At 46.7% G+C, this 57,671-nt stretch carries 53 protein-coding genes; 22 read left to right on the top strand and 31 right to left on the bottom strand.

Going from position 1 to position 57,671, the window contains the following annotated elements:
* Positions 1 to 131 precede the first annotated feature (131 nt).
* The 3 genes from BT127_RS04155 to BT127_RS04145 form a co-directional block, all read right to left on the bottom strand.
* Positions 132 to 2,054 carry a sensor histidine kinase gene (locus tag BT127_RS04155; RefSeq protein WP_075423768.1) on the bottom strand — a complete coding sequence of 641 codons (1,923 nt, stop codon included), beginning with the start codon at positions 2,052 to 2,054 and terminating at the stop codon, positions 132 to 134.
* A 62-nt stretch (positions 2,055 to 2,116) separates the two neighbouring features.
* Positions 2,117 to 3,562: a sensor histidine kinase gene (locus tag BT127_RS04150; protein WP_175541909.1), complete on the bottom strand. Its 1,446-nt coding sequence runs from the start codon at positions 3,560 to 3,562 to the stop codon at positions 2,117 to 2,119.
* A 477-nt stretch (positions 3,563 to 4,039) separates the two neighbouring features.
* Entirely contained in the window at positions 4,040 to 4,711 is a 672-nt protein-coding gene (locus BT127_RS04145) for a response regulator transcription factor (protein WP_075423766.1), read from the bottom strand.
* A 310-nt stretch (positions 4,712 to 5,021) separates the two neighbouring features.
* On the opposite strand from BT127_RS04145, the gene BT127_RS04140 reads away from it, so the two are divergent.
* Positions 5,022 to 5,516: a hypothetical protein gene (locus tag BT127_RS04140; protein WP_075423765.1), complete on the top strand. Its 495-nt coding sequence runs from the start codon at positions 5,022 to 5,024 to the stop codon at positions 5,514 to 5,516.
* 183 nt (positions 5,517 to 5,699) lie between these two features.
* On the opposite strand, the gene BT127_RS04135 is transcribed toward BT127_RS04140, so the two are convergent.
* Complete coding sequence (locus BT127_RS04135; RefSeq protein ID WP_139275405.1) at positions 5,700 to 7,016, bottom strand: hypothetical protein; 1,317 nt, start codon at positions 7,014 to 7,016, stop codon at positions 5,700 to 5,702.
* Positions 7,017 to 7,995: 979 nt separating this feature from the next.
* Here BT127_RS04135 and BT127_RS04130 point away from each other — a divergent pair.
* The gene (locus tag BT127_RS04130) at positions 7,996 to 10,236 is read left to right on the top strand and encodes a helix-turn-helix domain-containing protein (RefSeq protein WP_075423763.1); all 2,241 of its coding nucleotides are present in this window, start codon (positions 7,996 to 7,998) and stop codon (positions 10,234 to 10,236) included.
* A gap of 18 nt (positions 10,237 to 10,254) precedes the next feature.
* Entirely contained in the window at positions 10,255 to 10,611 is a 357-nt protein-coding gene (locus tag BT127_RS04125) for a hypothetical protein (RefSeq protein ID WP_075423762.1), read from the top strand.
* An 86-nt stretch (positions 10,612 to 10,697) separates the two neighbouring features.
* Here the strand turns inward: BT127_RS04125 and BT127_RS04120 are convergent, their stop codons facing one another.
* The gene (locus BT127_RS04120) at positions 10,698 to 11,648 is read right to left on the bottom strand and encodes a glycoside hydrolase family 5 protein (protein ID WP_075423761.1); all 951 of its coding nucleotides are present in this window, start codon (positions 11,646 to 11,648) and stop codon (positions 10,698 to 10,700) included.
* 283 nt (positions 11,649 to 11,931) lie between these two features.
* Here BT127_RS04120 and BT127_RS04115 point away from each other — a divergent pair, with 283 nt between their 5' ends.
* Positions 11,932 to 13,044 (top strand): dockerin type I repeat-containing protein, encoded by a 1,113-nt coding sequence (locus BT127_RS04115; protein WP_075423760.1) that lies wholly within the window; start codon positions 11,932 to 11,934, stop codon positions 13,042 to 13,044.
* A 227-nt stretch (positions 13,045 to 13,271) separates the two neighbouring features.
* On the opposite strand, the gene putP is transcribed toward BT127_RS04115, so the two are convergent.
* Positions 13,272 to 14,813, bottom strand: coding sequence for a sodium/proline symporter PutP (gene putP / locus BT127_RS04110; protein ID WP_075423759.1), 1,542 nt, complete (start codon positions 14,811 to 14,813; stop codon positions 13,272 to 13,274).
* A 354-nt stretch (positions 14,814 to 15,167) separates the two neighbouring features.
* Here putP and iorA point away from each other — a divergent pair, with 354 nt between their 5' ends.
* From iorA to BT127_RS04095, 3 genes are read left to right on the top strand one after another with little or no spacing between them, the layout of a single operon-like run.
* Entirely contained in the window at positions 15,168 to 16,979 is a 1,812-nt protein-coding gene (iorA, locus tag BT127_RS04105; RefSeq protein ID WP_075423758.1) for an indolepyruvate ferredoxin oxidoreductase subunit alpha, read from the top strand.
* On the top strand, positions 16,976 to 17,548 hold the full coding sequence (locus BT127_RS04100) for an indolepyruvate oxidoreductase subunit beta (protein ID WP_075423757.1): 573 nt from the start codon (positions 16,976 to 16,978) through the stop codon (positions 17,546 to 17,548). The genes iorA and BT127_RS04100 overlap by 4 nt, the downstream gene beginning before the upstream one ends.
* A 14-nt stretch (positions 17,549 to 17,562) precedes the next feature.
* Positions 17,563 to 18,798: a phenylacetate--CoA ligase family protein gene (locus tag BT127_RS04095; RefSeq protein WP_075423756.1), complete on the top strand. Its 1,236-nt coding sequence runs from the start codon at positions 17,563 to 17,565 to the stop codon at positions 18,796 to 18,798.
* Positions 18,799 to 19,058: 260 nt separating this feature from the next.
* On the opposite strand, the gene BT127_RS04090 is transcribed toward BT127_RS04095, so the two are convergent.
* From BT127_RS04090 to trpE, 10 genes are all read right to left on the bottom strand, one after another.
* The gene (locus BT127_RS04090) at positions 19,059 to 20,252 is read right to left on the bottom strand and encodes a homoserine dehydrogenase (RefSeq protein ID WP_075423755.1); all 1,194 of its coding nucleotides are present in this window, start codon (positions 20,250 to 20,252) and stop codon (positions 19,059 to 19,061) included.
* A 21-nt stretch (positions 20,253 to 20,273) separates the two neighbouring features.
* Positions 20,274 to 20,717, bottom strand: coding sequence for an ACT domain-containing protein (locus BT127_RS04085; protein ID WP_075423754.1), 444 nt, complete (start codon positions 20,715 to 20,717; stop codon positions 20,274 to 20,276).
* A gap of 128 nt (positions 20,718 to 20,845) precedes the next feature.
* Positions 20,846 to 21,625 (bottom strand): tryptophan synthase subunit alpha, encoded by a 780-nt coding sequence (gene trpA / locus BT127_RS04080; protein ID WP_075423753.1) that lies wholly within the window; start codon positions 21,623 to 21,625, stop codon positions 20,846 to 20,848.
* Positions 21,618 to 22,808 carry a tryptophan synthase subunit beta gene (trpB, locus tag BT127_RS04075; RefSeq protein ID WP_075423752.1) on the bottom strand — a complete coding sequence of 397 codons (1,191 nt, stop codon included), beginning with the start codon at positions 22,806 to 22,808 and terminating at the stop codon, positions 21,618 to 21,620. The genes trpA and trpB overlap by 8 nt, the downstream gene beginning before the upstream one ends.
* Positions 22,809 to 22,821: 13 nt before the next feature.
* Positions 22,822 to 23,418, bottom strand: coding sequence for a phosphoribosylanthranilate isomerase (locus BT127_RS04070; RefSeq protein ID WP_075423751.1), 597 nt, complete (start codon positions 23,416 to 23,418; stop codon positions 22,822 to 22,824).
* Positions 23,415 to 24,197: an indole-3-glycerol phosphate synthase TrpC gene (gene trpC, locus BT127_RS04065; protein WP_075423750.1), complete on the bottom strand. Its 783-nt coding sequence runs from the start codon at positions 24,195 to 24,197 to the stop codon at positions 23,415 to 23,417. The genes BT127_RS04070 and trpC overlap by 4 nt, the downstream gene beginning before the upstream one ends.
* A gap of 10 nt (positions 24,198 to 24,207) precedes the next feature.
* Positions 24,208 to 25,227, bottom strand: a complete 1,020-nt coding sequence (gene trpD / locus BT127_RS04060) for an anthranilate phosphoribosyltransferase (RefSeq protein ID WP_075423749.1) — start codon at positions 25,225 to 25,227, stop codon at positions 24,208 to 24,210.
* Between the two features lie 25 nt (positions 25,228 to 25,252).
* Complete coding sequence (locus tag BT127_RS04055) at positions 25,253 to 25,507, bottom strand: chorismate mutase (protein ID WP_318257141.1); 255 nt, start codon at positions 25,505 to 25,507, stop codon at positions 25,253 to 25,255.
* Between the two features lie 122 nt (positions 25,508 to 25,629).
* Positions 25,630 to 26,196 carry an anthranilate synthase component II gene (locus BT127_RS04050; RefSeq protein WP_075423747.1) on the bottom strand — a complete coding sequence of 189 codons (567 nt, stop codon included), beginning with the start codon at positions 26,194 to 26,196 and terminating at the stop codon, positions 25,630 to 25,632.
* A complete protein-coding gene (gene trpE, locus BT127_RS04045; RefSeq protein ID WP_075423746.1) occupies positions 26,193 to 27,659 on the bottom strand; it encodes an anthranilate synthase component I in 1,467 nt (488 codons plus the stop codon). Before trpE ends, BT127_RS04050 begins: the two co-directional genes overlap by 4 nt.
* A gap of 849 nt (positions 27,660 to 28,508) precedes the next feature.
* Between trpE and BT127_RS04040 the strand changes: the two genes are divergently transcribed.
* From BT127_RS04040 to BT127_RS03990, 11 genes are all read left to right on the top strand, one after another.
* A complete protein-coding gene (locus tag BT127_RS04040) occupies positions 28,509 to 29,729 on the top strand; it encodes a phosphoglycerate kinase (protein WP_075423745.1) in 1,221 nt (406 codons plus the stop codon).
* Positions 29,730 to 29,792: 63 nt separating this feature from the next.
* Positions 29,793 to 30,020 carry a hypothetical protein gene (locus tag BT127_RS04035; RefSeq protein WP_075423744.1) on the top strand — a complete coding sequence of 76 codons (228 nt, stop codon included), beginning with the start codon at positions 29,793 to 29,795 and terminating at the stop codon, positions 30,018 to 30,020.
* Positions 30,021 to 30,122: 102 nt separating this feature from the next.
* Positions 30,123 to 30,899 carry a triose-phosphate isomerase gene (gene tpiA, locus BT127_RS04030; protein WP_075423743.1) on the top strand — a complete coding sequence of 259 codons (777 nt, stop codon included), beginning with the start codon at positions 30,123 to 30,125 and terminating at the stop codon, positions 30,897 to 30,899.
* Between the two features lie 19 nt (positions 30,900 to 30,918).
* A complete protein-coding gene (locus BT127_RS04025; protein WP_082334887.1) occupies positions 30,919 to 31,095 on the top strand; it encodes a DUF4177 domain-containing protein in 177 nt (58 codons plus the stop codon).
* An 81-nt stretch (positions 31,096 to 31,176) separates the two neighbouring features.
* Positions 31,177 to 32,697, top strand: a complete 1,521-nt coding sequence (gpmI, locus tag BT127_RS04020; RefSeq protein WP_075423742.1) for a 2,3-bisphosphoglycerate-independent phosphoglycerate mutase — start codon at positions 31,177 to 31,179, stop codon at positions 32,695 to 32,697.
* 191 nt (positions 32,698 to 32,888) lie between these two features.
* Positions 32,889 to 33,353 (top strand): GNAT family N-acetyltransferase, encoded by a 465-nt coding sequence (locus tag BT127_RS04015; RefSeq protein WP_075423741.1) that lies wholly within the window; start codon positions 32,889 to 32,891, stop codon positions 33,351 to 33,353.
* Between the two features lies 1 nt (position 33,354).
* Complete coding sequence (locus BT127_RS04010; RefSeq protein ID WP_075423740.1) at positions 33,355 to 34,035, top strand: polysaccharide deacetylase family protein; 681 nt, start codon at positions 33,355 to 33,357, stop codon at positions 34,033 to 34,035.
* 11 nt (positions 34,036 to 34,046) lie between these two features.
* A complete protein-coding gene (locus tag BT127_RS04005; protein WP_075423739.1) occupies positions 34,047 to 35,084 on the top strand; it encodes an FAD:protein FMN transferase in 1,038 nt (345 codons plus the stop codon).
* Positions 35,077 to 35,433 carry a NusG domain II-containing protein gene (locus BT127_RS04000; protein WP_075423738.1) on the top strand — a complete coding sequence of 119 codons (357 nt, stop codon included), beginning with the start codon at positions 35,077 to 35,079 and terminating at the stop codon, positions 35,431 to 35,433. The genes BT127_RS04005 and BT127_RS04000 overlap by 8 nt, the downstream gene beginning before the upstream one ends.
* The gene (locus BT127_RS03995) at positions 35,430 to 35,927 is read left to right on the top strand and encodes a Gx transporter family protein (RefSeq protein WP_075423737.1); all 498 of its coding nucleotides are present in this window, start codon (positions 35,430 to 35,432) and stop codon (positions 35,925 to 35,927) included. The genes BT127_RS04000 and BT127_RS03995 overlap by 4 nt, the downstream gene beginning before the upstream one ends.
* A gap of 314 nt (positions 35,928 to 36,241) precedes the next feature.
* Positions 36,242 to 36,484, top strand: a complete 243-nt coding sequence (locus tag BT127_RS03990; protein WP_075423736.1) for a hypothetical protein — start codon at positions 36,242 to 36,244, stop codon at positions 36,482 to 36,484.
* 375 nt (positions 36,485 to 36,859) lie between these two features.
* Here the strand turns inward: BT127_RS03990 and BT127_RS03985 are convergent, their stop codons facing one another.
* From BT127_RS03985 to BT127_RS03960, 6 genes are all read right to left on the bottom strand, one after another.
* Positions 36,860 to 38,140 carry a dockerin type I repeat-containing protein gene (locus BT127_RS03985; protein WP_139275399.1) on the bottom strand — a complete coding sequence of 427 codons (1,281 nt, stop codon included), beginning with the start codon at positions 38,138 to 38,140 and terminating at the stop codon, positions 36,860 to 36,862.
* A gap of 143 nt (positions 38,141 to 38,283) precedes the next feature.
* Positions 38,284 to 39,093 carry a putative ABC transporter permease gene (locus BT127_RS03980; protein WP_075423734.1) on the bottom strand — a complete coding sequence of 270 codons (810 nt, stop codon included), beginning with the start codon at positions 39,091 to 39,093 and terminating at the stop codon, positions 38,284 to 38,286.
* 359 nt (positions 39,094 to 39,452) lie between these two features.
* Positions 39,453 to 39,980 (bottom strand): ribosome hibernation-promoting factor, HPF/YfiA family, encoded by a 528-nt coding sequence (hpf, locus tag BT127_RS03975; RefSeq protein ID WP_075423733.1) that lies wholly within the window; start codon positions 39,978 to 39,980, stop codon positions 39,453 to 39,455.
* 148 nt (positions 39,981 to 40,128) lie between these two features.
* Positions 40,129 to 41,481 carry a penicillin-binding transpeptidase domain-containing protein gene (locus BT127_RS03970; RefSeq protein WP_075423732.1) on the bottom strand — a complete coding sequence of 451 codons (1,353 nt, stop codon included), beginning with the start codon at positions 41,479 to 41,481 and terminating at the stop codon, positions 40,129 to 40,131.
* Entirely contained in the window at positions 41,478 to 42,770 is a 1,293-nt protein-coding gene (locus tag BT127_RS03965; RefSeq protein WP_075423731.1) for an FtsW/RodA/SpoVE family cell cycle protein, read from the bottom strand. The genes BT127_RS03970 and BT127_RS03965 overlap by 4 nt, the downstream gene beginning before the upstream one ends.
* Positions 42,767 to 43,183, bottom strand: coding sequence for an FHA domain-containing protein (locus tag BT127_RS03960; RefSeq protein ID WP_075423730.1), 417 nt, complete (start codon positions 43,181 to 43,183; stop codon positions 42,767 to 42,769). The genes BT127_RS03965 and BT127_RS03960 overlap by 4 nt, the downstream gene beginning before the upstream one ends.
* Positions 43,184 to 43,751: 568 nt before the next feature.
* Here BT127_RS03960 and BT127_RS03955 point away from each other — a divergent pair.
* Positions 43,752 to 44,609 carry an AraC family transcriptional regulator gene (locus BT127_RS03955; protein ID WP_075423729.1) on the top strand — a complete coding sequence of 286 codons (858 nt, stop codon included), beginning with the start codon at positions 43,752 to 43,754 and terminating at the stop codon, positions 44,607 to 44,609.
* Between the two features lie 351 nt (positions 44,610 to 44,960).
* Here BT127_RS03955 and BT127_RS03950 read toward each other — a convergent pair whose 3' ends face one another.
* On the bottom strand, positions 44,961 to 45,800 hold the full coding sequence (locus tag BT127_RS03950) for an Mrp/NBP35 family ATP-binding protein (protein WP_075423728.1): 840 nt from the start codon (positions 45,798 to 45,800) through the stop codon (positions 44,961 to 44,963).
* A 221-nt stretch (positions 45,801 to 46,021) separates the two neighbouring features.
* Positions 46,022 to 46,999, bottom strand: coding sequence for a hypothetical protein (locus tag BT127_RS03945; protein ID WP_075423727.1), 978 nt, complete (start codon positions 46,997 to 46,999; stop codon positions 46,022 to 46,024).
* 639 nt (positions 47,000 to 47,638) lie between these two features.
* Here BT127_RS03945 and BT127_RS16705 point away from each other — a divergent pair.
* The gene (locus BT127_RS16705; RefSeq protein ID WP_075423726.1) at positions 47,639 to 48,442 is read left to right on the top strand and encodes a hypothetical protein; all 804 of its coding nucleotides are present in this window, start codon (positions 47,639 to 47,641) and stop codon (positions 48,440 to 48,442) included.
* A gap of 559 nt (positions 48,443 to 49,001) precedes the next feature.
* The gene (locus BT127_RS03935) at positions 49,002 to 50,402 is read left to right on the top strand and encodes a D-alanyl-D-alanine carboxypeptidase family protein (protein ID WP_075423725.1); all 1,401 of its coding nucleotides are present in this window, start codon (positions 49,002 to 49,004) and stop codon (positions 50,400 to 50,402) included.
* A gap of 866 nt (positions 50,403 to 51,268) precedes the next feature.
* Here BT127_RS03935 and BT127_RS03930 read toward each other — a convergent pair.
* On the bottom strand, positions 51,269 to 52,141 hold the full coding sequence (locus BT127_RS03930; protein ID WP_075423724.1) for a DegV family protein: 873 nt from the start codon (positions 52,139 to 52,141) through the stop codon (positions 51,269 to 51,271).
* A gap of 375 nt (positions 52,142 to 52,516) precedes the next feature.
* Positions 52,517 to 53,014, bottom strand: coding sequence for a tRNA (uridine(34)/cytosine(34)/5-carboxymethylaminomethyluridine(34)-2'-O)-methyltransferase TrmL (gene trmL, locus BT127_RS03925; protein ID WP_075423723.1), 498 nt, complete (start codon positions 53,012 to 53,014; stop codon positions 52,517 to 52,519).
* 86 nt (positions 53,015 to 53,100) lie between these two features.
* Between trmL and BT127_RS16700 the strand changes: the two genes are divergently transcribed.
* Positions 53,101 to 53,274 (top strand): hypothetical protein, encoded by a 174-nt coding sequence (locus BT127_RS16700; protein WP_173542172.1) that lies wholly within the window; start codon positions 53,101 to 53,103, stop codon positions 53,272 to 53,274.
* On the opposite strand, the gene ruvX is transcribed toward BT127_RS16700, so the two are convergent.
* The 5 genes from ruvX to BT127_RS16695 form a co-directional block, all read right to left on the bottom strand.
* Positions 53,267 to 53,695 (bottom strand): Holliday junction resolvase RuvX, encoded by a 429-nt coding sequence (ruvX, locus tag BT127_RS03920; RefSeq protein ID WP_075423722.1) that lies wholly within the window; start codon positions 53,693 to 53,695, stop codon positions 53,267 to 53,269. The genes BT127_RS16700 and ruvX overlap by 8 nt on opposite strands.
* A 352-nt stretch (positions 53,696 to 54,047) precedes the next feature.
* Complete coding sequence (locus tag BT127_RS03915; RefSeq protein WP_075423721.1) at positions 54,048 to 54,959, bottom strand: dihydroorotate dehydrogenase; 912 nt, start codon at positions 54,957 to 54,959, stop codon at positions 54,048 to 54,050.
* Positions 54,959 to 55,729, bottom strand: a complete 771-nt coding sequence (locus BT127_RS03910; protein ID WP_075423720.1) for a dihydroorotate dehydrogenase electron transfer subunit — start codon at positions 55,727 to 55,729, stop codon at positions 54,959 to 54,961. The genes BT127_RS03915 and BT127_RS03910 overlap by 1 nt, the downstream gene beginning before the upstream one ends.
* A gap of 109 nt (positions 55,730 to 55,838) precedes the next feature.
* Positions 55,839 to 56,636 carry a leucine-rich repeat domain-containing protein gene (locus BT127_RS03905; RefSeq protein WP_075423719.1) on the bottom strand — a complete coding sequence of 266 codons (798 nt, stop codon included), beginning with the start codon at positions 56,634 to 56,636 and terminating at the stop codon, positions 55,839 to 55,841.
* An 18-nt stretch (positions 56,637 to 56,654) separates the two neighbouring features.
* Positions 56,655 to 57,671, bottom strand: a 1,017-nt coding sequence (locus BT127_RS16695; RefSeq protein WP_175541908.1) for a leucine-rich repeat domain-containing protein, incomplete at its 5' end; no start/stop codon positions are given.

Genomic DNA, 57,671 nt, shown 5'->3' with positions numbered 1-57,671 from the left:
AGGGTGAATTTCAAAACAGTCCGGTGGACTGTTTTGAAAGAGGGAACGCCCTGCAAGAGAGGGCGTTCCCTGATAAAACCATTCTTTTTTGAAAAGCTGAACGGCATATCATAACGATATGCCGTTTTTATTTATAGCTTTATCCATGCACTAAAGCATGAATCGTCACAGGAAAGCTTTAGTTTATAGCCGTTTCTCCTTAAAGCGGTGTCAGCTATAGAGAGTCCGAGTCCGCTGCTGTTTTTGTCGTGACGTGAGGCATCACCCTTGACAAAAGGCTTTTTAAGTCCCTTGATATCGACCTTACGGGTAACATCGTTTGTTATGCGGTATTCGCTGTTTTTCATAGTGACGCTGATGCTTCCGCCTTTGGGTGTGTATTTCACCGCATTGGAAACGAGGTTCTCGATCGCATCGGTCAATGTAGCTTCCTCAGCATTTATACCGTAATTACCTTCAATGCTTAGAGTTATCTTACGTTCTTCAAGCTGTAATCTGTACTTCTCAAAGGCGTTTTCGGTGAGACTGCGCAAGCTTACCTTACTTATCACACGCTTCTGCATTTTTTCGATCTCGGCGAGCTTAAGAGTCTTTTTTATCATAGAGTCGGTATAGGCGACGTTCTCCATTATCGAGCCGAGATATCGCATTTCCTTTTCGTCTGCAATGTCCTTGCGCTGGTCAATGAGATTTTCGGCATATCCGCCTATAGCTGCAAGTGGAGTTTTCAGGTCGTGGGCGAGGTTATTGGTTAGAGTACGCTGATAGTCCTCCATAGCGCAGGAAGTCTTGTTCAGGAAGCCTTTGACCGCACTGTATATCAGGGCAATTATGGTTAACAGAATGAATAATACGATAAAATCAAATATAAAGATCACCTTGGCGAGTATATAGATATTATCAGGCAGTGTCCTGTAGTAAGTAATGTAAACGAGCTTCTGTCCATTATAATCAATAACGTTAGCGGCTTTGGCTATATTCGGGTTATAGCGCAGATTTAAGCTATACCATTCTTCATAATTGCCGTATTCTCTGACAAGAGTTTCATCTACAGCAGTTCCCATTGAATCTGCTTCTTCACGAGCCTGAATATACTTCTCGCGTGTATAATAATAGTTTTTGATATTATTACAGAACTCCTTATCGGAGTTGCAGAACATCGTTGTCCAACCTGTGGGTGGCTCATCATATTTTTCGGGATCATAATATGTATCCTTGCGTTCAATAAGTTCATAATTGCTGTCGTCGCAGTCTATGAAAATGGTATCTGTTACTACTATATCTATGGGTTCAGCAATTATGCCGTCCTCTGTTGGCTCGTCATAATAGTGCATTTTCCCTGTAGATAGTTCAACTTCGTGCGGGATAAATGTATGGTCCGATCGATTGACATAGGCGCTTTTTATTTTGTAATCATAATATTCACCTGTCTGCATTGAACGATCATCAAATAGTCTCTTCTTTATGCAATAGGCTGTAAGCTTTTTGTTTCCGAGACTCTCTAAATCACAAGTATACAAGTTGTTCAGAATCGTATGATACTTATTTGTATTTTTATCAGTCGGTTCAGACTTGATAAAGATCACTTCTTTTGAATTATCGGCTGCAATATCCTTACTGTATATAACTGAACCCAATATAAAATTACCGCATAAAAAATCAAGATCAGCGCCTTTTTTTGCAAGTTCATGAGCGATCCAGCTTATTATCTCTGTATCAAGACTCATAATAGAAATTCCGAATATATCAGCACTGGAACTTACTTCAGCAAAACCTCGATAACTATGGCTTACGAGAAATGCATCAAAATTTATATCAGTAATTTCAATATCCCCGGATTCACTTAGTTCATTTATAATTTCAATATTTCTTGAATGTATATTCTCAACATAATCTGTGTATTTTTCTGTAATTAGTTCAAGATCATGTGCTTCAATGCGCCTTGCACCTATTGCCGATGCTATCAGAACTATTACCATACACCACGGAAAAATGTTTTTGAACGTTCTTCTTTTGCGCTTATCGAGGAATTTTGTGAAGCGGTTAACTTTCATATTTACACCTCCTTATTATTCGCTTATATACTGTTCCTGCAACGGCTTTATCGGAACGATTATTACAGCTTTACAACTGCTGTGAATTGTGAATCGTCGCAGGAGATGGTAAGCCTGTATCCGTTTCTGTTGAGGGCACTTTCAGCTATAGAGAGTCCGAGTCCGCTGCTGTTTTTGTCATGACGTGATGAGTCTCCCTTGACGAAAGGTTTTTTTAGCTCACTTGTATCGATTTTTTGGGTAACATCGTTTGTAATGCGGTATTCTCTATCCTGTATATTGACAGTTATGCATCCGTCTTTGCGTGTGTATTTCACCGCATTGGAAACGAGGTTCTCGATCGCATCGGTTATTGTAGCTTCCTCTGCTTCGACAGTGGTGTCGCCGTTGATGCTGAGGGTTATGTTCCTCTCTTCAAGCTGTAATCTGTACTTCCCGAAGGCATTTTCGGTGATATCGCGCAAGCTTACCTTACTTATCACAAGCTTCTGCATTTTATCTATCTCGGCGAGTTTAAGAGTCTTTTTTATCATAGAGTCGGTATAGGCAACGTTCTCCTTTATCGAGCCGAGATAACGCAACTCCTTTTCGTCTGCGCTGTCCTTGCGCTGTTCAATGAGGTTTTCGGCATAGTCACCAATGGCCGCAAGTGGAGTTTTCAGGTCGTTGGCGAGTTTATTGGTGAGAGTCCGCTGATAGTCCTCCATAGCGTGGGAAGCCTTGTTGAGGAAGCTTTTGACCACACTGTATATCAGGGAGATAATAGTTAATAATAAAAAATAGTCAATCAAACAACGGATAAATACATACTTTTGGTTTTTAAGTATCGGTTCAAATGTATAATATGTAACGTAATCAAATTCCTGATCATTAACTTTTATTGTATCTTCAATTTTACCTAAATTAAATGCACCGTTTTTGATCTCCATATCTTCCTTTAGAGCTAAAAAATCTTCATACTTAGCCTTCCGTTCATACTTATCCCTATCATTCGGAATGGTTTGATAATCCCTGAGCGCATCAACGAACTCCTTATAGTTATTATGCCATGGTGAAAAGTATACGCCGTTAAACGCAGGATATACGGCTTCACCATTATCTATTTCTGATTGAAGGACTTTATTATTTATTAATTGGTAATTGCTGTCATCAAAATCAATGACTATTTTTTCTGTTACAGCATCTTTCGGTTCGATCTCATTACCGTCTTCATCCACAACTCTCTTTCCCTTGATCACTTCTATTTCGTGCGGAACAAATGTTTGATCGTTTGGGTTTACATATATACTGTTCACTTCATAACGATAAGAAGTACCTGTTTCATATTCAGCATAGGAATCCCAGGAATTGTATTTATAAAAATCCTCACGAATTTTAAACAATTCCTCATTGCCGAGCTTATCCATATCACAGGTATAACGATGCAGATCATAATAATCACTATAATGTTCAAAATCATCACTGTTGTCGGCATCAGGCGGTTTCTGAAATAAAACCGTTGCATACATTTTATTAATATTATCTGAATAATAGTTTCCTTGTTCATCAGAAATGTAGGATACAATTATACAATCAAATATGTTGACTTCGAAAAATTTAGCATGGAATTTACAGCACCAGATCCAAAAAGGTTTGTAATGAAAAAATGGAGATATGATCATAGTTGATAAAGGTGGTACAGTATAAAAAAACCAAATATGGTCATTTGCGAGATATGTCCTTGTACCGAGCGCATCAATATTGATATCTGAATAATCATAATCATCATGATTTAAAAGCTCTGTCCAACGAGAGCGTTCGTCTTTAATATAATCTACCAACATATCTTCCTTAAAATCCGTATCTTTTTTTACTGAATTATTTGCTAAAACCGCTGACAGTATCAGACTCAGTACCATACACCACGGAAAAATGTTTTTGAAAGTCCTTCTTTTGCGTTTGCCGAGGAATCTCGTGAAGCGGTTCACTTTCATATTTACCCCTCCTTATTCGGTCAGTTTATAACCTCTTCCTACAAGTGTTTTTATCTGAGAACCTGCGGGACCGAGTGCCTTTCTCAGCTTTTTTATATGATTGTCAACGACTCTGTCGCTGCCGAAATAGTCATATCCCCAGACCACATCCAGAAGCTTGTTCCTGTCCACAACCCAGTTGACGTGATCCAGAAGATAGCGCAGTATAGCGAACTCCTTAGGTGGAAGCTCAACTTCATTTCCGTCCGCAAAGCAGCGCAGAGTACGGGTATCGAGAGTTATCTTACCGCAGACCAGTGTGAAAGACTCGGGACGTCTCTCTGCACGTCTTATCAGCGCCTCGCACTTCATGAAGAGTGCGGAAAGGAGGAATGGTTTGACTATATAGTCGTCGCATCCGAGGTCGTAGCCGTAGAGCACATCCTCCTCGCGTCCTCTTGCGGTGATGAAAATGACGGGTATATCGCAGGTGCGGCGTATCTTTCGGCAGAGCGAGAAACCGTCCGTACCGGGAAGCATGATGTCGAGCAGTACAAGGTCATGGTCGCCGAGACTGTTCTCTATGACTTCGATAGCATCGTCGCCCGTGTTTACTGCGGTAACAGCACTTCCCTTATTGGTGAAGTATTCGGTTATAACTTCGCATATCTGAAGATCGTCCTCGATCAGTAGAATTTTGTTCATATCAAGAAGCTCCTTGTGTTTATGATTATATTATATCTGTGCCGTATGTCTTTTGTGTGTCCTTTTCGGGTGGTTTTTATATTTCGCATATAAGAACATTATAATAGTAAAAGGGGAACAAGTCAATAACCGTAAAAAGGGGGAGGGGAAATGCATCAAAAGTAACATAATTGTGCATAACAGATAAAAAACAAATAAAAAAAGCATGTTTCTTCTAACAAAAAAACTGTCTCTTTATTGTCAGCATGCCCGAATGTTATATATGAAACGGAAAGAAAGCCGTTAAAATATGAAACAGGAGTGATCTATTATGAAAAAGAATTTCAAGTCAATCGCAGCAGCAGCTCTCTCTACAGCTCTTATGTGCAGCGTATGTGCTGCAGGTTCAGCTCTCGGAGCTAACGCAGAGGAAGAGGCACCCGTTGCAGTAGCAGTTGCTGAGGCAAACGGTGCAGAGGAAGCTACAGAGGCTGCAACAGCAGAAGCAGCTACTGAAGCAGCAACAGAGGAAGCAACAGAGGCTGCAACAGAGGCAGCTACTGAGGAAGCAACAGAAGCAGCTACAGAGGCTGCAACAGAGGCAGCTACTGAGGAAGTTACAGAGGCACCTGCTACAACAGCAGCACCTGCAACAACTGCAAAGGCTACTACAACAGCTAAGGCTACAACAACTGCAAAGGCTACTACAAAGGCAGCATCAAAGAGCGGTTCACCTAAGACAGGCGACGCATTCCCAGGTATGGCTGTAGCAGCAACAGCACTCGTAGCAGCAGCAGCTGGTATTGCTTCACGCAAGAAGGACTAATCGTCCACCTCGTACATTTTACAGTTCATATGAACTAAGACGGTTCTTTACTGGACCGTCTTATTTTTTTGCCATAATGAAAACAGCAGCCGCAAGAAGCAGCTGCTGTTTCACTAATTTTCCCTGGATGATCAGAACTTCGGGAACGCCTTACCCAAAGCTCCGCAGTTAATTCGATTTCCATCAACCGAGATCCGCATTATTGGACTCGATAGCTATATATCCGTCGTATGATGAACCTGCCGGCAGGTATGCATCACCCGGATAAGGATTGAGGTCTTCGTTGTATATGCCTCTTGTGAAGAGGTAGCTCTGCATGAGTTTTCTGCTTCTTGCAGCGTCTATGAAGAGGTCGCTTGCATTAGCATTGGATTTGTAACGGATATCGATAGGATAAACGTCGCCTACCTCAACATCGGGAGGAAGTATGAACTTGAATGTGTACATCTGACCTTCCATACCGCTGTTGCCTGCGGCAGCAGTTGTGATAAAGAAGCCTGACATTCCGTCTTCTTCGTCTGCACTCTCGTCGTTCTTTGTTGAAACTGAGAGATACTTTGTAGCGTCGCCCTTCTTGACATCGGGTTCGCCGAATGGGTTTGCAACTACCTGTAAACGGCTGTCGTAATAGATGTGCATACCTGAAGTAGCCCAGCGTCCTTCAACGTTACCGTGGAGAGTGAGGGTAACTTCTCTTTCGGGATTTTCAACAGCATCGCTGATAGAGATAACTTCCTTGCTTACCTCGATAGAAGGCTTTTCTTCGCACTGGTCTACCTCTACCTGAGAGATACCGCCGTCAGGTACCTTTGAGCTGTCGATAGCAATATATCCGTCGTATGATGAACCCTCGGGGAGGTACTCATCGCCTTCGTAAGGATTTGTAGTATCGTTATAGATACCTCTTGTGAAGAGATATCCCTGCATTGCCTTGTTCTTTCTTGAAGCGTCAAGGAAGAGATCCTCGCAGTTGTTATTTGATTTGTAAATGATATCGATAGGGAATACATCTCCCTCTGCAACGTCAGCAGGAAGATTGATGTCGAAAGTAAAGAGGTCTCCGTCCATACCGTTGTTGCCTGCGCTTGCAGCTGCAACGAAGAAGCCGTTCATATCCTGGTCAACGGCAGTAGGATCGTCCTGGACAGTCAGGTTCATGTAACTTGTACCCACGCCTTTTTGGACATCGGGAGCGCCGAATGGGTTAAGGTTTGTGCTTGTTCTTTTATCGTAGTAAACGTGAAGACCGAGTGTGCCCCATTCGCACGAAGTTCCGCCCGAAAGCTTTACAGTTACCTTTCTTGTGGGAGAAGCCTGAGCTTCATCAAGGGAGATGACCTCCTTGGTAACATCGATGACGGGTTTGATTGCTGATCTGTCGAAATCAGACTGCTTCAGTACCTTTTCCTGACTTGCAGATACATGTGCAGAAGCTGCAACGATTGCAGTACCTCCCACCACAACAGCAGCAATTGCGCTTTTGATTGAATTCCATTTCATGTTTTTGTTCATTCCTTTCAAAATACTTGACCTGTGATCGCCGAACAATGTGTTTTGCAGTACCACGCCTCCTTAAGCAGTGGAACGATGATCGTTGAATCGTTCCGAAGCAAATAATACGGCTGATAGCGGGACTTTTTGTATTATCTGCCGCACGCAGATGAAGAGCCGCCAAAGTAATCTTTGTATGACCGTTATATCCCCATACAGTCACATTCTTACGATCGATGTAAACAGTATCGGGAGCATATATACTGCGCCTGTCCATGTGACAGGTTTCCCTCCCTGCGGCATATATGCTGATTATCCCCCTATACTGTCGGTCTATAGCGAATATCACCGAAGCAGACCTTCTCGCCGTTAGCTCCGATGACGATGAAGAATGCAAGGTACATTTCAGGTGTACCGCACAGCCTCCGAGTGACGGAAAGAGGTTCTGCGGTACATCCGAAAAAGTAACAAAGTTTACATCTTCATAAAACCTTAACAAATTTATTGTTTACGGATTGAACAAACTATTTTTTTAAAATTATATCATGTTACAGCAAATGTAACAATTACATATCGTATCAGATTTTATGACATTTTGTCCCATTTGCAGTTTTTCGATAAAAATGTCTCACTTAATGAAGTCTTTTTTGCATTTATGCATTAAATATTAAGTGCGTTAAGACGTTTAAGCTAAATCATACAAATTAGGCAGCCGAAGAACCCGAAAAACAGCCAAAGTTAAACTGCTCAAAAATGAAAAAAATCTGTTGAGTCGTCAGTATAAAGTGCTTATTTGGTTATGATATTTACATCACTGAAAAATCCCTTTTTGACCGTCCTGATACCGCATTTGAATGGTAATTTTGTTTTTTTACAGAACAAAATATTTTTTGTTGACTAATTGAAAATTATATAGTATAATTAAATTAATAGAGATCGGTTCGGATGATAAAATTAGTTATGCAGACATTGTCTTCGGAGGAGTGTTATGGAAAGTATCGGCAGGATCGCACTTGTTCTACCACACGTTTCAAGCGCCTTGGACAGCGACCTTATCAGCGGAGTCTTTTCTTCCGCCAAAAAATACGGTTATGATATCGTTGTAATGACGGGTATCATAAACGCTAAAACGGATTTTTTCTCAAACGGCTATTCGGACGGCCTTGATAATATCTATTCCCTGCTTGATTCTGCCGAACTGGACGGCGTTATCTTTTTTGCAGGCGGATTCAGCAGCGAACAGGTCAAAGAAAACATTTTCCGCAGTATTCAGCGGAGAGCTCTTCCCTGTGTGGTCATCGGCGAAAAAAGAGACGGACTTTCATGTGTTTTCCCCGACCAGAGAGCACAGATGAAGTGCGTTACACGTCACCTCATAGAGCAGCACGGATGCAGGAACATATACTGCATCACGGGTATGGAGGAGGACTATGTATCACTTGAACGCCTTGCAGGCTTCGGAGACGCTATGGATGAAGCAGGTATAGCCTACGACTCCTCATCAGTCTTTTACGGCTATTTCTGTAAGGAGATCCCCCGTCAGATAGGTATCGATATCGCAAAGGGAAAAATCCCTTTTCCCGATGGTATAGTTTGTGCGAGTGATGCTATGGCGGTCTCGCTCTGTCACTCGCTGAAGAAATGCGGTGTTGAAATTCCGGGACAGATAGCCATTGCAGGCTACGGAGGAAGCTGGGAAGCACTTGTTTATACTCCCCGGATAACCACTGCCCTTGCGGATGAACGCGGACTCGGTGCGGAGGCATTTGATATGCTCCTTAAACAGATAGGATATTCCGTAAGCAGGTCCGAACCCGAGGGACCGCAGATACGTATCGGTACGAGCTGCGGATGCTGTGCGGACAGTGTAATGTCCGGAAATGCTGACGACTCTTCCATAAGGAAATTCATGCGTAAGACCTCGGATATCTACACCGAGAGAAGGAATTATATCTCTTCCGACCTTATCGGCAGGATGTCCTCATGCAGCAGTATCGAACGCCTTATGGAGGAAGCGGACAAACTCAGCTATATGCTAATGAACTGGGAATCAATGGATATCTGCCTCTGTACCGACTGGAAGTTCGATATGGACAGTCCACAGACCTACAGGATGAAGGGCTATAGCGATGATATGATACTTGCCCTTTCAAAGACACGTTATTCCACGGGAAAGGTCAGCAGCAGTTTCTCTTCGGATATGATAATACCTGCTATGGACAGAAAACACGAGCCGAGGGTATACGTGCTAACGTCCCTGCACTGCCGGAGACAGATATTCGGTTATATTTGCACATCCTACAAGAAACCGAGGGATATATTTATAGACGAGTATTACGTGAACTGGTGCGATGCGCTTGCAAACGGTATGAACATCATACAGCACAAGATGCATCACGAGTATCTCAGGCAGCAGTTCGAGAGCCTTACAGTTATCGATCCTTCGTCGGGACTCTTCAACAGACGAGGACTTATCGAGAATATTTCCCGATTTTCTGCGATTACTGGCAATAGTCTCATAGCTGTATACGTTCTCGCCTACGTCGACCATAAGGAGCGCAAAGATACTTCTCCCTTATCGGCGATATCCAATGTGCTCAGAGGTACAGGTCCAGATATAATTGCGGCAGTACCCGAAGAAAACGTCATTGTCTGCGCGGAGCGCTGTGAGCGCAGGGCAGGCGAGGCGGAGAGCATCAAGTCTTTCAAAGAGAATCTGAAACGCACTATGGATGACCTGTATAACGGTGCGGTAAAGCCGGATTTTGAACGTATTGCAGTGATTTGCAGGTATCTCGGCAAAAAGGATATAGCGTCCTTTGAGGACACTCTTACTGAGCTTTGCAGCACTGCAAAGGGTAAGGCGATGTCTCTTGCGGCACATTCCGAGGATTACCGTGAAAAGCTGGACAAGATACGCATGAAGTTCATGGAGAACCCTCAGCTGGACTGGAGCATCGATTCAATATCAAAGGACATCGGCATAAGCAGGAGCCATTTACAGCGTCTTTACAAGGAGCAGTTCGGTTCGAGCTGTATGGACGACATAATCAGCGCTCGTCTCAGCCATGCCAAGTGGCTGCTTGTGAATACCGACCTTAAGATAGGTCAGATAGCCGAACAGTGCGGATATTTCAACGAGAGCCACTTCATGCGGCAGTTCAAGAGCAAAATGGGTATAACCGCACTTATGTTCAGGAAGCAGAACTCGGAAAGCAGTCAGCAGTAAACAGAAAGCAGTGAGAAAATGGATATAAAGTACATACACGAACCCACCGACCTCCAGTGCGGACAGGCAGTGCTTGCAATGGTGCTGAATATGCCCGTTGAGGAGGTCTGCCGAGTGCTTGATAACGAACGTGAGACCACTCTCAGGGAAATGAAGGACATGTTCCGCAGCAAGGGGGTAAAGGTCTCGGATAAGCGGGTAGAGGTAAAGGACAGAAGCGAGCTTCCGAAGCTCTGTATGCTGAGCCTTGAAACGCCCAGATGCTGGCACTGGTCCCTTTACTGCGAGGGAGTTTTCTACGATCCGGAACACGGTGTATCCGATGATTTTCCCGTATCCGCAAGGAAGTATTACTGGGAACTTACCATAGAATGAAAAAAGTCCGCCTCGGAGCATTTTCCGCGGCGGACTTTTAAACTATATCATCTTTTTAAACTATATCATCTTTTTAAACTATATCATCATAAGTATTTGAGGAGCTCTGAACGTATACCGTCGTATTTGGGATCGGATATACCGAAGTCCATTTCCTTGTAGTTCCATACGCTTCTTGCGATGTGGTGTTTTTCAAAGACGTTGTTAATGGCTCTGAACCACTTCAGCGAATCCTGTGCGGAAGCGACATCTATCATGCCGTATTCGCCGCAGTAGAGGGAAGTTCCGTCAGCTTCAGCCTTGCTTATTGCAGAGGAGAAAAGCTGCTCGAAATACTCCTCGGATGTACCGCTGTTTTCATAGGACATCCTCTTTTCGGGATCTATCTTTACAGTCCAAGTGGCACCCTGGTGGGTGAAAAGAAGCGGTTCGTAACAATGAAAGTTGTAGACGATGTTCCTGTCGTACGGCTTGTCGAGAAATCGGACCTCTTTCACACCGTTATTGTTGTAGCTTCCCACGAGAATGACCGTATCGGGAGCAAACTTCCTTATCCTTCTTATGCACTCGTTTGAGATAGAGTTCCATTTGTTGATGTAGGACTTGTCCGTAACTTCGTTGAGAAGCTCGAATACAACATTATCGCTGTCATTGCCGAAGCGTCTTGCGAATTCTTCCCAGAGACGATAGAACATCTCCTGATACTTTCTGCTGTCGAAGAAACCGCATTCTGTCTCTCCCTCATCGAAGGAGAAGCCTGCTGTTTTGTGGAGATCGAGAATGACCTTCAATCCGTGCTTTTCGCACTGTGCAACAGCTTTTTCGATGCGTGCGAAACCATTTTCCTTGATAGTTCCGTCGCTGTTCTGGAGGATGTTGTAGTCGATCGGGATCCTGACGTGATCGAAGCCCCATCTTGCTATCTGTTCGATATCGGATGAAGTAATGAAGTTGTCAAGTCTCTCTTTACTATAGTCACATTGTGACATCCAGCCTCCGAGGTTTATGCCTTTGTGGAATCCCTTTGAACGTAGCATATATACCGCCGCCTTCCATTAAATTTTCCCTTGGTAATATTGTATCATCGGAGAGCGGAACTTGTCAACAGAATTTCGTTTTTAGCGTAAAGATTCTGCTATTTTTAATATGTAAGTGATATTTCGGCTCAGGCTGACGGGTTCCCGACGCTTCAAAGTTGAGGAAAGTTCCTGCATTTTCGCTTATATCGCCTTGACTTTAGATGTGGATAGAGTTATAATGGTATATACCGATATATAAATTTAATATCGGATGTGATATGTAATGATGGAGGTATTTAGTATGAAGATCAAAAAACTATTGAGCGTTCTCGCTGCTGTGTCGATACTCAGCACCTGCGGAACAACTATCGCTATGGCTGAGGGAAACGCTGATACTGCGGCAGCTGCTGCGTCGGAAAGTGCAGTTTCACCCATTACTGCGGATATGGTCAGGGGAACATGGACAGGCAGCTTTATGGGATATGACGGAAAAGGCGGCATGGTAGAGAATCCTACTGTCATCAATATCGACGAATGTGACGATGAGGGCAATTTCAGCGGCCTTCTTACCTTTGTTGATACAGAGGATGAAAGCTATTTCTTCGAGGGCAAATGTAATTTTGAAACAGGCGAGTTCACTCTTGAAGGTATCGAATGGAAGATAAACGCAAATAAATATGGTATGTTCCCTTTCAGCGGAAAGATCGATCCCGAAAAAAAGACAATGACAGGTTTCAGAAACAATGATACAAAGAGTTCTTTCAGTTATGAAAAGACTTCGGATAAGTATGACAGCTATTCCATTGATCCTGCACAGATAAAGCGTGAATGGTACGGCGAATATGACGGAATAAACGATGCGACATATGAGGACGGTCAGCTTGTTGACTATACAGCCGTAAGGAGAAATATCATGATATCAATAACTGATATAGCAGATGACGGAACTATCAAGGGCTATGCAAAGTTTACGCCCTCAGATAAAGCGGATCAGAAGTATGATTTGGTGGGAAGCTATTATTTTACAGGCACTATTGACAAGAGATTCGGAAGAATAAAGTTTCAAGGTGATGAATGGATAGGCTATCCTGCTAAAAGCGCTGATGATACGGCCAATTATCAAATGATACCTTTCAGCGGTGCGATATTCGGAAACACGATCGAGGGTATGACAGATTACGGCATCTGGAAAATGGAAAGCACCGATGTCCTTAAGGGCGACCTTAACTTTGATAACAAGCTCGGCGTTGAGGACCTTGTTATACTTGAAAAGTATCTGCTCAACAACGATATGACGTTCAATAAGACTATGTTCAATACAGCAGACATGAACGACGACGAGGCTGTTAATACTTTCGACCTTGTTGCGCTCCGTAAAGCTGTAGTAAATTACAATTTAAACAAGAAGCCATAAAAGACGATGTTTTTATCGGGGGAAACTCTCTGAGCGAGGGTTTCCCTTAATCATTTTCGGAGCCTTACTTTAAATTTTAAGCCTTACAGGGTATTCGTGTTCCTGATTCAGTAATACTATGAGAGAGTACCCTGTAAGGCTTAAAATTTGGGGCAAAAGTCTTTGGAAAAGGGGTTCGGGGGAAGAACCTTTCCTCAGAAAGGTTTTCCCCCGGAAAAAACATATAATCAACTGTTGAGTTCTGCTTTAACTGCGTCGAATTCGTCAGTAATCTCCTTGTCAGGTGCAGGAGTCATGAGAGAAACAACGATGATAGCAACAAGTGCGCAGATAAATGCAGGGAGAAGCTCGTAGATGTCAAGGCTTCCGCCCATAGGTCTTACAGCAAACTTCCATACGAATATCATAACGCCGCCTGTTATAAGACCTGCTATCGCACCGTACTTGTTTGTACGCTTCCAGAAGAGAGAAGTCAGCATAAGCGGACCGAATGTAGCTCCGAATCCTGCCCAGGCGAATGAAACAACACGGAATACCGATGAACTGCTGTCCCAGGCGAGGATAACGCCGAGAACTGCGATAACTATGAGTACTGATCTTGCAGTCAACATAGCTGTTTTTTCGCTGAGCTTTACTCTGAAAACGCCTTTGAGAAGGTTCTCGGAAAGGCTTGAAGAAGCTGCAAGGAGCTGTGAATCGGATGTGGACATGGTACAGGCAAGGATTCCTGCGAATATGAGACCTGCAACAAGTGCGGCAGGGATGCTGTGCTTGCTGAGTATCGTAGCCATTTCAAGAACGACAGTCTCTGATTCTGCTGATGTAGGAAGTGACTTTACGTGTCCCTGAGCAGTAAGAGCGTTACCGATGATACCGATGAAAACTGCAACGCCCATTGCGATAACTACCCATACAGAAGCTATTCTTCTTGAAGTCTTTATCTTGTTCTTGTCATCGATAGCCATGAAGCGGAGCAGGATATGTGGCATACCGAAGTATCCGAGTCCCCATGCAAGAGTTGATACTATGCTGATGAAGCTGAACGGTACGGGCTCGCCTTCCGCAGTACGAGTCTGGGTGAAGTTGAGGTAGTTTGTAAGGCTCTTTGCGTTATCCATAACGTTGTCGAGACCGCCTGCTGTGTAAACGCCGTAAATAACGAGTATAGCGAGTGCGGTAGTCATAACTATGCTCTGGATAAGGTCGGTGAAGCTTGCTGCAAGGAATCCTCCGAGACTGGTGTATAGGATGATGATTATCGCACTGATTATCATTGCGGTGTGGTATTCCCAGCCGAAGAGCTGATTGAAGAGCTTTCCGCAGGCAGAGAATCCCGATGCTGTATACGGTACGAAGAATACCAGTATGATAACAGCGGATATACCCATAAGGATGTGCTTTTCGTCTCTGAAGCGGTTAGAGAAGAAATCGGGTATGGTTATCGAGTTGCGGCATTTCTGGGAATAGACTCTCAGGCGTTTTGCAACAAAGAGCCAGTTCAGGTAAGTACCTGCCGCAAGACCGATGGCAGTCCAGCCGACTTCTGCGGTACCGCAGAGGTAAGCGAGTCCGGGAAGTCCCATAAGCAGGTAGCTGCTCATGTCGGAAGCTTCGGCGCTCATTGCTGATACGAGCGGACCGAGCTTTCTGCCGCCCAGATAGAAGTCATTGACATTGCTGTTCTTTTTTGAATAGACAAAGCCAATGATGACCATCATTGCAAGGTATGCAAGTATGGTAATGAGAATACATATTACAGATCTTGACATAAGATTATCATGATATCTTTGCAGAGAAGCTTATCACAGCAGAAGATATCATATCCTCCTTCCATTTTTATTGCGCAAAAACTGTAAATATCATTATACCATGCTTTTACCGGTTTTACAAGAGTATTTTCACATGTATTTCACTCTTTTATCACCTGACTGTTATGGTGCGGTGACGTTTTGTACTAAAAAAGAACTGCCGTTATGTCGGAATTGTATAAATGCTTTATTATTCATTGACACGAAACGCAAAAAGTAGTAAAATAAAAGGTAGGTTTTCCGATGTCTGATACTGTGCGTATAAGGACGTCGGAATGGATTTTAGTATTATCTTTATGACTGAAGAGGTGCATTATGCATAAGGAATTTTTAATGGGAAATGCAGCCATAGCAAGAGGTGCTATTGCCGCAGGACTTGATCTTATATGCGGTTACCCCGGAACTCCTTCAACGGAGGTCCTCGAGACCACAGCAAAGAACAATAAAGGCGATATATACGTGGAGTGGTCCGTAAACGAAAAGGCAGCAATGGAGCTTGGTGCAGGTGCTGCGTACTGCGGCGCACGTACAATGGTGACCATGAAGCAGGTCGGACTCAACGTTGCAGCCGATCCGCTGATGAGCCTTGCCTACATAGGCGTCAAAGGCGGAATGGTAATAATGGTCGCTGACGATCCCGGACCGATCTCCTCGCAGACCGAACAGGATACGCGTCATTTTGCGGCATTCTCAAAGCTGCCCTGCTTCGATCCTTCATCGGTACAGGAGGCTTACGATATGATACGTGATGCCTTTGCTTACTCGGAGATGTATCATACTCCCGTGCTTTTCAGACCTACCACAAGAGTCTGTCACGGATATGCTTCCATTGATGTAAAGGATCCCGAGGAGTATTACACCCATAAGCCCGAAGGCTTTGAGAAGGATCCTTCAAAGTGGGTAATATTTCCGAAGCTCTCATACAATGCACACAAGAATATAGAAAAGAGGAATATCGAGTTATCCGATGTTTTCTCGGAATACCACCGCAATGCGATAATTCTTCCTGCTGATCCTTCATGCAGAAAGGGAATCGCTTCACACGGTATCAGCTTCACATACGTTTCAGAGGCTATCGTGGACAGAAGCGCTCCGAAGCTTTTCAAGGTCTCAACTCCTTTCCCGTTCCCCGAGAAGGCTGCCGTTGAATTCCTCAAGGATCTGGACGAGGTGCTCTGTATCGAGGAACTCGATCCCGTTATCGAGCGTGAACTTACTTACGTATGCGGAAAATATCACCTTAACACGAAAATACGAGGCAAACTTACTGGCGACGTTCAGACCGCAGGTGAGAATACCTGCGACAGCGTATACTGCTGCATCGCCGAGTTCATGGGCTGGGAAAAGCCTGCGGTAAAGGAAATGGACGCTCCTCCCGAGCTTCCTGTAAGACCTCCCGTACTCTGTGCAGGATGTCCCCACAGAGCTTCATTCTATGCGGTAAAGACTGCGATGAAGGGCAAGAAGTGTGTTTTCTGCGGCGATATCGGCTGCTACACACTCGGTAACGCAATGCCTCTTGATATGGTAGATACATGCCTCTGTATGGGGGCAGGAGTCAATATCACGCAGGGCATCGGAAGAATGGATCCCGGTACCACATGCTTTGCATTCGTGGGAGATTCAACATTCTTTGCATCGGCTATAACAGGTGCGGTAAATGCAGTCTACAATCAGGCGGATATGACTCTCATCGTCCTTGATAACTCCACTACTGCAATGACAGGTCATCAGCCTCATCCCGGTACGGGACGCACCATGATGGGACAGGTAGTCGATAAGGTTAGCATAGAAGCAGTACTCAGGGGAGTAGGACTTAAAACTGTCGAGACAGTCGATCCTCTCGACCTTGAAACTGCCGTTAATACAGTTAAGCGTGTAGCCGAGGAAAAGGGCGTTAAGGCTATCATTTTCAAGTCGCCATGTGCGGTACTCATCAAACCCGAGAAGCCTGCCGTTATTGACGAGGATAAGTGCATAGGCTGCAAGAAGTGTATCAACAGTCTCGGCTGTCCCGGAATAATCATCTCGGGCGGAAAAGTTAAGATAGACAGTTCACTCTGTACAGGCTGCGGACTCTGTTCGCAGGTCTGCCCTGTGGATGCTATAGGAGGTATGGATAAATGACGAATAATATACTTCTCTGCGGAGTCGGAGGACAGGGAATAGTCCTTACCTCAAAGCTCACTGCATCTGCCGCAATGGATAAGGGGTACCACGTTATGAGCGCCGAGACTATCGGTATGGCTCAGAAGGGCGGAAGCGTATTCAGCTTCCTCAGGATAGGAAACGAGATGTACAGTCCTATGTTCGGAAGAAAGCAGGCGGATATCATAATCGCTTTCGAGCCTGCCGAGGCTGTACGTATGCTGCCGTATCTCAGCGACAGCGGATGCGTTATAGTCAACACTCATCCCGTTATGCCTGTTACTGCCGTACTGAAAGAATCCTCATACAACGGCGAGGAAATGATGAACTACCTCAAAGGCTGCGTTAACGACCTCGTTATCGTTGACGGCGCTAAAGCCTGCCGTGACCTCGGTTCACCGAAGGTACTCAATATGGTGATGCTGGGCGCAGCTATAAGAAGCGGATTCCTTCCCTTCACGATCGGTGATGCGGAAAGAGCTATGGAAAAGAACGTTAAACCGCAGTTCGTAGAGCTGAACAAAAAGGCTCTCAATTATATAAGCTGAAAGGAATAAAACTTATGCAGATAACCGATGAACAGATAAAACTGGTCAATGACCGTATCAGAGCACTTGTTGCTGCTGAGAGCTTCTACGGAAAAAAGCTTGAAGAAGCAGGCATAACCGAGATACATTCTGCCGAGGACTTCGCAAACCTGCCCTTCTCGGAAAAAAAGGACCTCCGTGACGCTTACCCTCTGGGACTTATGACAGCTCCCGAGGAGGAGATAGTACGCATACACTCCTCATCAGGTACAACAGGTACTCCCGTTATCATCCCCTATACAGCTAAGGATGTTGACGACTGGGCAATAATGTTCAAGCGCTGCTACGAAACAGCAGGAATCACAAATATGGACAGGATACAGATAACTCCCGGCTACGGTCTTTGGACTGCGGGTATCGGTTTCCAGAACGGCGCAGAAAAACTCGGTGCAATGGTAATTCCTATGGGACCGGGCAACACCGACAAGCAGCTTCAGATGATGCAGGATATGGAGAGCACTGTTATATGTGCAACTTCATCCTATGCGCTCCTCCTTGCCGAGGAGATACAGAAGCGCGGTATCCGTGACAGGATAAAGCTTAAGAAGGGCGTTATCGGTTCGGAGCGCTGGAGCCAGAAAATGCGTGACCGTATCGCAAACGAGCTCGGTATCGAGTTGTATGATATCTACGGACTTACCGAGATATACGGTCCCGGCATCGGTATAAACTGCGAATGCGGTACAGGTATGCACTACTGGGACGACTATATCTACATAGAGATAATCGATCCTGTAACAGGCGAGAATCTCCCCGACGGCGAATACGGCGAGATAGTGATAACCACACTGGTGAAGGAGGGCGCTCCGCTCATCCGCTACAGAACACATGACCTCTCCCGTATCATCCCCGAGAAGTGCAGCTGCGGACGATGCTATCCGAGAATAGATACCATCATGGGACGTACCGACGATATGATGAAGATAAAGGGCGTTAACGTGTTCCCGAGCCAGATTGAGGAGATACTCGGCGGATTCGCGGAGATATCAAGCGAGTATCAGATACGTATCTCGCATCTTGACGGTAAGGACACTATGCGTATCTACGTCGAGACTACAGGAGATTACGATTTCAACGACCTTGCAAAGCGCATTGCTGAAAAGGTCAAGAGCCGCATAGGCTTTACACCGATAGTAAAGGTGGTCGAAGTGGGCGTCCTTCCGAGAAGTACCAAAAAGACCGCAAGAGTTATCGACGAGCGTTATGATTGATATGTATATATAAGTATTTATGTATTTTATTGAGGGGAACTCTCTGAGCGAGGGTTTCCCTTAATCATTTTCGGAGCCTTACTTTAAATTTTAAGCCTTACAGGGTACTCATGTAAACTACCGGTTCGGTTATACTATGAGAGAGTACCCTGTAAGGCTTAAAATTTGGGGCAAAAGTCTTTGGAAAAGGGGTTCGGGGGAAGAACCTTTCCTCAGAAAGGTTTTCCCCCGATAGAAAATATATAATACTTATGTATACGTTAGTCCATAACAGGCATGAAAGCGAGGGCGCCAAGTTCGGCAGCCTTAGCGGAAGCCTCCTTGAAAGAGAGTTCCTTATCGCAGATGAATGAGATGCCTGCGTCGGAAGTATATGCGCCCTCACCGACTGACTTGCAGTCCAGAGGAACACGGAAATACCACTTTGCAGTATACTCGTCTGCGGAAGCGATGAAGCTGTCATCGGAAGCAGGCTCCCAGACCTGTGAGACCTCTGTATCTGTCTGCTTGATAGTCTCGATAACGTCGCCGAGTACGGCACTTGCAGTAGGCAGTTTACCTGCACCGCGTCCGTAGAACATAACCTTGTCGATACCGTCGCCGCTGACCATAACAGCGTTGAAGACGTCGTTTACGCCTGACATTATGTTATCGAATGAAACGAGTGTAGGCATAACAGTCGGGAGTATCTTGCCGTCGGCAGTCTTTCTCACATTTGCAATGAGCTTTATAGCGTAGCCGAGTACTTCAGCGGAGTCTACATCACAGAGTTCAAGCTGAGTGAGTCCCTTTGTGTAAACGCTCTTCGGGTAAACGTGCTTGCCGAAAACGAGAGATGAGATAATGCATATCTTTCTGCATGCGTCATGACCTTCGATATCGGCGGTAGGATCCTTTTCAGCGTAGCCGAGCTCCTGAGCGAGCTTGAGTGCGTCAGCGAAGTCCATTGAATCGTCGTGCATTTTTGCGAGGATGAAGTTTGTTGTACCGTTGAGGATACCTGAAACCTCGGAAATATCATTAGCTGCAAGGCACTTGTGGAGCGGACGGATTATCGGTATAGCACCGCCGACACTTGCCTCGAAGAAGAAGTTGCAGTTATTTGCTTTTGCAGCAGCAAGGAGAATGTCGCCTTTTTCCGCAACGAGCTCCTTGTTTGAAGTTGAAACGCTCTTACCCTTTTCCAGACAAGCCTTAACGAAAGTGAAAGCAGGCTCAACGCCGCCCATACACTCGGCAACAGCAGTTACCTCGTCGTCGTTGACGATATCGTTGAAATCCTTTGTGAACTTGTCCTGATAGGGAGAATCGGGGAAGTCTCTCAGATCGAGGATGTATTTGATATCTATCTCGGTGCCTGCGCGCCTCTCGATACTCTTTTTGTTCTTATAGAAGAGTTCTACGACGCCCGAACCTACGACACCGTGACCTAATACTGCAAATTTAACTGACATAAATGAAAAACCTCCGGGATATTATTCGGCGGAAAGGAGTTTGACCTCCAGAACGCCGTCGAGTTCTGTTATCGAATTAAGGGTATTGAGCTGAGCCTCTGACTGTTCGGTAAGGCGGAGAGAGATATTCACCGCAGCAGCACCGTCAACGGGAATGCTCTGATTGACAGTGAGGATATTAGCATCCAGATCGTGGAGAAACACCAGGACCGATGAAAGAACTCCGGGACTGTCGCTGAGAAGCAGGTACATATTGACTATCCTGCGGTTGAACAGCTCCTCGTATGAGAAAACGCTGTCCTTATACTTGTAATAGGCGCTTCGTGAGATACCGATACGCTTGCAGGCTGATGCAAAGCTTTTTTCTCCGCGCTGAGCCATAAGCTTCTTGACATCAAGTACTTTGGTAAAAACGTCGGGGAGAATATTGGAATCTATAACGATAAGCTGAGATCTGTCGTTCATAATCGTTCACCCTTAATCGAGAAATCGTCCGTCAGTGACGAACAACTGTACATTACTAAATTACTATATCACTTTTCCGAACGTTTGTCAAGAGTATATCAATCTTTTAAAATAATTTAACCAACTTGTCAGTCCACTGACCTGACAGCGTCCTTCATTCTCTTTACGTATTCGCCTACGTATGGAGCTGCATCCCTGCCGTATTTTTCGATGATGCGGATTATTGCCGAACCAACGATAGCGCCGTCTGACAATGAAGCCATTTTTGCAGCCTGTTCAGGTTCCGAGATGCCGAATCCGACTGCACATGGAGTATCGGTGCTCTGACGGATGACCTCTACGATATCGCCGATATTTGTGGTTATCTCGCTTCTAACGCCTGTAACTCCGAGACTTGATACCACGTAGATGAAGCCGTCTGCTTCCTTAGCGATCATAGCAATCCTGTCGGCAGAAGTCGGAGCGATAAGTGAGATAAGGTCGATGCCGTACTGTCTGGCAACGGCTGAAAACTCGTCTTTTTCCTCGAAAGGAAGGTCGGGGAGTATAACTCCGCCTATACCTGTCTCGCAGCAGCGAGCCATGAATCTTTCTGCATCATATGAGAATACCACGTTTGCATAGGTCATGAATACCATAGGTATCTTGACATCTTTGCGAAGCTCTGCAACGAGATCGAATATCTTGTCAGTGGTAACGCCGCCGCTCAGTGCGCGGAGGTTTGCACCCTGTATCACGGGACCTTCTGCGGTAGGATCGGAGAAGGGGATACCAAGTTCGATAAGGTCGGCACCGTTCTCGGCAGCCGCACGTACTATCTTTGCGGTAGTTTCAAGGTCGGGATCACCGCAGGTGATGAATGGAATGAATGCTTTGCCGTTTCTGAAAGCGGATCTGATATTACTCATGGATATCCTCCCCTCTGTAGCGGGCGATGGCAGCACAGTCCTTGTCGCCTCTGCCCGAAACTGTTATGATGATTATCTTGTCCTTGTCCATAGTCGGAGCGAGTTTCATAGCGTATGCTACAGCGTGTGCGGACTCGATAGCGGGGATGATTCCCTCTGTACGTGAAAGGAACTCGAATGCGTTTACAGCTTCATCGTCCGTAACGGGAACGTATTCAGCTCTGCCGATATCGTGGAGGTAAGCGTGTTCGGGACCAACTCCGGGGTAGTCGAGACCTGCGGAGATAGAGTAAACGGGAGCTATCTGACCGTATTCGTCCTGGCAGAAATAGGACTTCATGCCGTGGAAGATGCCTATTCTTCCCGTGTTGACCGTAGCGGCAGTTTCAAAGGTATCTATACCTCGTCCCGCAGCCTCACAGCCGATGAGACGAACTCCCTCGTCGGGGATGAAGTGATAGAAGCTGCCGATAGCGTTCGAGCCGCCGCCTACACAAGCGATAACAGCGTCGGGGAGCCTGCCTTCCTTTTCGAGTATCTGAGCTCTTGATTCCCTTGAGATAACAGCCTGAAAGTCCCTTACGATAGTGGGGAAAGGGTGAGGTCCCATAACGGAACCGAGGCAGTAGTGTGTATCATCGATACGTGAAGTCCACTCACGCATAGCCTCCGAAACGGCGTCCTTAAGGGTAGCGGTACCTGTCTTTACGGGGATGACCTCTGCGCCGAGGAGTCTCATGCGGTAAACGTTGAGAGCCTGACGGATAGTGTCCTCTTCGCCCATGAATACAACGCACTCCATATCGAGAAGTGCAGCGGCAGTAGCAGTTGCAACTCCGTGCTGACCTGCGCCTGTCTCAGCGATAAGACGAGTCTTGCCCATTTTCTTTGCAAGAAGCGCCTGACCGAGAACGTTGTTTATCTTGTGAGAGCCTGTGTGATTGAGGTCCTCTCTTTTGAGGTATATCTTTGCGCCGCCAAGTTCACGGGTGAGCTTTTCGGCGTAGTACAGCAGAGAAGGTCTGCCTGCGTATTCGTTAAGGAGCTGAGTGAGCTCGCGGTTGAAATCGGGATCGTTCTTGTAGTGCTCATAGGCATTTTCAAGCTCGATGATAGCGTTCATGAGAGTTTCGGGGATATACTGTCCGCCGTGAACTCCGAAACGTCCTTTTGATGATGACATATTATCTTTCCTTTCATAGTCTTGCTGCGTTTACGAAAGCGCGCATCTTTTCGGGATCCTTGAACCCGTTTGTTTCCAGCGAGGAGCTTGCATCCACCGCATAGGGAGAGAACTGCTTCACAGCCTCTGCGGTATTTTCGGGAGTAAGTCCGCCTGCAAGGAAGTAGGGACGGGTGATATTCTTTATAAGGGAGTGGTCGAAGGACTCTCCTGTACCTCTGCCCGAATCAAGGAGTATCAGGTCGGCTTCTGAGTACTCAGCCCTTTTGATATCCTCGGGAGTGTTGATGATGAATGCCTGTATCAGGGGAAGGTCTGTAAGCTCACGGAGATGAGCTATGTAGGCGCTGTCCTCGTGACCGTGAAGCTGTATCAGGTCGATGATGTTCCTGCGGGCGAGGTCCGCAATGAAGGAGATACCTGCATCCACGAAAACACCTACGGAAGCGATCCTGTAATCCAGATAGTAGCGGAGCCTTTCGGCAGTATCCGCATCGATACATCTTCTGCTGCCCTCTGCAAAGACGAAGCCTGCGAATTCGGGCAGTATCTCGTTTGCACACTCGATATCACATTCTCTTGTGAGACCGCAGATCTTTACTCTTGTCATGTTACACCTCTCAGTTCTGCCAGCTTTGCGGACTTGTCATCCGCGCGCATCAGCGTTTCTCCGATAAGCACAGCATCTGCGCCTGCCTCACGGAGCAGTTTGATATCTTCGGCGTTCCTTACGCCGCTTTCCGATACAAATATTATATCACATGGAACGAGTTCGCGCAACCTTTGGCTGTTATGGGTATCTACAGAGAAGTCTGAGAGGTTTCTGTTATTGACTCCGATTATCCTTGCCCCCGAAGCTAAAGCAGTCGCTATCTCCTTTTCGTCGTGAGCCTCGACCAGTGCGGAAATGCCCAGAGAATCGCATATCTTTATGTATCTTTCTATCTGTTCACCTTCAAGTATCGAGCATATCAGCAGTACCGCCCTTGCACCGAGGAGCTTTGCCTCGTATATCATGTATTCGTCCACGGTGAAGTCCTTGCGGATGCAGGGGATGCTTACGGCTTCGCTTATCTCGCGGAGGTATCTGTCCTTTCCGAGGAACCACTTCGGTTCGGTGAGAACGGAAATGCAGTCCGCACCTGCCTTTTCGTACTCCTTTGCTATGCGGAGATAGGGGAAGTCCTCGGCGATGATGCCCTTTGAGGGTGAAGCCTTTTTACATTCGCAGATGAAGGAGATGCCGTCCTTTTTCAGAGCCTTTTCAAACTCGAATCCTTCTGCGGGGAGTGACAGAGCCATGCTTTTTATCTCATCTGCGGATATTTTCTCCTTTGCGGCTGTAACACGTTCGTATGCATGCTGTGCAAGCTGGTCAAGTATTGTCATAGTTTTCTCCTTATTTGTTCGAGAGTTCGATGAGCTTTTCGAGTACCCCGAGAGCCTTTCCGCTGTCGATGAGGTCTGCGGCAGTCTTTACGCCTTCTGCCATTGAGTCAGCTTTTCCGCCGACGTATATTGCCGCACCTGCGTTGAGGAGCACTGCATTTCTCTTGTGTCCCTTGATGTCACCGCTGAGGATGCCTCTTGTTATCTCTGCATTTTCCTGTGGAGTACCGCCAAGGAGGTCCTCTTTAGTGCATCTTTCAAAGCCGAACTGCTCGGGAGTTATCTCGTAGTTCTTCATCCAGCCGTCCTTATACTCGCATACTGCGGTAGGTGCCGAGAGGGATATCTCGTCCAGTTTATCCTTGCCGTAGACTACCATGCCCTTCTTTGAACCGAGCTTCATGAGAACTTCCGCAACAGGTTCAAGGAGTATGCTGTCATACACGCCCAAGAGGTGGTATTTCGGATTTGAGGGGTTTGTAAGGGGACCGAGTATGTTGAAAACAGTACGGAATCCCAGTTCTTTTCTGATAGGACCTACGTACTTCATAGAAGTGTGGTACTTCTGAGCGAAGAAGAAGCAGAATCCCACTTCATCAAGGAGCTGACGGCATTTTTCGGGTTCAAGGCTGATGTTCACGCCGAGAGCTTCAAGGCAGTCCGCAGTACCCGACGAGGATGAAGCGGCACGGTTGCCGTGTTTAGCGACGAGTATTCCCGAAGCTGCGATGACCATAGCGGAAGTGGTCGAGATGTTGAAGCTGTGGGCGTTGTCTCCGCCGGTGCCGACTATCTCAAGGAGGTCCATATCGTTCTCGAACTTTGTAGCGGCGTCACGCATAGCAGCGGCACAGCCTGTGATCTCGTCGATCGTTTCAGCCTTTGTGCTTTTGGTGGAGAGCGCCGAGAGAAAAGCGGCGTTCTGTGTGGGAGTTGTCTGACCTGACATTATCTCCGAAATAACTGTATAAGCCTCATCGTATGTGAGGTCCTCTTTATTTACTATCTTTACGATTGCTTCCTTTATCATAATGATTCTCCTTTTAATATTGGCTTCAGTTTTTATATTCTGTCATTTCCATATTGATGAATCCGTTTATCATGTTTCTGTAAACTGTCTCTGCAATTTCGGGAGATGCGCCGTATTTTTCCGCTTTATCACGGACTTTGACGATCACGGCTTCAACTCTGTCGGGAGCTTTTACGGCTTCTTCGCTTTTCTTGAAAGCTGCTGCCTGTCTGACATAATGGTATTTTATGGTATATTCCGTAGGGGCTGCCTTTGGCAGTCCGTAAATGCCAATTATCATTTTCATTGCTCTGCCGAGGATGCCCAAAGGGCGCCCCTACACATCGTTTAATCGTATATGTACCTGCACCAACGGGCGCTCGGAAAGCGCCCCTACACTGCTTTCTGTGCTCTGATCTCTGATTACTGATTTATGAAGTTCTTCAGCATTATGCGTCCGTCGGGAGTCATTATAGACTCTGGGTGGAACTGAACTCCGTAAATGGGGTAGTCCCTGTGCTGTACCGCCATTATCTCGCCGTCATCGGCAACTGCCGTAACGAGGAAGCAGTCGGGGATCGTGGAAGCGTCAGCCGCAAGCGAGTGATACCTTGCAACGGGAGCGCCTTCGTCGATGCCTCTGAAAATGGGACTGTCATTCATGAAGCTGATAACGGACTGCTTGCCGTGCATGAGCTTCTTTGCGTAGGTAACAGTTGCGCCGTAAGCGGCACATATAGCCTGATGACCGAGACAAACTCCGAGAGTTGGTATCCTTTGGCAGACCGTTTGTGCGGCTTCGATGATGATGCCTGCATCCTCGGGACGTCCGGGACCGGGAGAGAGGATTATGCGGTCAGGAGCAAGCTTTTCTATCTCATCAACTGTCATTTCGTCGTTGCGGATAACTTTTATGTCGGGACTTATCTCCCCGATAAGCTGATAAAGGTTGTATGAAAAGCTGTCGTAGTTATCGATAAGAAGTATCATAAGTCAGCCTCCTCTGCGAGTTTAAGTGCGTTTATGACTGCTGCGGCTTTGTTGATGCACTCCTGATACTCTTTTTCGGGTACGGAGTCGGCAACGATTCCTGCGCCGCTTCTGACGAAGACCTTGCCGTTCTTCTTGTATGCGATGCGTATAGCGATACAGGTATCAAGGTTTCCGGTGAAGTCGATGTAACCGATTGCACCGCCGTATATGCCGCGCTTGTTGTTTTCGAGCTCTGCAATGAGCTGACAGGCTCTTATCTTCGGTGCGCCTGAGAGAGTACCTGCGGGGAGAACAGCGCTTACTGCGTCGAGGCCGTCGAATTCGTCCCTTATCTCGCCTCTGACCGTCGAACCGATGTGCATAACATGTGAGTAGCGCTCGATGCTGTGGAGCTTTTCCACCTGTACCGAACCGAATCGGCTTATCTTGCCCAGGTCATTTCTTCCGAGGTCCACGAGCATGTTGTGTTCCGCAAGTTCCTTTTCGTCCTTCAGCAGACCTTCTTCAAGCTCTTTGTCCTCCTGTTCGGTCTTTCCTCTGGGACGGGTGCCTGCAAGGGGGAAGGTGTGGAGAACGCCGTTTTCGAGCTTTACGAGAGTCTCGGGAGAAGCGCCTGCTATCTCCACATCGGTGCCCGAGAAATAGAACATATAGGGTGAAGGGTTGATAGTTCTGAGTACGCGGTAGGTGTTGAGGAGACTGCCCTCGAAGCCTGCGCTGAGGCGGTTCGAGAGAACTATCTGGAAGATATCGCCCTCATGGATATGGTGCTTTGCCTTCTCGACCATTTCGCAGTACTGTTCCTTGTTGAACAGGGGAGTGACTTCCGTGGTAAGGTGTCCCGCAGGTTCCTTCTTTCGTGTGCCGCTGCGGAGGAGGTCAGCCATCTGCTGAAGTTCGAGTTTTGCCTTGTTGTAGCCTGTTTCGGGATCTTCAAGGGACATATTCGCAATGAGGATTATCTTCTGTCTGAAGTTGTCGAAAGCGATGACCTTGTCGAAGAGCATAAGGTCAACGTCCTTGAAGTTTTCCGTATCCTCTGTTTCGATACGGAGCTTTTTTTCTGTATATGCCAGGAAGTCGTATGAGAAATATCCCACGAGACCGCCTGTAAAAGAGGGGAGATAGTCGAATTTGGGACTTCTCCACTTTGAAAGTATCTGTCTTATCTGGATGCTTGGATTCTCTGTCTTCATAGTAAGTCCGCCGATAGTTATGTCGCTTCCGCATGCTGTTATCTGTGTCTTGGGTTCAAAGCCGAGGAATGTATAGCGTCCCCATTTTTCCTTTTCTGCTACCGATTCGAGCATGTAGCAGTGGGTTGAGATGTTTTTCAGGGCAGCTATAGCTTCGATAGGCGTACAGATGTCCGAAAGTATCTCGCAGCTTACGGGAAGGATATCATATTTTCCCTGTGCTGCTATTTCTCTGACTTTGTTGAATTCCGGCTGGAATCTCATAATAATGCACCTCCGTAGTAAAGTGATACACATATGGAAACTTTTAAACGTGTTATTGAGGAAAACCCTTTTGAAAAAGGGTTTTTCCTCAAACTCCTTTCATAAAACTTTCTGCCCCAAATTTTCAGTCTGACAGGGTAGCTCTTCAAGGTATTAATAAAACATGCAGTTTTGTTTTACTACCCTGTCAGTCTGAAAATTTAAAGTAAAGCTTCAGAAGGAAATGGGGAATATCCGTTTTCAGAAAGATCACCCCGATAATACGTATAAAATCTCCTATGCGTATCATTCTCTGTCAGGGCAACAAAAAAGTCCCTGACAGAAATTAAACTTCTGTCAAGGACGAATAATCGATATCCGCGGTACCACCTTGATTCACGGTTCAGAGACCATGCACTTAGCAGGGTACTGTCATACCCCCGATGACTGACGCACATCATACGTCGCAGAATACTCGGGAAGGATTCCCTTTGACTGCGCCCTCGGCGGTCCATTTGCTGAACTGGGATTCCGCCTGACTCGCACCAACGCAGGCTCTCTGTAGGTCCATAAACAGCTTTATCTCCGCTTCAACGGTTTGAAGATTTTTACTGTCTATAGTTTATCACGCTAAAACTATTTTGTCAATAGGTTTTGGAAAAATAAATATTTTATTTTAATAGGCTGCCTTTTCTTTGTACGATGCATCGGGTTAACAGCCTTAAAGCTACGATTTTACAAATTATTCAGAAAAAAATTCCTTAAACACTTGCATTATTTTCTGAAATAGTGTAAAATGTATTTGTATGCTGTTAATTTTATGACAGCGGTTAATATAAGTCAATTTTTAAACGAAAGGATGTCATTATAATGGCAGGATTAAACAAGGTAACTGTAGAAGACATTAACGTTAAGGGTAAAAAGGTACTCGTAAGAGTAGACTTCAATGTACCTATGAAGGACGGCGCTATCACAAACGATAACCGTATCCAGGCTGCTCTTCCTACTATCAATAAGCTGGTAGAGAACGGCGCAAAGGTAGTTCTCTGTTCACACCTCGGCAAGCCGAAGAACGGTCCTGAGGCTAAGTTCTCACTTGCTCCCGCTGCTGCAAGACTCGGCGAGCTCGTAAGCGCTAAGGTAACATTCGCTGCTGACGATACAGTTGTTGGCGAGAACGCTAAGAAGGCTGTTGCTGAAATGAACGACGGCGATATCGTTGTTCTTGAGAATACACGTTTCCGCGGCAATGAAGAAACAAAGAACGGCGAAGAGTTCTCAAAGGAGCTCGCTGACCTCGTTGACGGCGAAGTTTTCGTAATGGACGCTTTCGGTTCTGCTCACCGTGCTCACGCTTCAACAGCAGGCGTTACAAAGTTCGTTAAGGAAACTGCAGTAGGCTATCTCATGCAGAAGGAGATCCAGTATCTCGGAAATGCAGTTGAGGATCCTGAGAGACCTTTCGTTGCTATACTCGGCGGTGCTAAGGTAGCTGACAAGCTCAACGTTATCTCAAACCTCCTCGAGAAGTGCGATACACTCATCATCGGCGGCGGTATGGCTTATACATTCATCAAGGCACAGGGCGGCAGCATCGGTAAGTCACTCGTTGATGATGAGAAGCTCGATTACTGCAAGGAGATGCTCGCAAAGGCTGAGAAGCTCGGTAAGAAGATCCTTCTCCCTGTTGATACAGCTATCGCTGCTTCATTCCCTGATCCGATCGACGCTGAGATCTCTGTTGACTACGTTGACGCTGACAAGATCCCTGCTGACAAGATGGGACTTGATATCGGACCTAAGACAGCTGCTATCTTCGCAGAGGCTGCTAAGAACGCTAAGACTGTTGTTTGGAACGGACCTATGGGCGTTTTCGAGAACCCAACTCTTAAGAAGGGTACAGTAGCAGTTTGTGAGGCTCTTGCTCAGGCAGACGCTACAACTATCATCGGCGGCGGCGATTCAGCTACAGCTGCTATCCAGCTCGGCTTCGCTGACAAGATGAGCCACATCTCAACAGGCGGCGGCGCTTCACTTGAATACCTCGAAGGCAAGGTACTTCCGGGCGTTGCAGCTATCGCAGAAAAGTAATTGATTCATAATAGGGCGGATAGAAATATTCGCCCTTATTGCAATAAATGAGGTGTATCATTTATGAAAAAGATTAGTTTTACAGACCAGATAAGAGAAAACAGTGTTGCAGTATGGCTTCTTGCAGCTTGCAGCCTGCTTTTGGGAATTATTATCGGTTTCTGCTTTGCACCGATAAAGAAGGGCATGCGTATCGCAAGCAACAACCACATCGTCAACAGGGAATCACTCGGCTATGACGATGATGATGATGACGACGATTATGACGATGAGGACGTTGTCCACTTCTGATCGCCACTGAAATACTGACTGCGGAACGCCCCTGACGGTGTTCCATACGATATAAAAAAGAACGTAAGTTAATGGCTTACGGCTAAAAAGGAGTAATAAACCATGAACAAGAATTTAAGAAAAGCAATTATTGCAGGTAACTGGAAGATGAACAAGACTCGTCCCGAGGCTAAGGCACTTCTCGAGGCTATCAAGCCTCTCGTAGCTAACGCAGAGGGCAAGATCGAGGTCATCGCTTGCGTACCTTTCACAAACCTCGAAACAGCTATCAACACAACAGAAGGCAGCAACGTAAAGATCGGTGCTGAGAACGTTCATTTTGAAAAGAGCGGCGCTTTCACAGGCGAGATCTCTGCTGACATGCTCACAGAGCTCGGTGTTGAGTACGTTGTTATCGGTCACAGCGAGAGAAGACAGTACTTCGGCGAGACTGACGAGACAGTTAACAAGAGAACTGTTGCAGCTCTCGAGGCAGGCCTCAAGCCTATCGTTTGCGTTGGTGAGCTCAAGTGGGAGCGTGAGTGCAACATCACTGAGGAAGTTATCGCTCGTCAGATCAAGCTCGACCTCTGGTCACTTACAGCTGAGCAGATTAAGAACGTTGTTATCGCTTACGAGCCTGTATGGGCTATCGGTACAGGTCTTACAGCTACTCCCGATCAGGCTGAGGAAGTTTGCGGATTCATCCGTGCACAGCTCGCTAAGCTCTACGATCAGGCAACTGCTGACGCTGTAACAATCCAGTACGGCGGTTCAATGAACGCTAAGAACGCTGCTGAGCTCCTTGCTAAGCCAAACATCGACGGCGGTCTCATCGGCGGTGCTTCACTTAAGGCTGAGGACTTCAACGTTATCGTACAGGCTGCTGTAAACGGTTGATATCAAAAGCGAGGATACTATGAAATACGAATACAAGGTAGATTCATTCGGATGCACTTTTTCTTCGAGAACCAAATTCAATACTCAGTTACAGGAACTGCTGAACAAATATGCAGAGGAAGGATGGATGCTCCATTCTTTTAAGGTATCTTTAGGAGATACCTGTATCGTAGTATTTTACAGAGAAGTTGTTTGATATAACTTCAGATACCCATAAAAGGGCGGAGTATTCCGCCCTTTATCTGAAATGGCAATGTTTATTGAAAGGATAATTAATATGTCAAAAAAACCCGTAGCACTTATTATCATGGACGGATTCGGCTACAACCCCGATACATACGGCAACGCTATTGCCGCAGCAAAGAAGCCTAATCTTGACAAATACATGGCTGAGTGGTCAAACACCATCATCGGCGCAAGCGGACTTGATGTAGGTCTTCCTGACGGACAGATGGGAAACAGCGAGGTAGGTCACACAAATATCGGTGCAGGCCGTATCGTATACCAGATGCTCGTTAAGATATCAAAGGACATCAAGGACGGTACCTTCTTCAACAACAAGGCTATCCTCGGCGCAATGGAGAACTGCAAGGCTAAGGGAAGCGCTCTCCACCTTATGGGACTTCTCTCACCGGGCGGCGTTCACAGCCACATGGAGCACCTTTACGGTATCGTTGAAATGGCTAAGAAGAACGGTCTCGACAAGGTTTACATCCACGCATTCCTCGACGGTCGTGACGTTCCCCCTTCATCTGCTGCAGAGTACATGGAAGAGGCAGTTGCAGAGCTCAAAAAGATAGGTCTCGGCAAGGTAGCTACTATTTCGGGACGTTTCTACGCTATGGACAGAGACAACGCCTGGGACAGAGTTGAAAAGGCTTATGCTGCACTCGTTTACGGCGAGGGCGTTAAGGAGTCCGATCCTGTTCAGGCAATAAAGAACTCTTACGCTAACGAGGTAACTGACGAGTTCATGCTTCCTACAGTTATCGAGGGCGGCGACACTATCAAGGCTGATGACAGCGTTGTATTCTTCAACTTCCGTCCTGACAGAGCAAGACAGATAACACGTTCATTCGTTGATCCCGAGTTCAGCGGCTTCGAGAGAAAGAACGGTTTCTTCCCTGTAAACTTTGTTTGCATGGCTCAGTACGATGCTACAATGCCAAACGTATCAGTTGCATATCCGCCTGAGCAGCTCACAATGACTATGGGCGAGTACCTTGCTAAGCTCGGCAAGACACAGCTCCGTATCGCTGAGACTCAGAAGTACGCTCACGTTACATTCTTCTTCAACGGCGGCGAGGAGAAGCAGTTCGAGGGCGAGGACCGTATCCTTATCAAGTCACCTGACGTTCCTACATTCGACCTTAAGCCCGAAATGAGCGCTTACGAGGTTTGCGATGCAGTTTGCAAGGCTATCGACGAGGACAAGTACGATGTTATCATCCTCAACTACGCTAACTGCGACATGGTAGGTCATACAGGTATCTTCGATGCAGCTGTAAAGGCTGTTGAAGCTACAGACGAGTGCGTTGGCCGCATGGTAGATGCTATACTCGCAAAGGGCGGCGCTGCACTTATCACTGCCGATCACGGTAACGCTGACAAGATGATGGAGCCCGACGGAAGCCCGTTCACAGCTCACACCACAAACCCTGTACCTCTTATTGCTGTAGGCGTTGACGCTAAGCTTGCAGAGGGCGGCGTACTTGCAGACCTTGCACCTACAATGCTCGATATCATGGGAGTACCTCAGCCTGCTGAAATGACAGGTAAGTCACTCCTCATCAAGTGATCTTAAAAAAGAAATCAGAGATCAGAAAGCAGTGTATGGGGCGTCCTCCGCGCCGTCCCACACAGTAAGCAGAAATCAGAAATCAGAATAAGGCCGGCAGCTTTATTTTGTAGGGGCCGCCTTTGGCGGTCCTCTGATTTTTATGACTATATGTTCACGGAGTTGCTTCGGCATCTGTCGTTTTATAAAATATGGATAGAAATTTTATTATAACCGAATTCGACACGAGCCTTGGATCCCGCTTGTTTGCGTTTCTGGAGAAGTGTCTGCCCGAATCGGGACGTATCCTCGATCTGAACGGCCGACACAGCTTCTACAAGGATATACCCGGACATTTCGACGGATTCTGGTGTATGAAACACAATGATGATATTATCGGAACTGTTGCTGTAAGGCGGATGAACGATAAGGACTGCGAACTGAAATCCCTGTACCTTCTGGAGAAATACCACGGCATGGGACTTGGCAGAAAACTGCTGGAAACTGCTATAGAAAATGCAAGGAAGCTCGGATACAAAAAAATATACCTTCATTCGCTTTCCACCAGCAAACGTGCAGTAAAGCTGTACCGTGCGGCAGGATTCAAAGATACGGAAAAGTACAACGACAGCATCTTTTCAGATGTATTCATGGTTCTGGAATTAAGGAGAGGATAGTATGTGGAACGGTAAGAAAAAAGCCCTTACATTCAGCTACGATGACGGCATTGCACAGGACATAAGATTCACAGAGATACTTAACAGGTACGGTCTGAAAGCGACCTTCAACCTCAACAGTGGTCTCATGAGCGGCAACGGTGACTGGACTACCGACAAGGGACTTGCCATAAGAAGACTCCGCAGAGACGAGGTTAGGGACGTATATAAGGGACATGAGATAGCCGTTCACTGTGTTACACATCCTCACATAATCGATATGCCCGAGGATGAGCTCCGCCATGAGATAATGGACGACAAGTCCGCACTTGAAGAGCTTTTCGGATGCAGTATACAGGGCATGGCTTACCCCTACGGCGAGTTCAGTGAACTGATAATGCGTGTTGCAGGGGAGTGCGGGATAAAGTTCAGCCGCACCTGCGAGGACGTTCACGATTTCAGACATCAGACCGACCTTCTTGCCTTCGGCGCAACATGTCACCATAACTACGAGGACCTTGAAAGACTGACAGATGAGTTCCTCTCATATGACGGAGAAGAACCGATATATTTCTGTCTCTGGGGACACAGCTACGAATTCGATATCCACAATAACTGGGAGCTTATCGAGGAATTCTGCAAAAAAGTCTCAGGCAGGGACGATATTTTCTACGGCACTAACAGCGAAGTGCTGCTGGGATGAAAGGAAGATATATGCTGAAAAAAATAATACCTCTTGTCTGTTGTATGCTGGGAGCGTCCTTGTGGGGATGCAGTCAGCAGTCACCTGTGAAAAATGCGTCGGAAGCACATACAGCCGACCTTTTCGCTATGGACACCTACATGACGCTTAAAGCATACGGAGACAATGCAGAGAAAGCTCTCACATCGGCGACAAACAGGATTACCGAACTGGAGGGGATGCTTGACGTTACATCGCCCTCAAGTGATGTCTATAAGTTAGATAATGCAAACGGAAATGCACTTACTGTAAGTCCCGATACCGCTTCTATAATCGCTGCAGGCATAGAGTACGGCAGACTTACCGACGGCGACCTTGATATAAGCATTTATCCGGTCCTTAAGGAGTGGGGATTCACTACGGGAGAGTACAAGGTCCCCGACAAGCAGACTATCGATTCGCTCCTTGCGGATGTGGACTACAGCAGGATAACCGTTAACGGCGACAGCGTTACCGTGCCGGAGGATATGCAGATAGACCTCGGCTCACTTGCAAAGGGCTATACAAGTGACGCTGTAATGGAGATTTTCAGGGAAGAGGGCGTGAAGTCCGCAATAGTAAGCCTCGGAGGAAACGTTCAGGCGATAGGTAAAAAGCCCGACGGCTCGGACTGGTCCGTTGCGGTAGTCAACCCTTTTGCACCCGATACGGACATGTGCATCGTAGAGATAGACGAGAAGGCTGTCATAACCTCGGGCAACTACGAAAGGTACTTCACCGACGACGAAGGCAACAATTACTGGCACATAATCGATCCGAAGGATGGCTGTCCCGCAGATAACGGACTTGTTTCCGTGACCATAATAGGGGACAGGGGCATCATGTGCGATGCGCTTTCAACGGCACTCTTTGCGGCAGGTACGGAAAAGGCGGTAAGCTACTGGCAGAACGACAAAGGCTTCGATATGATACTTGTGACCGATGAGGGACAGATACTGTATACTCCCGAACTTTCGGGACATTTCCGCAATGTCAGCAATATGCCTGCGGAGGTGATATCGGTTGCCTAAAGGTGTAAAAATAGTGCTTGTTATTACGGTCATCCTCTTTGCGGCAGCAGTTGTGGCGATGTTCGTTTTCAACCGACAGGCAGACAGGAAGACAGTCGAGATAGTACAGAACGGCGAAGTCATCTATACCCTCGACCTTGCCTCGGAAAAGGACAGGAGCTTCAATATCGACAGTCCCGACGGCGGCTATAATACGGTAACTATCAGCGGCGGTACTATCTGCATATCCGATGCGGACTGTCCCGACCATACCTGCATAAAGACGGGAGTTCTCCGCTCCGAGACCATACCCGTAGTGTGTCTGCCTCACCGTCTTGTTATCCGTTTTGCAGAGGAGGACAGCCAATGAGGACGAAAAAACTTGCCGAGCTATCCCTTCTTACTGCGGCGGCGCTCATCATGTTCATAGTGGAGCTTCGTCTGCCGAACCTCTCACCTGTACCCGGCGTAAAACTGGGACTTGCGAACATTTTCACGGCCTACGGCGTGTACCGTTTCAAGGGGAAAGAGGTACTGCTCATGGTGCTTACAAGAGTACTTCTGGGAGCGTTTTTCAGTGCCAATTTCTCGGCGGTGATATACAGTCTTGCAGGTGCGCTGCTGTGTCTTGTGGGTATGCTTCTGCTGAAACGTATCATACCTGCGGAATACCTATGGCTTTGCAGTATACTGGGAGCTGTTTTCCACAATACGGGACAGCTTACAATGGCGGTTATAATGACACGTACTGCCGCCGTACTCGCCTATGCTCCGGTACTTTTCGTATCGGGCTGTATTGCAGGCCTTTTCACGGGACTCTGTGCGCAGTTCGTGTTGAGACGTATCCTGCCTTCAAAGGATTGAGACTTGCAATATCTGCGCTTATGTGGTATAATGAATGCAAAGCATTCATTACAGAGTATCAAAAAAGCCTGAAACTGTTAATTTGGGGATTCTAAAGGGATACCATCCCTTTAGCGGATTCCAAAGGCAGAGCCTTTGGCAGGTGCAGGGCAGAGCCCTGCGATACTAAGCGCTCAGCAAAGGGTGAATTTCAAAACAGTCCGGTGGACTGTTTTGAAAGAGGGAACGCTCTGCAAGAGAGGGCGTTCCCTGATGCATCAACACATTTTTGACGGAGTAAATGAATGCAAAAGCAATAATATGAGGTGTAAAAAATGATAAATCCAATGGCAGTATTAAAGCTCAAACCGCTTGTTGAAAGCTTCCGCAATAATCATCCGAAGTTCGGACCGTTTCTTTCCGCAGCAGCAGGCGCAATGAAAGAGGACAGCATACTTGAAATGAAGGTAACAACTCCCGAGGGACAGACGATCATCTCGAATCTGAAGCTCACTGCGGACGACCTTGCACTTTTTGCAGAGCTGAGAAGCCTTCTTTCATCCGAGAAGAACGATTGAGTTGTGCGCGTACATGCTTAGGCTAAAAATTTAACGATTCTGAAAATAATAGGGGAGTCCTTATAAGGACGGTACCCTTATAGAAGTTTTTACACGTGATATTGAGGGAAACCCTTTTGAAAAAGGGTTCTCCCTCAAACTCCCTTCCTAAAACTTTCGCCTTAAATTTTCAGCCTGATATATCCCTTTGCTGCTATGTATGATAAGCAGCAATTTTTTTTAAGGGATATATCAGGCTGAAAATTTGGAGCAAAAAGTCTTTGGAAAAGGGGTACGGGGGAAGAACCTTTCCTCAGAAAGGTTTGCCCCCGATAATTACATATAAAGCTGCTATATGAGTACAACCCTTACAAAGGGCTCCCCTCGTTATATGTGTCATTTAATTGAGTCAAAGCAGATCCTGCCGTTTTTTAATGTGATCTCGCCGAGCAGTTTATCGGGAGCTGTCTGCATGTTTACGGAATCGGCTTTGAGTATCTTTGCTGTGTAAACTTCAAGCTTATTGTCTTTTACTGCAAATGTAAGTTCACGAGTCTCAATAACTGTGATCAGATCTTTTAACTGTGAGGAGAAAGAACCCCATTTCATGGTTGACAGGTCGAAAACGCCGATATCGACGATATGAAGTCCCGAGCCGTAGGAGTAAGTGAAATACAGTTCATCAGTACCGTTCATATCTATATCCGCAACTGCAAAAGATACGGTACCGCGGCCGCCTATACCTGCTCCAACCAGATAAACCGAGTCGTTATACTCGATATATGTCTCGTAGTTATCTTCAAACTTGTAAAGACGGAAACCGTACTTATCCGTTATCTCTTTCGGAGTGATATTATACAGCTTATCGACAGTGCTGTTCTTTAACACCAGAGGCATTTTACTGTCCCAGAACTCCTGAACGTTATCCTTTGAAGGGGACATACCGAAGGTCGTTATATCAGTGGTTTTCAGACCGCCTGTCAGGTAAGTTTTCATATATGCCAGGTCGAAGGAATCGAGCCTGCCGTCCTTGCGAAGGTCAGCGGCAGTCCAGTTGAAAAGACTTGCATCGGGAGAACCGACCAGCCATTTTTGCAGCATTACAACGTCGGAAATATCGAATTTGCCGTCTGTATTCACATCGCCCTTGACAGGGGGATCATTAGTGTATTCCTTGACGAAATTACCGTCCTCACCGACTGTCAGGTTGAAGAACCACGGGTTGACGCCGTATGCAGAGGTAATGTCGAGCTCGACAGTCAGTGTACCCTGAGACTTAGCCGTAACAAGGACGTATGCAGCAGCTCTCGTGAGATAATAGGTCTCTTCAAAGTACTCGTCCTTGGTAAGAAGGTCGTATTTATGGGACTCCTCAGCCGAACCGAAGCATTTCACCTCATAGTCCATATAGGTTTTACCGTCGGAAGTTATGCCCGGGAGGAAATTGTTTATTTTATCGACGTCTTTATAGTAATATAATGAGGGCACAGTGATAAAAGCCTGATCTCCCTCGAACAGGACGTCGGTAGTATCTGTCAGTTCCGAAAGGGAATCGTAGTCGCTCATGTAATGGTAGAAATCGAGCACATCCGACTCCTCAGCCGCCGACGCGGTGAACGCACTTCCTGACAGGCACAATGCAGAAGCCATAGCCAATGACAGTAATCGTTTTAACATTATACCCACCTCTTTCGCAGTATTTTCTGGAGAAATCTCTCCTTGTACAGATTATACCATAGAGAGCGCGGAATTGTCAACTTTTTTTGCTTTTTTATATAAATTTAGCTAAACAAATTATGTGCCTGCACTCTGTAAAATACTCAATGCCTTTTTTCGTTTTTTATATTGTTCACACGTGAGCGTAATTCATCAAGCTGCTGTCGGAAGTTTTCGGAATTTACAAGCTTTAGTTTTGGGAAGGCGTTTTGGATACGTTTCATACTGTAGCCGCGTTTTTCCCATTCAGAGCGATACCGTTCTCTTAGTTCCTCCATTCGCTTGCGGTATTCAGCATTTTTCTGACTGAGTTCATCTCTCTTATCGCGTATTTCCTCGACAGTATCAAAAATACGTTCACCGGTGGCATCTGAGATCTTTCGCATTTCACCTGAGATGTCTTCAAGCAGCATGATCCGCTTTTTAATATTCATTATAGCCATAACTGTGATGATGAAGTCGCTTGCGAAGCCGATATAGAACACAGATAGCAGAATGATGCCGGGTTTTTCCGGCAGCTTATCCACGAAAGCATCAACGGATGGCTGGATGAGTTTAATAGTGACGAGGCAGGCGACACCCCACAACAGTGAGAATTTCAGGCAGATATAGCCCTTGAAGTTAAAGGGCTGATCGGAGTAATCCCACCAGTGCTGGTGGAAGATCTTCTCCAGAAAGAAGCCGGTCACAAGCTCAATAGCGGTAGTGAGCAGAACAGATCCGGCATAAAGGACGAGGATGTTATTGCGAAGGGGGTAAAGCATAATGATGACTGTAATGACACCAAATCCGTAGATAGGGCAATACGGACCGTTAAGAAATCCGCGGTTGATGAATACACCGTGTTCCACAGCCTGATACACTACCTCGAGGCACCAGCCGAAGAAAGAATAGATGACGAAGAACCAGAGCATCTGGTATAAACTGAAAACTATGGTGACCACTCCTTAAAGCATTATTTTAGAATATAATATGGATATAATGAATGCAAAAGCATTCATTATATATTTATCTGAATGTCCTTGCAGATACGCAGATCTCTGATCTGCTCCCTGCATATCGGACAATTATATCATAACGCTTCGCTTTTATGATATAATGAATGCAAAAGCATTCATTATATATTTATCTGAATGTCCTTGCAGATACGCAGATCTCTGATCTGCTCCCTGCATATCGGACAATAATATCATAACGCTTCGCTTTTATGATATTAAAGAAAAAACATGCGGGACTTGAAAAAGTCCCGCATTTTGTAATAATGGGATGAACATTACTGAGTGTCCGGTTCGAGAACGGCGTAGTTACCGTCATCACGCTTATAAACAACGTTTATCTCGCCAGTGTCAGCGTTAGTGAACATATAGAACTCGTGGTCGAGCATGTTCATCTGAAGGATAGCCTCGTCCACATCCATAGGACGCATCTTGAACTTCTTGCGCTTGATGACCTCGTAATCAGCGATCTCGTCAACAGGCTCTGCGAAGGCATCCTTGAAAGCTGTATCCTTAAGCTTCTTCTCGACCTTTGTCTTGTTCTTGCGGATCTGTCTGATGATCTTATCTATAGCATCGTCGAGGGCAACTGATTTATCTTCAGCCGAGCGCTCTGCACGGAAAATAATGCTGTTGTATTTAACGGTAAGCTCCAGTTCTATCTGATTTTTCACCTCTGCCATTACGATCTTAGCATCTGCATCATCGCCGAAAAACTTACTGAGTCTTGTATCTATTCTTTCCTCAGCGTATTCAGTAAAATTCTGTGGGATCTGCATTTTCTTAGCTGTGATAGTTGTTTTCATAAATGGGTTCCTCCTTTAGACTCTCCCAAAAGAGAGTTTAAATATTATGGTTATATTATAACATAAAATAGGAGAGATTACAAGAGAAATATGTTAATTTTGTTTAAATCGTACAAGCTTTTTTCTATTATTTGTATATTGTGACATATCAGCTGCAAAGTGAATCAAGCAGAGTTTTTACTATCTGTTCGGCGTAAACAGGGGTGCTGTACTTGTTTTCAAGTACAACGCAGAAAGCGATAGGATTGCGCTCGTCGCTGACGAATCCCACAAGGAGAGCATTCTCCTCGGCGCCTTCCTTGACCTGTGCCGTACCGCTTTTTATACCGAGTACATATCCGCTTATGGAACCTGTGTAGTGGTTCGAGCCGTTGGTAAGGAGTATGCGCTTTACTGTCTCGGCGGTATCGGGAGTGAACAACTGAGCACTTTCCTTTGTCTTTGCGGTCTCGGTGGTATTGCCGTAGACGTCCGTAACGTGGTCGATGAGGTGGGGCATGGTCATTTTGCCTGTACCGTTTGCGATAGCGCTCTGCCACATCATAAGCTGCATGGGACTTACAAGTGTATCGCCCTGACCGATGCATCCCCACTGTGTATTGAAGTCGTAGGAATCGGTGAGGGTAGTTGAAGCCTTTTCGCACTGTATGCCGTCGATGTCGATATATTGCGGTTTATCGTCGTTCACTGCGTAGCCGAGCTTCCTGTACATGTCCTTAAGTCTGCCGAGAGGCAGGTCGGGATCCTCCACAAGCTGAGCGAAGAAGGGGTTACAGCTGTTTTCAACAGCCTGCTGTATGTTCTGGTCGCCGTGACCGTAGGACTGGTGGCAGTCGATAGGCTTGCCCGAGCGGTTCATGTACTGACCGCTGCAATTGTAGGTCTTGGAGAAGAGGCGGTCAGGTCCCATTATCTCCAGCGCCGAAATGACGGTAGATACCTTCTGGGTAGAGCCGGGGACTGTGCCGTACATAGCCTTTGAGATGAGAGTACCCGATTCCAGCTCGCCGATATTGGCATATCCCTTTGTAACGTCGATAGAGGGGAGACTGGTGCAGACAAGAAGTTCGCCTGTCTTGTAGTTGTAAGCCACTGTGCATCCCTTTGCGCCCATGTAGGCGTTATAGACTGCACGGTTAGCGGCGTGGTCGAGGGTAGTGTAGATAGCGGCTTTTCCGCCCTCTTTCACAAGTCCCTCTGAGAAGCTGTAGTTGTTGAGCTTGTCGATATTCTGTGCAACGAGGGTATTTTCCATCTGTCCCTTATCGTCGCCGATGAGGTTGCCCACGTCAAGGAAGTGGTTCTCGTCGTAGCCTGTGCCTGCCGCATCGAACAGCACGTCGCCATTTCGGTCATAGACCTTGCCAAGCTGATGATTGTCCGAGTGCATCATGTAGAAGGGAGCTTCCTTGTTTATCTTGTAAACCAGCAGAGCCATTCCGCCGATGAAAACAAGGAGGAAAAGAGTTATAACGCTCTGAGTACGTCTGATACTTTTCATGCAGGCTGACCTCCCGTAACTTTTTTCTGCTTTTTCGGCTTAGCGGACTTCATTTTCGCGAAAACAGGGTTCTGAGCGGCGGTGAGCATACCTGCCATTATACCGCTTGTAGCCATTGAGCTTCCGCCCATTGAGATGAATGGGATAGTAACACCCGTAAAGGGGATGAGGTTGCAAGAGCCGAAAATGTTAAGTGCCATCTGTACCGTGAAAGCGGCGCAGACACCTGCACAGAGAGTTCCGTGGAAGTAGGAGAGGGGAGGATTTATCAGTGGAGAAGCTGCGATAAGGAGTATCACAACTACAGTCATAAGAGCGATAACAAGTCCCCATTCCTCGCAGATAGTAGCGAAAACGATGTCGCTCTCATATGCGAAGACCTCGTGAAGGAAGCCGTTTGAGGGACCTTTTCCCAGCCAGCCGCCCTCTGCGATAGCGATAAGCGCCTGGGACTGCTGATAACCGTTGCCCGTAGTATCGTCCCAGATATTGACGAAGAGACGTGCGCGGACGTAATCGGGAGCAAGATAGATGCCGATGCCTGCGGCGATGAGTACTGCCGCACCTGCGCCGATAAGAGTCTTGTTGGAGAACTTAGCCTTGGGGTAGCATATCCTGAGAAGGAAGCCTGCGGCGTAGATAGCGGCAAAAGTCGGGATGCTTCCCAGGTCCCTGCACCACCACTGGAGCAGACATACTGCGGCGGTGATACCGAAGAGGATGATGTTCTCCCACACGATGTTGAATTGCAGGAATTTGTGTTTGTTCTGCTGTTCGGTAATAGAAGTAGCGCAGGCAATGACCAGAAGGGGCTTTATGAACTCGGAAGGCTGTATGGTCATGAATCCGAGGTCTATCCACATACTGCGGCTTCCCGTAAAGAGTACGATAACGCCCATCATGATGCCGATGCATACCCAGACGTACTTCTTTTTGGACTGTATCCACCTGTGGTCCCTGACGAGGTGATATCCCACACGGCTTGCGATAAGGGATACGATACAGGTGATGTAGTGCTTCATGGAAAGGTGGACTCCGCCGAAACAGGACTGGAATATGACGCTCATATTCAGTACCAGCAGTAGCATGAAATCCACGGTATAGGTGTGCTGTTTATAGAACAGCATCACGAAGTAGTAGATGATATCGAGTCCCAGCACAGCGGCGCAGAGGATGACGAATTCCTTGGTATCGACCTCCTTGCCGTTGAAAAAGACGTTTACAAGCATACCTGCGTGAGCTATAAGCACGAACAGACATGAGAAAATGTAAGAGAAGGGATTGCTCATTTCTTCTTGTCCCTCCTTTTCCTGAATACGAGACGTCGACTTCCGAGGGTAATGATATCGTTTTCGTGGAGCTTTTTCTGCTTCACGGGACGTCCGTTGACGTAGATGCCTGATTTCGAGCCGATATCCGTGATAGTCCACACTCCGTCTGTAATGGTCATAATGGCGTGATAGCGCGATACGGACATATCGTGGAGCCTTATATCCGCCGAGCCGTGACGTCCGATAAGTACCTCATCACAGCCGAGATAATAGGACCTGCCGTTTTCAAAGAGCTCCATATCGGAAGAGAAGCTTTTCCAGCGTTTTCTGGACGAACTTTTTTCCCTGTAAGAAGCAATAATAAGAATAAGTATACAAAGGTCAAGAGCGGCTGCGGTAACAGCGCAGAAAATCAAACCGTTGTCATACATAGTTACACCTCCATTTGGATAAAGATATTATAACACATTTAATGAACCATTGCAACAGTGGAAAAAGCAGATATTATCCATGAAGGCGAGAATAAACTGGTCAAAATAAGAGAAAAAGGGAGGTCTGAATGTTGAAACATAGCAATATTATGTCCATTATAAAGCAATATTTTTTCATTTTTTATGGACAAACGAAGAAAAACGTGGTATAATGAATGAAAAGCATTCATTATATTTTATCTGAATTCCCTTGCAGGTACGCAAATCGGGCAATTATACCGCAGCGCTTCGCTTTTGTGGTATAAACAATGCAAAGCATTCATTGAGAGTGTCCCAAAAGCCTGAAACCATAAATTCGGGGATTCTAAAGGGATACCATCCCTTTAGCGGATTCCAAAGGCAGAGCCTTTGGCGGGTTGCAGGGCAGAGCCCTGCGATACGAAGCGCTCAGCAAAGGGTGAATTTCAAAACAGTCCGGTGGACTGTTTTGAAAGAGGGAACGCCCTGCAAGAGAGGGCGTTCCCTTCTGAGTGACATATGTGACACTTCTTGAAAAGGAGCAGTGAAAATGGTTAGCAATGAGCCGATGACTACACATAACCAGATATCAAAAAGGATAAAGAACTCACCGAGTCCCGAGACGAAACGCACTTTTTTCTACGTTCAGGAAACGGGATGCATGAAGTCGGGAAGCCTCAGCGGCGGCGAAGATGAAGAGGGACTTTTCCTCATATGTGCGGTAAGCGGCGGAAATGCCGAGCTTGTCCTAAACGGCAGGAGCTACCCTCTGACCAAGGGCGACTGCTTCTTCATCGACTGCGCCAACAGCTATACCGTCAACAGTGAGGACGAGCATACCGAAGTTATGTGGGTGTGCTTCGGCGGAGCGACTTCGGCGGAGTACTACGACTATTACATCGCAGACAACAGAAACGTTTTCCGTCCCTCATTCATCGACAAGGTAGTATCAGCGGTGAATGAGCTTATCGAGACCAACGAGAAGAAGCTATCAAATGCGGAAGTTATATCCTCCAAGCTCATAATGGACATACTCACTATCGCACTTACCCAGAGCAGTGACTCCTCCCAGAACGATTCCGCGCTGAAGCAGAAGCTTGCGGCAGTTAACGCCTTTATCGATGACCACTTCAACGAAGCTATCACTCTTGAGGGACTGTCCTCGGAGTTCTACATAAGCAAATACTACCTTACAAGGGAGTACAAGAAAATCTACGGCAGGACGATATTCCAGCAGATAATAGCCGCAAGGATAGAGTACGGCAAGAAGCTTCTTCGGTTCTCGGACAAGTCTGTTGAGGAGATAGCGCATCTCTGCGGCTTCAACGACCAGAGCTACTTCGCAAGGCAGTTCAAGAAGGCAGAGAACATAACCTGTTTTTCTTACCGCAAAATGTGGCGGGAGTAAATAGTAATCAGAAATCAGAAAGTAGAAAGCAGTAAGGGCGCACAGTGTGCGCCCTCTAAGCCATAAGCCTGTAGGGGCCGCCTTTGGCGGTCCTTTCTTGTTGACCTTATATATTAGATAATGCGGACGGCCAATGGCCGTCCCTACAAAATGTTACCTTTTTAAATACATCGCCGCAAGGCGATACCACAATTATCATTTATTCACTATTCAATATTCTTTATTCATTTATTCCGTTTATCTGCGGACCGCCAAAGGCGGCCCCTACAGTCAAACGGTATAAATACGAATTAAAAAGGGCGCACACTGTGCGCCCCTACTACTTTCTGTGCTCTGATTTCTGCTTTCTGATTACTGATTACTGATGTCAGCTATCTTTTCAACAGCCTCGTTGAGCCAGTCGCCCTCGAAAAGCTCGATAGTACCCTGATCGCAGTGCTTAGCCAGATCAGTGCATACAGGAAGCTTTGCAAGTACGGGGATGTTGTACTGTGCAGCTATCTCGTCTATATGGCTCTCGCCGTAGATGCTGTGACGCTTGCCGCAGTCGGGACACTCGTAGTAGCTCATATTCTCGATGATTCCGAGAATCGGGATATTCATGAGCTGAGCCATTTTTACAGCCTTCTCAACGATCATGGAAACGAGTTCCTGCGGAGATGTTACGATAACGATGCCGTTAACAGGGAATGACTGGAAAACAGTCAGCGGAACGTCGCCTGTTCCCGGAGGCATATCAACGAAAAGGTAGTCAACGTCCTTCCAGATAACGTCTGTCCAGAACTGCTTTACAACGCCTGCAATAACGGGACCGCGCCAAACAACGGGATCGGACTCGTTCTCCAGGAGAAGGTTGATAGACATAACATCGATGCCCATTTTGCTCTTTGTCGGGATGATGCCGAATTCGCATGCATCAGCCTTACCATGGATACCGAAAGCCTTCGGTACAGAGGGACCTGTTATATCAGCATCGAGGATACCGACATTCTTGCCGAGACGCTGCATGGAAACAGCCAGCAGAGAAGAAACCATAGTTTTACCAACTCCGCCTTTACCGCTGACAATGCCGATGACCTTGCCGATGTTGCTCATCTGATTTGGTTTTTCAAGGAAGCTCTCGGGTTTGCTTCCGCAGTTGCCTGCGCTTGGACATCCCGCACAATCCTGTTTTGTACATGATTCACTCATAGCTTAATATCTCCTTATAAATGGTATTGATAATATTATACCCCATATTTCCGAAATAGTCAATATCGTAATTGAGCCTTTATCTATTAGCCGTCAGCCGTCAGCCTGTAGGGGCGAGTTCCGCTCGCCCCTGTGTCAGAACAATTGATTGTACTCAGATACCGATGTAGGGTACGCCTTTGACGGTCCGTTTTCATCCATAATTATCATTTATTCACTATTCATTCTTTACCGATTCCTGCGATAAGTTTCTCGTGGTTATACACGTAGGAATCGGGAATATCGCAGGTAAGGGCGGAAATTTCGAGGTCAGCGGCATCGAGTTCACTGCGTGCGGAATCAATGTCACCCATACCGAGAAAGCACTCAGCCATTGAAAGACTAAGTGATGCTGTCTGAAAAACATCGTAATTAGTAGTGGGGATCTTTATCTGATTATCCTTTGACATCTGTTTTTGGTTATCACGGAGAAAGCGGATAATTCGAGCGGATTCAAGAGCCTCGCTGTAGTTACCGAGGAAGGTATCTCTTGTGTTTACAAGTAAGGCTGCCGAGATAAGACCGTTGATATCGCGGTTTTTTATCTGTTCGATCCATGGTTCGTATTTATCCAGAAGATTGAGAAAGTCCTCTTTGCGATCCTCCGAGGCTGAAAGGAGAAGTTCGGCGCTAGCTATCTCATTTTGTCTGACTGCATCATCTGCCTTTACCGTCCGCATTTCGTCCAGGACCTCATGAGCTTCGGTGAATCTGCGTCTCAGCGAAAGCATACTGCACTTTACAGACATAATGCTGATGCGGTAGTTTTCAAGAGTTTCCGAGGCTATGACACGGTCACAAGCATTCAGAAGGTTATCGGAGCATATCTCATTTTTAAAGAGTTCAAAAAACTTCCTGTTCCTGAGTGCTGACAGAGTATAGCGAAGTTTGTTTTTTCCGTGGTAAGTGTGTTTTATCTTAGCTGAATAATGAATGAAGATAATGACTAATGGTATTAAGAAGATGACAAGGATAAATCCTATCAGGATAAGGAACTTGTATATCAGTTTTATGGGCAGAAGTATAAGCAGAATGATCACTGCAATCAAAACAGGACCGAGCTTTGAGCCGATTTTTCCGCCTAACTTCATTGGCATTTCACTTTCCTTGCGGTATTCTTCAAGAGCCTTTTCGGCATCCTTTTGTGTAACACTGATCATAGAACTCACTGCCTTTCATTTATAATATACCTTATTAATGTCTGCTCAACAACTAAAAAATGGCTTATTATAGCTTCCAAAGCCATTTTTTAGTTGTCAAAGTGCAAGAAAATAATGATATTAAAGTTTTTTCTTGCACTTTGTTTTGCCCTTTCAGGCAAAATGAGCTTGACATAAAGAAATGTGACGCGCAAATTCTTTATATTTTAGGGAATTTGCGCTCCCCGAACAAAGTTCGGGGCAGTAACCGCCCAAAGGCGGTTACTGAGTACACATTTATTATAACTCTTAAGTTTGGTTTAGTCAATAACAGATTGACGTGTGCTATTTGCCGCTGCAAATTGTTTAATCATGTATCACGGTAACGGATAATTGTACGTACATCAACTGGCGAGCGGAACTCGCCCCTACTGCTTTCTGCGCTCTGATTTCTGATTTCTGATTTCTGATTTCTGAGGGGGGCAAACTATACAGCTGGGGACAGATTTGTACATTATGCATAAAAAGTTGACCGAAAAAATCTGTTTGTTCTACGTTACAGACTGTCACAAACGTATTTTTGAATACGAATGTATTTTATGAAAACGGAAATAACCCGTTAAAAATAATCAATCTATTTTAAAACAGGAGTGGTAAATTATGAAAAAGATTTTTAAGGGATTTACAGCAGCAGTTCTTTCTACAGCAATGATGTGCAGTGTATGTGCAGCAGGTTCAGTTATCGGTGCAAACGCAGAGGAAGAACTCCCGATAGCAGCAGCTGATACACTTAACGGTGCAGAGCAGCCTACAGAAGCTATCCAGACTGCAACAGAAGCAGTTACAGAAGCTATCGAAGCAGCAACAGAGGCAGCTACAGAGGCTCCCACAGAAGCACCTACAGAGGCACCGACTGAGGCTCCTACAGAGGCAGCTCCCGCACTTGACATCCAGACTATCGCAGGCAAGTGGCTTTATCAGTTAGCTGACGGCGATACAGTTGATATCGGTACAAAGCCAAACGGTTCTGTAGAGATAAAGGCTGACGGTACTTACAGCTACACAGACGCAAACGGCAATGTATCAAACGGTTCTGTACAGATAAAAACTGATGTTATCGGAGGCACTCCGCTTACTTTTGTAGGCTTCTACACAGGCGAGACTCTTAACTTCGGCGGTTACTACAGGGCTGACACTAACCGTATTACTATCGGCAACGGCGCTCAGGCACAGCTTGTACGCGATAACGGTACAGCAGCAGTAACAACAGCAGCTCCTCAGACAACAGCAACAAAGGCTGCAACTACAACAAAGGCAGCTGCAAAGACTACAGCTAAGGCAACAACAAAGGCAGCAGCAAAGAGCGGTTCACCAAAGACAGGCGACGCTTTCCCTGCAGCAGCAGTTACATTAACAGCACTTGCAGCAGCAGTAGTCGGAATCGTTTCACGCAAGAAGGACTGATCTGACTCAAACGTACATTTTACCTTCAATATATAAAATTTCAGCCGTGCATAAAGTGCGGCTGATTTTTTATTCGGAATTATTGCGTCCGATTCCGAGGACTATTTGTAATCGTTTTGTAGGGGCGCTTTCCGAGCGCCCGTAAATACACGTAAAAATATAAGTGCCACAGATAATTGTAGGGACGGCGATTCGCCGTCCGGTTTCTTCCACATTAATATTATACAATGCGGACGACCAACTACAGGGTATCAGGGATGTGGGCTATTGTACGTGTATCGACGGGCGCACGGAATGTGCCCCTACAAATCATTTTAAATTCATCGCCGTAAGGCGATACAATAATTACGCATTACGAATTACGCATTAAAAGGGCGCACGGAATGCGTCCCTACACTTAGTTCTCAGCTTTTAGTTCTGACTTCAAGGACGAAAAATTTTTCCGTTGATATAGACAAATCGGAAAATGTGTGATATAATAGAAGCGTTAAGCTGTTTTTCTGTCCATTGACAGTCCAAAACAGTATTTTCAGCTAATTATTCGCAAAGAGGAGTTATTATGAAGAGAATATCAGCATTGCTCACGGCGGTAGTCCTTCTGCTTCCGTTTATACGTTTGACCGACGCCAAAGCGATAAATTTCACACTTAAAGAACCTATCCACAGCGAATCCGCTGTGCTTATGAACCTCGATACACACATGGTACTTCACGAGAAAAACGCCGACACCAGACAGATGCCGGGACCGCTCGTCAATATCATGACCGCAGTTGTCTGCCTTGAAGAGTGCAAGAACATCGACGAGGAGATAACTATGGATCAGGAGGTCTATGAGGGACTCTACAACACTCAGTATCCCGATGACCTGCGTATCTCGGATATATCCGACGGGGACGTCCTTACGGTTACGGACCTGCTTTACGCTATGATGCTTGAATCCTCGGTACAGGCGGCACAGACGATAGCCTATCATGTCGGCGATCACAAGGTCTCAGCCTTCGTGGACATGATGAACGAAAAGGCGAAGGAGATAGGACTCGAATCCACTCACTTCACTAACCCCACAGGTATGTACGACGAGGATCAGTACACAACAGCAAGGGATATGGCTAAGCTTACGGAATACGCTATGACAGTACCGCTGTTCGACACTATCTCGTCCACGTTCACCTATAATCCGTCAGTTCCCAACATGGAGCGCCATGAAAGTCACGAAAACTGGATATGGACTCACTCCAACACCATGATGGATCCCGAGAGCGAGCTTTACTATTATCCCGGTGCAAGGGGAATCAAGACCGCAAACCTCGAAGCCGCAGGACGTAATATAGTCTCTATCGCAAGCAAGGACGGCAACAATTACCTTGTAGTCCTCATGCGCGCACCAATGAGCGATGCGGACGGCAACAACGTCTACTATCACCTCGAGGACGCTATAAGCCTTTTCGACTGGGCGTTCAACCACTTCTCCTATCAGGTAGTGCTTGCGGATACCGCAGAGCTCGGAGAGCTTCCCGTAAGTCTTGCGGAGGGCAATGACTACGTTCTTGCAAAGCCGAAGGAAGAAATATCACTTCTCTGGTACGATGAAATTGACATCTCACTTATCAACAAGAACAAGATTGAATGGTACAACACCACGCTTCAGGCACCTATCAAAAAGGGCGAGCCGCTTGGTGAGCTGACTCTCGAATATTCGGGCGAACCTCTTACCACCGTGGAGCTTGTTGCAGTTTCGGACGTTGAACGTTCGTCCTCGAAGTATAATCTCTTTGCGGCATCGATGTTCACAAAGTCCAGCTGGTTCAGGAAAGCGCTTATAATCTCGCTGGTACTCTGCGTGATATATATACTGATGTGCATTTACTCGTATGTAGTCTTCAAGAGCCACGCAAAGCCACTTAAGCCGATTTACGCTGTCCCGAAGGTAGAGAAGAAAAAGAAGAAGAAAAATAAGTGAGCAGTGATTAGAAATCAGAAATCAGTAGGGGCGCTTTCCGAGCGCCCTTTTTAATTCGGAATACGGAATGCGGAATTAATGCGTCCCCTGTCGGGGACGGATTTGAAATTGGGTATTCGTACAATTACCCATACCCTGATACCATGTAGGGGCCGCCTTTGGCGGTCCGTTTTATTTGACCGTATGTATTGTTTTTTGCGAGCTGCCAAAGGCAGCCCCTACAATTGGTTCATCATGATGTGTTCATCACGGGCACACAGTGTGCGCCCTTTTTAATTCGGAATTCGGAATTAATGCGTCCCCTGTCGGGGACGGATTTGAAATTGGGTATTCGTACAATTACCCATACCCTGATACCATGTAGGGGCCGCCTTTGGCGGTCCGTTTTATTTGACCGTATGTATTGTTTTTTGCGGGCTGCCAAAGGCAGCCCCTACAATTGGTTCATCATGATGTGTTCATCACGGGCGCACACTGTGCGCCCTTTTTAATTCGGAATTAATGTGTCCCCTGTCGGGAACGGATCTGAAATTGGGATAAACGCGCAATTACCCGTAAGCCAGATACCATGTAGGGACGGCCATTGGCCGTCCGCATTATCCTAAATATACGGTAAACAAGAACGGACGGCGAATCGCCGTCCCTACAATTATTTTGCCATATATGTGCGGTTATCAACGGGACGTCGCAGACGCCGTCCACTACATTTTGTTGCATGTTACCTTGTAGGGGCGATGTGGGCATCGCCCCCTACAAATCATTTTAAAATCATCGCTGAAAGACGATACCACAATTACGTATATGCATTAAAAGGGCGCACACTGTGCGCCCCTACTGCTTTCTGATTTCTGATATCTAATCACTGCTCACTTGTTTTTTCTTCTGACAAGGATAGCAACGATGTCGGGACCGATATTTGCGGCTACAACAGCGCCTATCTTGCCGAACATCTCAGCCTTTCGGCCTGTTTTCTTGTACATTTCCTTTTCGATCTCCTTAGCGAGAGTATCGTCCCTGCCGTGGAGGATGAGGTAAGGAGTCTGGGGAGTCATATTCTTCTCGGCGCACTCGATGAGCTTCGGAACGATGTTCTTCTCGCCCCTTATCTTGTCAACGGTAACTGTAGTATTATCCGCAAAAAGGATGATAGGCTTAAGTCCGAGAACCTCGCCCGCAAAAGCCTTTGCAGCGGAGATACGTCCCGATTTTCTGGCATATTTGAGGTTATATGGCACAGCGTAGATGCCGCAGACGTTGAACCAGTCCTCGAGGTAAGCCACGATCTCCTCAGCCTCGGCGCCCTTGCGTATTTTCTTGACAGCTTCGATGATAGGGTAGCCGTAGAAGACCGTATAACAGCGTGAATCCACGTTGAAAATGCGGAGCTTATCCTTGGCATCGGGGTTCTCGTCGAAGAAATCGTTCTTAGCGAGAACGGCGTTGTTGAAAGTACCCGAACCCTGACTGTTGATAGAAACGCAGATGATATCTGTATAGCCCTGATCGTAGAGGTTCTTGTATGCCTCTGCGAACCTGAGAGGGGATATCTGGGAGTGTTTGGGTATCTCGTCGGTCTTTGCCATAAGCTCGTAGACCTCGTCCGAGGACTTGTCGATGAGTTCCCTGAAAGACTCGCCTCCGAGAGTTACCTCGAAGGGGAGGACTGTGATACCGAGCTCTTCAACGGTCTCTCTTGGGAGATCGCAGCAGCTGTCTGTCATTATCATTATTTTCGACATATTATTCTTCTCCTTTTTTTATTCGGCATTATTGTATCATCTTACGGCGATGTATCTGAATGTGGTTCGCCGTCCGTCAGCATACGTACAATTACCCGTAACCATGATATTCTGTAGGGGCCGCCTTTGGCGGTCCGTTGTTACTAAGCGTATATATCGGATCATGCGGACGACCAATGGTCGTCCCTACAAATCGTTAGCATTTTTAAATCCGTCCCCGAAAGGGGACACCACAATTATTATTTATTCATTACTCAATAAAAACGATACATACGGACCGCCAAAGGCGGCCCCTACGATCGATTCATCATAATGTGGTAATCACGGGCGCACACTTTGCGCCCCTACACTGCTTTCTGTGCTCTGATTTCTGAATCACCAGGTGTACTGGGTGAGCTTACCCTCACGGGAGAGGTCGGGGTAGTCCCACTGGCGCAGGACCTCGTAAACGGCGATAGCTACCGAGTTTGAGAGGTTCAGACTTCTCAGCTCGTTCCGCATGGGTATGCGAAGGCAGTTATCGGGGTTATCGTGAAGGAGCGATTCGGGAAGTCCCTTGTCCTCACGACCGAAAATCAGGTAGGAATTATCGGGGTATTCTGCGTCGCTGTGGACGTTGAGTCCCTTGGTGGTGAAATAGAAAAAGTGACCTCCGCTGTTACGGCGGAAGAAGTCGTCGAGCCCGTCGTAGTAGGTGATATCGAGCTTGTCCCAGTAATCGAGACCAGCACGTTTAAGGTGCTTGTCGCTGACCTCGAAGCCGAGGGGACGAACAAGGTGGAGTTTCGCTCCGGTAACGGCGCAGGTTCGGGAAATATTGCCTGTATTCTGGGGGATCTGGGGTTCGACGAGGACTATGTTAAGTTCATGCATTTTTTTGCCTCATGAATAATTTTTGTAATTGCTCAGAAAATATACTGCGGAGTTTTCCGCAATAAATTAACGGAGCGTGTTAAAACATGGATATAAAAACCATTTTCAAGGGAGCGGCGGCAGGTGCAGCGGCAGGAATGGCGTATTCTGTACTGTCTGCGGCAGGTCCCCTTGACAGGATGAACCTGAAAAAGGATGCAGGAAAGACCATTAAGGCGGCTTCGGGACTTATCTCAGACCTGAAACAGCTCATCAGTTAGTCTCGCCGGTGTTTTTCCTGTATTCAAGGTAGCTTTCAAGGATTATGACGGCGGCAACAGCGTCCACAACGTTCTTGCGCTTTTTGCCCCTTGTATTGGTAACGTTGAGGTAGTTATGCGCCGAGACCGTAGTACAGCGCTCGTCCCAGAGGATAGTGGGGATGCCGCAGAGCTTCTCCAGTTCACTTGCGAAAAGGGTGCATTTCTCGCATCTTTCGCCCTCTGAGCCGTTCATATTCTTCGGGAATCCTACTACTATTTTCTCCGCCCTTTGCTCTTTAGCGAGGGCGGCAGTTTTTTCTATACAGGTGTTGAAGTCCTTTTCAAAGATGACCGTGACAGGGGAGGCGATAAGCTCGCTTTTTCCGCATACTGCGATGCCTGTACGGGAATCACCGAAATCAACTGACATTATTATCATTCTAAACACCCCCTGTATCTGATGCGAAATTGTTGTGTTCCCTGACGGGGACGTATTTGAAATCCGGGTAAATGTACAATTACCCGTAACCATGATATTCTGTAGGGGCCGCCTTTGGCGGTCCGTTGTTACTAAGCGTATATATCGGATCATGCGGACGACCAATGGTCGTCCCTACATTATTTAATTCGTCCCCGAAAGGGGACACCACAATTATTATTTATTCATTACTCAATAAAACGATACATACGGAACGCCGAGCTAAGATCGATTCATCATAATGCGGTCATCACGGGCGCACACTTTGCGCCACTACACTGCTTTCTGCTTTCTGATTACTGCTAACTGAAACTCACCAGGGCTGAACGGTGCCGATGATGTCACGGACGGATGAAACGCCCATATCGTCCAGTATATCGCTCATTTCGTCGATTATCTTAACGGGAGCGTAGGGATCTGTGAAGATCGCCGCGCCCACCTGAACTGCGGAAGCGCCTGCCATCATGAGTTCGATAGCGTCACGTCCTGAGGAAACGCCGCCCATGCCGATAACGGGGATGTTCACAGCGTTAGCCACCTGCCATACCATGCGTACAGCAACGGGGAAAACTGCGGGACCGCTCAGACCGCCCACGTTGTTATGGAGTATAGGTCTGCGTGTTTTTATGTCTATCCTCATGCCGAGGAGAGTGTTTATAAGTGAGACAGCGTCCGCACCAGCCGATTCAACGGACTTTGCGATGTCGACGATGCTTGTAACGTTCGGCGAAAGCTTTACCACAAGGGGCTTCTTTGTAGCTTCGCGGACTTTTTTTGTGACCTCAGCCGCCATTTCACAGCTCGTACCGAATGCCGCACCGCCCTGCTTTACGTTGGGACAGGAGATGTTAAGCTCTATCATGTGAACGTCGGTAGAGTCCAGTTTAGCGGCAACTTCGGCGCACTCTTCGGGAGTTGCACCTGCTATATTTGCAAGGATAACGAGGTCCTTAGTGAGCAGATTCGGGAGCTCGGTGGAAATAAAGTGGTCGATGCCGGGATTCTGGAGTCCCACGGAATTGAGCATACCTGCGGGAGTTTCGGCTATTCTCGGGGCAATATTGCCTGTGCGGAGTTTAAGTGTAGTACCCTTTGTAGCTATACCGCCGAGCTTATTCAGCGGGAAAAGCTCCTCGTACTCTCTGCCGTAGCCGAAAACGCCCGAAGCAGGGATAACAGGGTTCTTGAAGTCGATACCGCATACATTTACAGAAAGATCAGCCATTACCAGAGCACCTCCTCAGCCTTGAAAACGGGACCGTCCTTGCAGACGTGAGCGAAATACTCCTCGTCATTGCGCTTTGTACGGCATGCACAGCCGAGACAGGCGCCTATACCGCAAGCCATACGTTCCTCCAGTGAAATTTCGCAGTAAATGCCGTTCTCCTGACAGATAGCGGAAACGCCCTTGAGCATGGGCATTGGTCCGCATGTGTAAACTGCGTCGATACCGCCTTTTTCAGCCAGTTCCTTAAGGGGCTGGGTAACGAAACCGTGGATACCTGCCGAACCGTCGTCGGTACAGAGGACGGTCTTGGCTCCTGTTGCGGAGAAGTCCTGCTGTAAGATGACAGCCGAGGCGTTCCTGAAGCCCGATACAGCAACAGCACGTTCACCGTAGTACTGTGCCAGAGGGAGCATGGGGGGAGTACCTATACCGCCGCCGATGAGGACGACCTTGCGGAAGTTTTCATCAAGTGTGAAGCCGTGACCGAGGGGAGCGAGCATGTCGATGAGGTCGCCTTTGTTGAGACGAGCGATCTCCTCGGTACCCTCACCGCGTATCTCGAAAACGATGCGGAGAGTGCCTTTTTCCTTATCGATGCCGCAGATAGAGATAGGTCTGCGGAGGGTGAATCCCTTTGCGCGGATATGTACGAACTGTCCCGGTGAAGCAGCTTGTGCCACTTCGGGACAGGCGATAGTGAAGCTGTATATCTCTCTTGCGAGAGCAGTTTTATCTGTTATAATGAATTGACCTTGCGTATATTTCATTGTTACTCCTTTCAGTCTGAGAAAGTAGAGAGTAGAGAGTAGAAAGCGTTGCAGAAATCTTATACTGCCGACCTGACAGCTTTCTGCTTTCTACTTTCTTCTTTCTGTATTATGTGGCGCTGCGCCACGGTCTGCCGCAGAAACGGCATTTCTTGGTGAAGATGCCCTTGTAGTGTCCGCCGCAGTAGAGGCAGCGTCTTTCGACCTGACGGCGGCGTATGACGTTTGAGCACTCGGCTGAACGGTAAAGGAAAGGCCAGTCGAATACCACGTTCTCGTCGCAGTTATCGAAGATGTTCGGCTGAAGCTTTGAAACGCTTGCGCCGATAGTGATCGATGAGAGCTTATGACAGCCTGAAAATGCGGACTTTGCGATGTTTATATAGCGTTCCTTGTCACGCTCTGCGCCGACGTTTATTTCGAGGGCGGTAAGCTCGGTACAGCCCCCGAAAGCGCCCTTACCGATACAGCATCTGCGTTTGCTGAAAGCGGTAAGGTAATCGGCAATATCGGAGAGGATGCTGCCGTTATTGGGCATAATGTTTTCAGAGAAGCCTATCCGCGGAATGTTCACACGGGTGAGTCCCGTACATCCGAGAAACGCATACGAGCCGATAGCATTTACGCTTTCGGGGAAAAAGATATACGTTATCTCGGAGTGGTTCTCGAAGGCATTATCGCCGATTATGGTCACGCCGTCGGGTATTATGACTTCCTGTGAATTGCCGCGGTAGCCTGTAAGAACTCCGCTTTTGATGATGAATTCACGTTCGCCGCCCGAATACAGTCTCAGACCTTCCTCGACTCTGAAAGCGGAATTGCAGAAACGGCAGTTCCATGTCGTTCTTTCGTCATCTACGGTCAGTATCTCGCCGCATCTGGGACACTTTACCTTTACAAACGACATAAATCATCCTCCTGTAGATCAATAATCTTTCTTTCTTCCGCAGTTCTTGCACTTTCCGAATATGTTGAATTTTCCTCCGCAGTGGATGCAGAGATCGAGACTTATCAGATAGTTTGCAATGCTCTTGTGACGGTAAAGCTCAGCTGCACTGTAAGTATTGCTGCCGAAAATGAGCTTTGAAACTCCGTCGCCGTTACCCTTTCTGTCAACGTGGAACGAACCTGCGGTGTATTCGTTTTCAAGTTCCCATGTAGTGATGCTGCTCTCGAATGTTATCTCGGTAAGACCGCAAGTGAGAGCGCTGTTCATAAGTTCGGAAACGTTTTCGGGTATGGTTATGGATTTAAGTGATTCGCAGTCGTTGAATGTCTTGTAGCCTATCTTTTTAAGCGAAGCAGAGAGCTTTACTTCTTCAAGGGAAACGCATCCGTCGAAAACGGAATCAGCCATTCTCTTGACAGAATCGGGCATGATAACAGAGACTATCTTTGTGCAGTTCTTGAAAGCGCCCGAGCCTATTCTCTCGACTGTATCGGGTATCTCAACGCGAGTCTTGGTGCCGTTGTACTTAACGAGAGTAGTGCCGTCCATGAAGAAATCGTCTACAGTGGTTTTCTCCTCGGATTCGGGCTGTGCTTCTGCTGTCGGCTGAGGTGCGGACTGCTGAACAGGTGCAGGATTCTGAACGGGTTCAGGCTTCTTTACCTCGGGTGCGGACTGCTGAACAGGTGCAGGATTTTGTACGGGTTCAGGCTTCTTTTCGGGTTCGTTCTCCTTTGGGATGAATGAGTTTATGAAATCGAATTTCGGCTTATTCTCGAACTTTTCCTTAGGTGCGAGCTGTTTGATAGGTTCGAGTCCGTTTATGTGGGATGAAGGCTTTTTAACGGGAGCAACGACAGCTTTTCTGGGTTCTGCCTTAGGAGCCTCGGGTTTCTTAACTTCGGGAACCTTAGGTGCCTCGGGAGCCTTGACTTCGGGAACCTTAGGAGCCTCAGGAGCCTTTACCTCAGGAACCTTTGGAGCCTCGGGTTT

The sequence above is a fragment of the Ruminococcus sp. XPD3002 genome (assembly GCA_900119535.1).
GTDB lineage: Bacteria > Bacillota > Clostridia > Oscillospirales > Ruminococcaceae > Ruminococcus > Ruminococcus flavefaciens_H.
This window is presented reverse-complemented; position numbering and strand designations above follow the sequence as displayed.

Coding starts and splice junctions, on each gene's coding strand:
- BT127_RS04100 (WP_075423757.1), top strand. CDS start 16,976: ATGACGAATAATATACTTCTCTGCGGAGTCGGAGGACAGGGAATAGTC.
- hpf (WP_075423733.1), bottom strand. CDS start 39,980: ATGAAAACAACTATCACAGCTAAGAAAATGCAGATCCCACAGAATTTT.
- BT127_RS04085 (WP_075423754.1), bottom strand. CDS start 20,717: ATGAACGACAGATCTCAGCTTATCGTTATAGATTCCAATATTCTCCCC.
- BT127_RS03910 (WP_075423720.1), bottom strand. CDS start 55,729: ATGAAATATACGCAAGGTCAATTCATTATAACAGATAAAACTGCTCTC.
- tpiA (WP_075423743.1), top strand. CDS start 30,123: ATGAACAAGAATTTAAGAAAAGCAATTATTGCAGGTAACTGGAAGATG.
- BT127_RS04095 (WP_075423756.1), top strand. CDS start 17,563: ATGCAGATAACCGATGAACAGATAAAACTGGTCAATGACCGTATCAGA.
- BT127_RS03915 (WP_075423721.1), bottom strand. CDS start 54,959: ATGGCTGATCTTTCTGTAAATGTATGCGGTATCGACTTCAAGAACCCT.
- BT127_RS03980 (WP_075423734.1), bottom strand. CDS start 39,093: ATGCTCTGGTTCTTCGTCATCTATTCTTTCTTCGGCTGGTGCCTCGAG.
- BT127_RS03930 (WP_075423724.1), bottom strand. CDS start 52,141: ATGTCGAAAATAATGATAATGACAGACAGCTGCTGCGATCTCCCAAGA.
- BT127_RS03960 (WP_075423730.1), bottom strand. CDS start 43,183: ATGTATGACAACGGTTTGATTTTCTGCGCTGTTACCGCAGCCGCTCTT.
- BT127_RS04035 (WP_075423744.1), top strand. CDS start 29,793: ATGAAAAAGATTAGTTTTACAGACCAGATAAGAGAAAACAGTGTTGCA.
- BT127_RS04015 (WP_075423741.1), top strand. CDS start 32,889: ATGGATAGAAATTTTATTATAACCGAATTCGACACGAGCCTTGGATCC.
- BT127_RS03995 (WP_075423737.1), top strand. CDS start 35,430: ATGAGGACGAAAAAACTTGCCGAGCTATCCCTTCTTACTGCGGCGGCG.
- BT127_RS03955 (WP_075423729.1), top strand. CDS start 43,752: ATGGTTAGCAATGAGCCGATGACTACACATAACCAGATATCAAAAAGG.
- ruvX (WP_075423722.1), bottom strand. CDS start 53,695: ATGATAATAATGTCAGTTGATTTCGGTGATTCCCGTACAGGCATCGCA.
- BT127_RS04150 (WP_175541909.1), bottom strand. CDS start 3,562: ATGTATGCAACGGTTTTATTTCAGAAACCGCCTGATGCCGACAACAGT.
- trpD (WP_075423749.1), bottom strand. CDS start 25,227: ATGATAAAGGAAGCAATCGTAAAGATAGTAAATAAAGAGGACCTCACA.
- BT127_RS04025 (WP_082334887.1), top strand. CDS start 30,919: ATGAAATACGAATACAAGGTAGATTCATTCGGATGCACTTTTTCTTCG.
- BT127_RS04145 (WP_075423766.1), bottom strand. CDS start 4,711: ATGAACAAAATTCTACTGATCGAGGACGATCTTCAGATATGCGAAGTT.
- trpC (WP_075423750.1), bottom strand. CDS start 24,197: ATGACAATACTTGACCAGCTTGCACAGCATGCATACGAACGTGTTACA.
- gpmI (WP_075423742.1), top strand. CDS start 31,177: ATGTCAAAAAAACCCGTAGCACTTATTATCATGGACGGATTCGGCTAC.
- BT127_RS04135 (WP_139275405.1), bottom strand. CDS start 7,016: ATGAAATGGAATTCAATCAAAAGCGCAATTGCTGCTGTTGTGGTGGGA.
- BT127_RS03935 (WP_075423725.1), top strand. CDS start 49,002: ATGAAGAGAATATCAGCATTGCTCACGGCGGTAGTCCTTCTGCTTCCG.
- BT127_RS04005 (WP_075423739.1), top strand. CDS start 34,047: ATGCTGAAAAAAATAATACCTCTTGTCTGTTGTATGCTGGGAGCGTCC.
- BT127_RS03965 (WP_075423731.1), bottom strand. CDS start 42,770: ATGAGCAATCCCTTCTCTTACATTTTCTCATGTCTGTTCGTGCTTATA.
- BT127_RS04090 (WP_075423755.1), bottom strand. CDS start 20,252: ATGTCAGTTAAATTTGCAGTATTAGGTCACGGTGTCGTAGGTTCGGGC.
- BT127_RS03950 (WP_075423728.1), bottom strand. CDS start 45,800: ATGAGTGAATCATGTACAAAACAGGATTGTGCGGGATGTCCAAGCGCA.
- BT127_RS04120 (WP_075423761.1), bottom strand. CDS start 11,648: ATGCTACGTTCAAAGGGATTCCACAAAGGCATAAACCTCGGAGGCTGG.
- BT127_RS04070 (WP_075423751.1), bottom strand. CDS start 23,418: ATGACAAGAGTAAAGATCTGCGGTCTCACAAGAGAATGTGATATCGAG.
- BT127_RS03985 (WP_139275399.1), bottom strand. CDS start 38,140: ATGTTAAAACGATTACTGTCATTGGCTATGGCTTCTGCATTGTGCCTG.
- trmL (WP_075423723.1), bottom strand. CDS start 53,014: ATGCATGAACTTAACATAGTCCTCGTCGAACCCCAGATCCCCCAGAAT.
- BT127_RS04155 (WP_075423768.1), bottom strand. CDS start 2,054: ATGAAAGTTAACCGCTTCACAAAATTCCTCGATAAGCGCAAAAGAAGA.
- BT127_RS03905 (WP_075423719.1), bottom strand. CDS start 56,636: ATGTCGTTTGTAAAGGTAAAGTGTCCCAGATGCGGCGAGATACTGACC.
- trpA (WP_075423753.1), bottom strand. CDS start 21,625: ATGAGTAATATCAGATCCGCTTTCAGAAACGGCAAAGCATTCATTCCA.
- BT127_RS16700 (WP_173542172.1), top strand. CDS start 53,101: ATGGATATAAAAACCATTTTCAAGGGAGCGGCGGCAGGTGCAGCGGCA.
- trpB (WP_075423752.1), bottom strand. CDS start 22,808: ATGTCATCATCAAAAGGACGTTTCGGAGTTCACGGCGGACAGTATATC.
- BT127_RS04010 (WP_075423740.1), top strand. CDS start 33,355: ATGTGGAACGGTAAGAAAAAAGCCCTTACATTCAGCTACGATGACGGC.
- BT127_RS03945 (WP_075423727.1), bottom strand. CDS start 46,999: ATGATCAGTGTTACACAAAAGGATGCCGAAAAGGCTCTTGAAGAATAC.
- trpE (WP_075423746.1), bottom strand. CDS start 27,659: ATGAGATTCCAGCCGGAATTCAACAAAGTCAGAGAAATAGCAGCACAG.
- BT127_RS04130 (WP_075423763.1), top strand. CDS start 7,996: ATGGAAAGTATCGGCAGGATCGCACTTGTTCTACCACACGTTTCAAGC.
- BT127_RS04050 (WP_075423747.1), bottom strand. CDS start 26,196: ATGATACTTCTTATCGATAACTACGACAGCTTTTCATACAACCTTTAT.
- BT127_RS04115 (WP_075423760.1), top strand. CDS start 11,932: ATGAAGATCAAAAAACTATTGAGCGTTCTCGCTGCTGTGTCGATACTC.
- iorA (WP_075423758.1), top strand. CDS start 15,168: ATGCATAAGGAATTTTTAATGGGAAATGCAGCCATAGCAAGAGGTGCT.
- BT127_RS04055 (WP_318257141.1), bottom strand. CDS start 25,507: ATGATAATTGGCATTTACGGACTGCCAAAGGCAGCCCCTACGGAATAT.
- BT127_RS16705 (WP_075423726.1), top strand. CDS start 47,639: ATGAAAAAGATTTTTAAGGGATTTACAGCAGCAGTTCTTTCTACAGCA.
- BT127_RS03970 (WP_075423732.1), bottom strand. CDS start 41,481: ATGAAAAGTATCAGACGTACTCAGAGCGTTATAACTCTTTTCCTCCTT.
- BT127_RS03990 (WP_075423736.1), top strand. CDS start 36,242: ATGATAAATCCAATGGCAGTATTAAAGCTCAAACCGCTTGTTGAAAGC.
- BT127_RS04140 (WP_075423765.1), top strand. CDS start 5,022: ATGAAAAAGAATTTCAAGTCAATCGCAGCAGCAGCTCTCTCTACAGCT.
- BT127_RS04040 (WP_075423745.1), top strand. CDS start 28,509: ATGGCAGGATTAAACAAGGTAACTGTAGAAGACATTAACGTTAAGGGT.
- putP (WP_075423759.1), bottom strand. CDS start 14,813: ATGTCAAGATCTGTAATATGTATTCTCATTACCATACTTGCATACCTT.
- BT127_RS04125 (WP_075423762.1), top strand. CDS start 10,255: ATGGATATAAAGTACATACACGAACCCACCGACCTCCAGTGCGGACAG.